Annotated in this window: 53 protein-coding genes and 1 pseudogene (1 of these 54 running past the window's edge); 30 read left to right on the top strand and 24 right to left on the bottom strand. The window is 34.4% G+C overall.

Annotated elements, in window-relative coordinates; all coding sequences use genetic code 11:
• A protein-coding gene (locus tag PSU83_RS11900; protein WP_300589693.1) for a hypothetical protein crosses the window boundary here: on the top strand, positions 1–216 show its final stretch. Its footprint begins 258 nt before the window's first position; only the last 216 of its 474 coding nucleotides appear in the window; its start codon lies off the left edge, out of view; the stop codon is at positions 214–216.
• A 375-nt stretch (positions 217–591) separates the two neighbouring features.
• Here the strand turns inward: PSU83_RS11900 and PSU83_RS11895 are convergent, their stop codons facing one another.
• A complete protein-coding gene (locus PSU83_RS11895; RefSeq protein WP_300589692.1) occupies positions 592–1029 on the bottom strand; it encodes a DUF6526 family protein in 438 nt (145 codons plus the stop codon).
• Between the two features lie 50 nt (positions 1030–1079).
• Positions 1080–1673, bottom strand: coding sequence for a heme-binding protein (locus tag PSU83_RS11890; RefSeq protein ID WP_300589691.1), 594 nt, complete (start codon positions 1671–1673; stop codon positions 1080–1082).
• 466 nt (positions 1674–2139) lie between these two features.
• On the opposite strand from PSU83_RS11890, the gene PSU83_RS11885 reads away from it, so the two are divergent.
• The 7 genes from PSU83_RS11885 (at position 2140) to PSU83_RS11855 (ending at position 7456) form a co-directional block, all read left to right on the top strand.
• A complete protein-coding gene (locus tag PSU83_RS11885; protein WP_300589690.1) occupies positions 2140–3195 on the top strand; it encodes a HAMP domain-containing sensor histidine kinase in 1056 nt (351 codons plus the stop codon).
• A 91-nt stretch (positions 3196–3286) separates the two neighbouring features.
• Entirely contained in the window at positions 3287–3829 is a 543-nt protein-coding gene (locus tag PSU83_RS11880; RefSeq protein ID WP_300589689.1) for a DUF1697 domain-containing protein, read from the top strand.
• A 118-nt stretch (positions 3830–3947) separates the two neighbouring features.
• On the top strand, positions 3948–4358 hold the full coding sequence (locus PSU83_RS11875) for an OsmC family protein (protein WP_300589688.1): 411 nt from the start codon (positions 3948–3950) through the stop codon (positions 4356–4358).
• Between the two features lie 130 nt (positions 4359–4488).
• Positions 4489–5196 carry a DUF1003 domain-containing protein gene (locus PSU83_RS11870; protein ID WP_300589687.1) on the top strand — a complete coding sequence of 236 codons (708 nt, stop codon included), beginning with the start codon at positions 4489–4491 and terminating at the stop codon, positions 5194–5196.
• Positions 5197–5394: 198 nt separating this feature from the next.
• The gene (gene rocD, locus PSU83_RS11865) at positions 5395–6675 is read left to right on the top strand and encodes an ornithine--oxo-acid transaminase (protein ID WP_300589686.1); all 1281 of its coding nucleotides are present in this window, start codon (positions 5395–5397) and stop codon (positions 6673–6675) included.
• Positions 6676–6735: 60 nt separating this feature from the next.
• A complete protein-coding gene (locus tag PSU83_RS11860; RefSeq protein ID WP_300589685.1) occupies positions 6736–6924 on the top strand; it encodes a hypothetical protein in 189 nt (62 codons plus the stop codon).
• Positions 6914–7456 (top strand): Smr/MutS family protein, encoded by a 543-nt coding sequence (locus PSU83_RS11855; protein ID WP_300589683.1) that lies wholly within the window; start codon positions 6914–6916, stop codon positions 7454–7456. Before PSU83_RS11860 ends, PSU83_RS11855 begins: the two co-directional genes overlap by 11 nt.
• A gap of 74 nt (positions 7457–7530) precedes the next feature.
• On the opposite strand, the gene PSU83_RS11850 is transcribed toward PSU83_RS11855, so the two are convergent.
• Positions 7531–8595, bottom strand: coding sequence for a DUF3810 domain-containing protein (locus PSU83_RS11850; RefSeq protein ID WP_300589682.1), 1065 nt, complete (start codon positions 8593–8595; stop codon positions 7531–7533).
• Positions 8596–8686: 91 nt separating this feature from the next.
• Here PSU83_RS11850 and PSU83_RS11845 point away from each other — a divergent pair, with 91 nt between their 5' ends.
• From PSU83_RS11845 to PSU83_RS11825, 5 genes are all read left to right on the top strand, one after another.
• Positions 8687–8914, top strand: coding sequence for a hypothetical protein (locus tag PSU83_RS11845; protein WP_300589680.1), 228 nt, complete (start codon positions 8687–8689; stop codon positions 8912–8914).
• On the top strand, positions 8911–9228 hold the full coding sequence (locus PSU83_RS11840; protein WP_300589679.1) for a type II toxin-antitoxin system PemK/MazF family toxin: 318 nt from the start codon (positions 8911–8913) through the stop codon (positions 9226–9228). Before PSU83_RS11845 ends, PSU83_RS11840 begins: the two co-directional genes overlap by 4 nt.
• 21 nt (positions 9229–9249) lie before the next feature.
• Positions 9250–10710 (top strand): aminoacyl-histidine dipeptidase, encoded by a 1461-nt coding sequence (locus PSU83_RS11835; RefSeq protein ID WP_300589678.1) that lies wholly within the window; start codon positions 9250–9252, stop codon positions 10708–10710.
• A gap of 137 nt (positions 10711–10847) precedes the next feature.
• Positions 10848–11888 carry a hypothetical protein gene (locus PSU83_RS11830; RefSeq protein ID WP_300589677.1) on the top strand — a complete coding sequence of 347 codons (1041 nt, stop codon included), beginning with the start codon at positions 10848–10850 and terminating at the stop codon, positions 11886–11888.
• On the top strand, positions 11848–14130 hold the full coding sequence (locus PSU83_RS11825) for a hypothetical protein (RefSeq protein ID WP_300589676.1): 2283 nt from the start codon (positions 11848–11850) through the stop codon (positions 14128–14130). The genes PSU83_RS11830 and PSU83_RS11825 overlap by 41 nt, the downstream gene beginning before the upstream one ends.
• 34 nt (positions 14131–14164) lie before the next feature.
• Here PSU83_RS11825 and PSU83_RS11820 read toward each other — a convergent pair whose 3' ends face one another.
• The 6 genes and pseudogenes from PSU83_RS11820 to PSU83_RS11795 form a co-directional block, all read right to left on the bottom strand.
• Positions 14165–14995, bottom strand: a complete 831-nt coding sequence (locus PSU83_RS11820) for an alpha/beta hydrolase (RefSeq protein WP_300589675.1) — start codon at positions 14993–14995, stop codon at positions 14165–14167.
• Between the two features lie 89 nt (positions 14996–15084).
• A complete protein-coding gene (locus PSU83_RS11815) occupies positions 15085–15630 on the bottom strand; it encodes a PepSY-associated TM helix domain-containing protein (RefSeq protein WP_300589674.1) in 546 nt (181 codons plus the stop codon).
• Between the two features lie 10 nt (positions 15631–15640).
• Positions 15641–17848 (bottom strand): TonB-dependent receptor, encoded by a 2208-nt coding sequence (locus PSU83_RS11810; protein WP_300589673.1) that lies wholly within the window; start codon positions 17846–17848, stop codon positions 15641–15643.
• A 172-nt stretch (positions 17849–18020) separates the two neighbouring features.
• Positions 18021–18506 carry a DUF6265 family protein gene (locus PSU83_RS11805; protein ID WP_300589672.1) on the bottom strand — a complete coding sequence of 162 codons (486 nt, stop codon included), beginning with the start codon at positions 18504–18506 and terminating at the stop codon, positions 18021–18023.
• Positions 18507–18540: 34 nt separating this feature from the next.
• Positions 18541–19148 (bottom strand): annotated as a pseudogene (locus tag PSU83_RS11800) (HPP family protein).
• Positions 19149–19151: 3 nt separating this feature from the next.
• The gene (locus tag PSU83_RS11795; RefSeq protein ID WP_300589671.1) at positions 19152–20432 is read right to left on the bottom strand and encodes a chloride channel protein; all 1281 of its coding nucleotides are present in this window, start codon (positions 20430–20432) and stop codon (positions 19152–19154) included.
• A gap of 149 nt (positions 20433–20581) precedes the next feature.
• Here PSU83_RS11795 and prfA point away from each other — a divergent pair, with 149 nt between their 5' ends.
• Positions 20582–21655, top strand: a complete 1074-nt coding sequence (gene prfA / locus PSU83_RS11790; RefSeq protein WP_300589670.1) for a peptide chain release factor 1 — start codon at positions 20582–20584, stop codon at positions 21653–21655.
• A gap of 86 nt (positions 21656–21741) precedes the next feature.
• Here the strand turns inward: prfA and PSU83_RS11785 are convergent, their stop codons facing one another.
• The 4 genes from PSU83_RS11785 to PSU83_RS11770 form a co-directional block, all read right to left on the bottom strand.
• Positions 21742–22302, bottom strand: a complete 561-nt coding sequence (locus PSU83_RS11785; protein ID WP_300589669.1) for a hypothetical protein — start codon at positions 22300–22302, stop codon at positions 21742–21744.
• 220 nt (positions 22303–22522) lie between these two features.
• On the bottom strand, positions 22523–24316 hold the full coding sequence (locus PSU83_RS11780; protein ID WP_300589668.1) for a CHASE3 domain-containing protein: 1794 nt from the start codon (positions 24314–24316) through the stop codon (positions 22523–22525).
• Positions 24317–24341: 25 nt separating this feature from the next.
• Positions 24342–24788: a response regulator gene (locus tag PSU83_RS11775; protein ID WP_300589667.1), complete on the bottom strand. Its 447-nt coding sequence runs from the start codon at positions 24786–24788 to the stop codon at positions 24342–24344.
• A 6-nt stretch (positions 24789–24794) separates the two neighbouring features.
• A complete protein-coding gene (locus PSU83_RS11770) occupies positions 24795–25352 on the bottom strand; it encodes an AraC family transcriptional regulator (RefSeq protein ID WP_300589666.1) in 558 nt (185 codons plus the stop codon).
• A gap of 273 nt (positions 25353–25625) precedes the next feature.
• Here PSU83_RS11770 and pyrF point away from each other — a divergent pair, with 273 nt between their 5' ends.
• The 3 genes from pyrF to PSU83_RS11755 are packed head-to-tail and all read left to right on the top strand — an operon-like array spanning position 25626 to position 28063.
• Complete coding sequence (gene pyrF / locus PSU83_RS11765) at positions 25626–26453, top strand: orotidine-5'-phosphate decarboxylase (protein ID WP_300589664.1); 828 nt, start codon at positions 25626–25628, stop codon at positions 26451–26453.
• Positions 26450–27247, top strand: a complete 798-nt coding sequence (locus PSU83_RS11760) for a helical backbone metal receptor (protein ID WP_300589663.1) — start codon at positions 26450–26452, stop codon at positions 27245–27247. The genes pyrF and PSU83_RS11760 overlap by 4 nt, the downstream gene beginning before the upstream one ends.
• Positions 27248–27280: 33 nt before the next feature.
• On the top strand, positions 27281–28063 hold the full coding sequence (locus tag PSU83_RS11755; RefSeq protein ID WP_300589662.1) for an alpha/beta hydrolase: 783 nt from the start codon (positions 27281–27283) through the stop codon (positions 28061–28063).
• Positions 28064–28224: 161 nt separating this feature from the next.
• Here the strand turns inward: PSU83_RS11755 and PSU83_RS11750 are convergent, their stop codons facing one another.
• Positions 28225–28944 (bottom strand): DUF4197 domain-containing protein, encoded by a 720-nt coding sequence (locus PSU83_RS11750; RefSeq protein ID WP_300589661.1) that lies wholly within the window; start codon positions 28942–28944, stop codon positions 28225–28227.
• 314 nt (positions 28945–29258) lie between these two features.
• Between PSU83_RS11750 and PSU83_RS11745 the strand changes: the two genes are divergently transcribed.
• Complete coding sequence (locus PSU83_RS11745; RefSeq protein ID WP_300589660.1) at positions 29259–32684, top strand: methylmalonyl-CoA mutase family protein; 3426 nt, start codon at positions 29259–29261, stop codon at positions 32682–32684.
• A 47-nt stretch (positions 32685–32731) separates the two neighbouring features.
• Here PSU83_RS11745 and PSU83_RS11740 read toward each other — a convergent pair whose 3' ends face one another.
• Together PSU83_RS11740 and PSU83_RS11735 are read right to left on the bottom strand one after the other, a co-directional pair.
• Positions 32732–34591 (bottom strand): mucoidy inhibitor MuiA family protein, encoded by a 1860-nt coding sequence (locus PSU83_RS11740; RefSeq protein ID WP_300589659.1) that lies wholly within the window; start codon positions 34589–34591, stop codon positions 32732–32734.
• Positions 34592–34673: 82 nt separating this feature from the next.
• On the bottom strand, positions 34674–34820 hold the full coding sequence (locus PSU83_RS11735; protein WP_300589658.1) for a hypothetical protein: 147 nt from the start codon (positions 34818–34820) through the stop codon (positions 34674–34676).
• 92 nt (positions 34821–34912) lie between these two features.
• Between PSU83_RS11735 and PSU83_RS11730 the strand changes: the two genes are divergently transcribed.
• On the top strand, positions 34913–35425 hold the full coding sequence (locus PSU83_RS11730; RefSeq protein WP_300589656.1) for a hypothetical protein: 513 nt from the start codon (positions 34913–34915) through the stop codon (positions 35423–35425).
• A 70-nt stretch (positions 35426–35495) separates the two neighbouring features.
• Here the strand turns inward: PSU83_RS11730 and PSU83_RS11725 are convergent, their stop codons facing one another.
• Both PSU83_RS11725 and PSU83_RS11720 read right to left on the bottom strand, forming a co-directional pair.
• Positions 35496–36758 carry a pyridoxal phosphate-dependent aminotransferase family protein gene (locus tag PSU83_RS11725; protein WP_300589655.1) on the bottom strand — a complete coding sequence of 421 codons (1263 nt, stop codon included), beginning with the start codon at positions 36756–36758 and terminating at the stop codon, positions 35496–35498.
• Positions 36759–37181: 423 nt separating this feature from the next.
• Positions 37182–39566: a hybrid sensor histidine kinase/response regulator gene (locus PSU83_RS11720; protein WP_300589653.1), complete on the bottom strand. Its 2385-nt coding sequence runs from the start codon at positions 39564–39566 to the stop codon at positions 37182–37184.
• A 143-nt stretch (positions 39567–39709) separates the two neighbouring features.
• On the opposite strand from PSU83_RS11720, the gene PSU83_RS11715 reads away from it, so the two are divergent.
• A complete protein-coding gene (locus PSU83_RS11715; protein WP_300589652.1) occupies positions 39710–40312 on the top strand; it encodes a non-canonical purine NTP diphosphatase in 603 nt (200 codons plus the stop codon).
• Here the strand turns inward: PSU83_RS11715 and PSU83_RS11710 are convergent.
• The gene (locus PSU83_RS11710; protein WP_300589821.1) at positions 40263–40874 is read right to left on the bottom strand and encodes a trimeric intracellular cation channel family protein; all 612 of its coding nucleotides are present in this window, start codon (positions 40872–40874) and stop codon (positions 40263–40265) included. The genes PSU83_RS11715 and PSU83_RS11710 overlap by 50 nt on opposite strands.
• Positions 40875–41051: 177 nt before the next feature.
• Between PSU83_RS11710 and PSU83_RS11705 the strand changes: the two genes are divergently transcribed.
• On the top strand, positions 41052–43028 hold the full coding sequence (locus PSU83_RS11705; RefSeq protein ID WP_300589651.1) for a DEAD/DEAH box helicase: 1977 nt from the start codon (positions 41052–41054) through the stop codon (positions 43026–43028).
• A 176-nt stretch (positions 43029–43204) separates the two neighbouring features.
• Positions 43205–43975: a carboxypeptidase-like regulatory domain-containing protein gene (locus PSU83_RS11700; protein WP_300589650.1), complete on the top strand. Its 771-nt coding sequence runs from the start codon at positions 43205–43207 to the stop codon at positions 43973–43975.
• 100 nt (positions 43976–44075) lie between these two features.
• Here PSU83_RS11700 and PSU83_RS11695 read toward each other — a convergent pair whose 3' ends face one another.
• Entirely contained in the window at positions 44076–44741 is a 666-nt protein-coding gene (locus PSU83_RS11695) for an RNA methyltransferase (RefSeq protein WP_300589649.1), read from the bottom strand.
• 722 nt (positions 44742–45463) lie between these two features.
• On the opposite strand from PSU83_RS11695, the gene PSU83_RS11690 reads away from it, so the two are divergent.
• A complete protein-coding gene (locus PSU83_RS11690) occupies positions 45464–46156 on the top strand; it encodes an NAD-dependent deacylase (protein WP_300589647.1) in 693 nt (230 codons plus the stop codon).
• A gap of 325 nt (positions 46157–46481) precedes the next feature.
• Positions 46482–47825 (top strand): adenylosuccinate lyase, encoded by a 1344-nt coding sequence (purB, locus tag PSU83_RS11685; protein ID WP_300589646.1) that lies wholly within the window; start codon positions 46482–46484, stop codon positions 47823–47825.
• Positions 47826–47934: 109 nt separating this feature from the next.
• Here the strand turns inward: purB and guaB are convergent, their stop codons facing one another.
• The 3 genes from guaB to PSU83_RS11670 all read right to left on the bottom strand — a co-directional run bounded on the left by guaB (position 47935) and on the right by PSU83_RS11670 (position 51399).
• A complete protein-coding gene (gene guaB / locus PSU83_RS11680; RefSeq protein WP_300589645.1) occupies positions 47935–49407 on the bottom strand; it encodes an IMP dehydrogenase in 1473 nt (490 codons plus the stop codon).
• Positions 49408–49484: 77 nt separating this feature from the next.
• Complete coding sequence (locus PSU83_RS11675) at positions 49485–50351, bottom strand: hydroxymethylglutaryl-CoA lyase (RefSeq protein ID WP_300589644.1); 867 nt, start codon at positions 50349–50351, stop codon at positions 49485–49487.
• Positions 50352–50379: 28 nt separating this feature from the next.
• Entirely contained in the window at positions 50380–51399 is a 1020-nt protein-coding gene (locus tag PSU83_RS11670; protein ID WP_300589643.1) for a quinone-dependent dihydroorotate dehydrogenase, read from the bottom strand.
• Between the two features lie 98 nt (positions 51400–51497).
• Here PSU83_RS11670 and nadC point away from each other — a divergent pair, with 98 nt between their 5' ends.
• Genes nadC through priA form a run of 4 tightly spaced genes read left to right on the top strand, consistent with a single transcriptional unit; the run spans position 51498 to position 56183 of the window.
• Positions 51498–52355 (top strand): carboxylating nicotinate-nucleotide diphosphorylase, encoded by an 858-nt coding sequence (nadC, locus tag PSU83_RS11665; protein WP_300589642.1) that lies wholly within the window; start codon positions 51498–51500, stop codon positions 52353–52355.
• A complete protein-coding gene (locus tag PSU83_RS11660) occupies positions 52356–53300 on the top strand; it encodes a YihY/virulence factor BrkB family protein (RefSeq protein ID WP_300589641.1) in 945 nt (314 codons plus the stop codon).
• The gene (locus PSU83_RS11655) at positions 53300–53722 is read left to right on the top strand and encodes a DUF2147 domain-containing protein (RefSeq protein WP_300589640.1); all 423 of its coding nucleotides are present in this window, start codon (positions 53300–53302) and stop codon (positions 53720–53722) included. The genes PSU83_RS11660 and PSU83_RS11655 overlap by 1 nt, the downstream gene beginning before the upstream one ends.
• A gap of 10 nt (positions 53723–53732) precedes the next feature.
• Positions 53733–56183 carry a primosomal protein N' gene (priA, locus tag PSU83_RS11650; RefSeq protein WP_300589639.1) on the top strand — a complete coding sequence of 817 codons (2451 nt, stop codon included), beginning with the start codon at positions 53733–53735 and terminating at the stop codon, positions 56181–56183.
• Between the two features lie 6 nt (positions 56184–56189).
• Here the strand turns inward: priA and PSU83_RS11645 are convergent, their stop codons facing one another.
• Positions 56190–56885, bottom strand: coding sequence for a LytTR family DNA-binding domain-containing protein (locus tag PSU83_RS11645; RefSeq protein ID WP_300589637.1), 696 nt, complete (start codon positions 56883–56885; stop codon positions 56190–56192).
• A gap of 188 nt (positions 56886–57073) precedes the next feature.
• Here PSU83_RS11645 and rpsF point away from each other — a divergent pair, with 188 nt between their 5' ends.
• Both rpsF and rpsR read left to right on the top strand, forming a co-directional pair.
• A complete protein-coding gene (gene rpsF, locus PSU83_RS11640) occupies positions 57074–57418 on the top strand; it encodes a 30S ribosomal protein S6 (protein ID WP_300589636.1) in 345 nt (114 codons plus the stop codon).
• Positions 57419–57420: 2 nt separating this feature from the next.
• On the top strand, positions 57421–57671 hold a 251-nt coding region (rpsR, locus tag PSU83_RS11635; RefSeq protein WP_300589634.1), incomplete at its 3' end, for a 30S ribosomal protein S18.

Genomic DNA, 57671 nt, shown 5'->3' with positions numbered 1-57671 from the left:
TTATTTGCCAGTTATACTTTTACTCAAGACGGAAATAAAGATAAAACATTTAAAAATCCGATGGCGTTTTTAAAGCGAGGGAACGAACTCATTTTAGGCAATGGTGAAATAGAAACCACAATGGGCGCTTCTTATTTTGTTAAAGGGAAACCTATTGATTTTGACCAAGTGAAGTATAAATTTACAGCGGTAGAATGCGTTGATGATAAGGAATAACACGTGAGACTTTGAAAAGCCGGAAGTACCGATCGACAAAGGTGTAAAGGCGTAAAGTTTTAAATAAAAAACGCCGTCACCCAGTTTTTAATAAGGAAGTATCGAAGTGCAACATCAAAATTTATAACCACCTAAAAACATAGTTTTTACTAAATAAAAAAGGTATTTCACTTTTTTGCGATAAAGGATAACTACGGGAAACCAGCAATTAGTCTAGGTTTTTCCTATTTTCTACGTGTTTTATCTTTTAAATAGCTATGCACACTTTCAAAGTTATTAAGAAATCCAATTAGGTGCATGTGTCATACTGAGAGCAGTCTAAGTGATCTTCATTATCTAACAAAATATACAATCAGAATCAACTTTTTTTAGCAATTACAATCGCATAGTATCCGGCTGCCAAAGGGTAATTCGTTTTTTAATGTCATCAGGTTTTAAATTATCTTTTAAAGCAAGAGCTAAGAGTTCTTTAAATTGAATGTCATCGGTAAAACGTAGTGCTGCAATTTGTCCAAAGGAAAGTTGAGGTTCTATCGTACTTGCACTTTTTCCATACAACTCAAAATAGCGTAATCTAAATTCTAGCCTAACGATTCGGTCTTGATTTCCTAATGCATAATGCTGTCTGACCATGATAGCAAAATAAAATATACAAAACGAAAGTAGCGCAAATAAAACCCATTCCAGTCTATTGTCCTCCTCTTTATAAGCATTCACTATTCCCCAAACCATCATAAAACCGAGCAGTGGTAAGAATATAAAGTGATGCGGCGTATAAAATTTAAGGTGATTTTTATAATTTTGTTTTTTCATTGTTGGTTTATTTTTGCGCAAGTACGCTCATTACTTTTTAAAGTTTGTCTTTATTTTTTATCCCACCTAACACTGACAATAATTTCATTTTTTCGTCCTACAATTTGGAACGGTGCATTGTACCCCAAATACCGATAGTTTCCGAAGTATTCAATGCCGTTAGCCTTCAACGAATTTTCGAGTTGAGCAGCATAAGATTTAATTTTATCGTCATTTGCAAATCCTCCAAACTGGATGGCAGCAACATAGTCTTCGGCTGTAGTTTTTATGTTGATAGACGAATCGTTTGGTTTTGGTAAGTTCTGACGGGTGTAGTTGGCAGGCATCACAAAACTCATCGAAGATTGGTCGGTGTTTATGTCCATATGAACAGGCGAGGTCATGGCAATATTCGCTTTAGACTTATTCTCTCCAAAAATAAAGGAAGCTAATTTTCTAAATCCAGATGAGGATAATTCTTTATATGATTTTGCATTCATGGTAACACTTGCCATAATAACAGGCGGATAAACGCGTATCTCAAATTCTTTTTCAATTTTGATAACACGGTACGTTTGTGTTTCAGTAGATGCCATTATTAAATAGAGTTGAGATGCAATGAGTAGAATTACTAAAATAGAGACTACAATTATACTTGTTTTCATATGGTATCTTTAATTAAAATCGCGCATCTAGATGCGTCACAATCTATTTTATCAAATATACTAAAAATTAGAATAGTTTATTTAGTGTAAAGTCGTTTTACTGTCATACTTTAAAATGGAGAATGCAAAATGTTGCTCTAATTTTTACTAGGCAATCAGTTATGATTTAGTAGTAATTTAATTGCATTAAGTATTAGAAGCATAAACGTTCTCACTAGCCCCGATGGGAGTGGCATCCTTTTTTTGTTTTGCACTTCGACTCTCGAAGTTTCGGGACAGCATGAGAAAACAAAAAAGATAGAACGGAAAGCGGGAGGATGGGTTTAAAGGAGCCGAAAGTTTGTGCTTCAAATTATTACTGTTCGTATAGAACCAAAAAAGGTTCATTTTCGTAGATGTTTTATCAATTCAATGGTTAGATTTGCAATCGTTGATAGAATTTTACCCCAAACAAAAAACGTCCTAAATGAAGCTTTACAGCAATTTATCTAAAATCAGTTTCCTCAAGAAGAGTTACACTAATAAGTTCTTTTTTGTAGCATTTTTAGGGATTCACATTCCGTTAATCGGATTGATTATTACACTTATTTTTAATAAGAATGCTTTTTCCACCCAAGCTATTTTACTTTTTACCTTAGGTTTTACACTGCTAGCAACCGCGGTAACGCTTTATGTGATTAAGAAGATCATAGTGCCAATAAACCTTGCATCATTATCGTTGGCTCAGTACCGAAAGTACAGAACGGTTCCCAATTTGCCACTGCGCTTTAAAGATGAAGCGGGAAAATTACTCTATAATGTACAGAAAACGATTAGTGATAATGAGACGTATTTGAATCAGAAACAAGATTTAGTATCTCTCTTGACTCACGATATTAAGAATTTTGTGTCACAGCCCAAAGGATTGGCACTGCTTTTACTGGATGAAAATGACATAACCGAAATTAGAGATATTGCTAAGCTTATTGTGGCTTCTTCGGACAACCAATTAGAGTTTTTAGAATCGTTTATTCATTTGTTACGAGAAGAAGAAGCTCTTTCTGCGGTAGAAGTAGAGTCGAATACGGTAAATTTTACCGAGATTATATTGGATATCGAAAGGCAGTTAGCAGTGAAACTTCAGGAGAAGAATATTATCCTTCAGAAAAATATAATCCAAACCAATGTAAAGCTCTTTGCAGACGAAGTATTGTTGTCGAGTGTGGTTTTTAATTTGCTGCACAACGCCGTTAAATTTTCGCAACCCAATAGTGCTATCTCTGTTGATGTTGGCCTTAATAAAGAGCATCTTGAAATAAAAATTCGGGATCAAGGGATAGGCTTTACCGATAAACAAAAAGGACAACTATTCTCAAAATTCTCTAAAATATCTCGTAAAGGAACTTCCCGTGAAGATTCAGTTGGCATTGGTTTATATCTTTGTTTACAGATTGTTACTAAATTCAGTGGCTATCTTTATGCCAATAGTGATGGTGCGAATAAAGGCGCTGTATTCACCGTTGGTTTTAGAATTGATAAATAGCAAATACCCATTAGATATCTTGTTTTGATAAAAAATTCATAGAGCTAAAACACTTTGAAATTTGTATATTTGAAACATACAAATTAAAAAAATGCACACTCACTTAGCCCTTCTGCGGGGAATTAATGTATCAGGACATAAAATGATAAACATGGTCGCTTTGAAAAAAGCACTAGAAAACTGTGGCTTTACCAATGTGATCACCTACATCCAATCGGGTAATGTTTTTATTGATACAGATGAGGAAAGTCCGAGTAAAGTGGGTTTTCTAATAAAACAAGAAATCTTCAAGGAATTTGGACACGATGTTCCCGTAATTGTTATTGGTAAAGAAGATTTGCAAGCGTGTTTGGACCGAAATGAATTCCTTAACGAAGAAGGAGTCGACTTGAAGAAATTGTATGTTTCTTTTATCTCGTCCATACTTCCCGACAATATGATCACACAACTCAATCTGAACTTTATCAAGCCCGATGAAATTCAATTGGACGGCAAACGAATATACCTAAAATACGACATTTCACCAGCCAAAACTAGATTGGACAACAAATGGATTGAAAAAAGTATGAATGTAGTTTCTACCACGCGCAACTGGAATACAGTGAACAAATTGTTAGAGATGTTTCCGGTTTAGAAACAATTATATCGTTAACTTTCGGATTATAATCTCGTAATAAATAGGAATAATTAAGTAACATCAACTTGTTACCTAAGACTTAAATTTACTGTAAATTTTTAAAAAATAAACACTCATGAAAAGAAATGCAACCGCAGTTTGGAAAGGCTCTATCAAAGAAGGTAAAGGAGCGATTACCACACAAAGTACTACCTTAAACAACACTCAGTATTCCTTTAGTTCCCGTTTTGAAAATGGCGTTGGCACCAATCCAGAAGAACTTATTGCCGCAGCGCACTCGGGTTGTTTTACCATGCAACTTTCTGCTTTTATTGGAGAAGCGGGTTTTGAAGCGGAGAACATTCAAACTAGGTGTGATGTAGATTTCCAGGACGGCGCCGTTGTTGGCTCTCATTTAACGGTAGAGGCGACTGTTCCGGGAATAACGAATGATACGTTTCAAGAATTGGTAACTAAAGCAGAGAAAAACTGTCCGATTTCAAAATTATTAAATACTAAAATTACGTCGACTGCCACTTTGTTATAAGTTGCTACTCAAGATAAAATCTCTAGCCTCATTTCTTTTAAAGTAATGAGGTTTTTTTGTGTTATAAAATGTAAATTAGCCACTCGTGATTGCATAGTCGAACCGTTCGAAGTAACTAAATAAGTTGTATATGAGTTCAAAAACTACTTTTAAAAGTACTATTTCAGGCATAGAAGCTCTTGAAAAAGATAAAGTTTCATGTACGAGTATCCGAATTCCAATTCTGAATTTGATAAAAGAAGATTATCCCGACTTGGATATGTCAAAAGAGATAACAGTAGCTGAACTAAATATCTACCGCGAAAAATATATTTCAAGGTTCTTAAAATCAGAAGTTGGTGAATTAAGTGATTTGCATAAAAATGTACTAAAATCCTTTAAAGAGGACAAATCACTAGTTCGAAAAGTTGAACACGAACATGATAACCGTACTTTTGGCCAGAGACTTGCTGATAACGTTGCTGCTTTTGGCGGTAGCTGGACCTTTATAACATGGTTTTTTGTAGTCATTATAGTTTGGATAGGAGCTAATGCTTTTCTGCTATTGAATAGAGGATTTGATCCATATCCATTTATATTACTCAATTTAATTCTATCATGTTTAGCATCATTACAGGCACCAATAATTATGATGAGCCAAAATCGTCAGGAAGAAAAAGATCGGCAACGCGCCAAAAAAGATTATATGATTAATCTAAAATCGGAATTAGAAATTAGAATGCTAGATGATAAATTAGACCATTTAATTATGCATCAGCAACAAGAACTAATCGAAATTCAAAAAGTCCAAATCGAAATGATGAACGATATTTTGAATAGAATTGAGAGTAAGAAATAAAGAAGAAAGAAGTTAATAGCAAGATGCAAGAAGATAGAAGCAGCAATGCTGCAAGAATTTGTAATTCGTAAATTTCAATTCGTAATTAATTCATACTTTTGCTTAGGATGATTTCTCTCCAATAAGAAGGAATTGCGATTTTACAAATAATCTGTAGTGATCTTTTAGTGTTTGCGATGGATTAAAAATTCAATAACAATGTCAGTTTTAGAAAAAATGAGTTCAGATGAAGTAATTGCTTTAGAAAACAAGTATGGTGCGCACAATTACCATCCATTACCTGTAGTATTAAATAGAGGAGAAGGCGTTTACGTTTGGGATGTTGATGGTAAGAAATACTACGATTTTCTTTCGGCATATTCAGCAGTAAATCAAGGACATTGTCATCCAAAGATTATTGGTGCCATGATGGACCAAGCGCAAACTTTGACACTTACTTCAAGAGCTTTTTACAATGATAAATTAGGGGTTTACGAAGAATACGTCACCAAGTATTTTGGTTTTGATAAAGTATTGCCAATGAATACTGGTGCCGAAGCTGTAGAGACCGCTTTAAAACTTTGCAGAAAATGGGCTTATGAGAAGAAAGGTATTCCTGAAAATGAAGCACAAATTATTGTGTGTGACGGAAATTTCCACGGAAGAACTACGACTATCATTTCGTTTTCCAATGATGAAAATGCACGAAGAAACTTTGGTCCTTACACCGCGGGATTTATTAAAATACCATACGATGATATTGACGCTTTAGAAAAAGTAATTACCTCCTCAAAAAATATTGCTGGATTCTTAGTAGAACCTATTCAAGGTGAAGCTGGCGTTTATGTTCCGGCGGAAGATTATCTGGCAAAAGCCAAAGCATTGTGCGAAGCAAATAATGTATTGTTTATTGCAGACGAAGTTCAAACCGGTATTGCAAGAACAGGCTCTTTATTGGCTGTTTGTGGTAATTGTAGTTGTGAAAATCAATGTGAGCAACAAGCCTCTTATGTTACTCCGGATATTTTAATTTTAGGAAAAGCCATTTCAGGTGGAGCCTATCCAGTTTCAGCAGTTTTAGCGAATGATACTATTATGAATGTTATTAAACCTGGACAACACGGTTCCACTTTTGGAGGAAATCCAGTTGCCGCTGCAGTAGCAATGGCTGCTTTGGATGTAGTGTCAGAGGAACATTTATCCCAAAATGCACGTCATTTGGGTAAAATCTTCAGAGCTGAATTGGCAAAATATATTGAAACTTCAAACATTGCGACTCTGGTTCGTGGAAAAGGATTGCTGAATGCCGTTGTAATTAATGATACAGAAGAAAGCGACACCGCGTGGAATATTTGTATGGCATTACGTGATAACGGATTACTGGCCAAACCAACACATGGAAATATTATACGTTTTGCGCCGCCGTTAGTAATGAATGAAGAACAATTATTAGATTGTGTTTCTATTATCATCGAGACGCTTAAACAATTTGAAAAGTAATTATATAGAAACCAGCTAATCCGGCTGGTTTTTCTATTCTTAAATTAGAAAACTGATACAATGAAAAAACTCTGGATTCCGTTTATGTTTATAGCGATACTTGTTGGACTGTTTGAGCAATCAAAAGACAAGCCCAACATTTATATTCTATGTGCAGCAGTAGCGGTATTCATGTTTGGTATGATGAATTTGAGTTCAAAAGTTCCGAGTAAAAATCAAGAGGAAAAAGAAAAAGAAGATGCTGAATAAAGGAGATAAAGTTTCGGTTTTGGATGATGCTATGGATGGTATAGTTGTTGAAGTTAAGGGTGCTGATGTTACTATCGAAACTTTAGATGGTTTTAATCTTACTTTTAAAAGTAATGAATTAATCAAAATAGAAAGTGGTAACGCTTTGAATTTTAGCTTTAATAAAAGCCAAGTCATCAGCGAAAAAGAAGTGGCTAAACCCAATTACATCAATAAAGAAAAGAAGAACAAAAAGGAAATTCCAGCACCTGAATTTGATTTACACATTGAAAAATTGGTCAAGAATCATAAGTCGCTGAGTAATTATGATATTTTAACTATTCAACTTGAAACCGCACAACGCCACATGGATTTTGCCGTTCGGAACCGAATCCCGAAGATTGTTTTTATACATGGAGTTGGAGAAGGTGTATTGAAATCGGATTTAGATTTTTTGCTTGGAAGATATGATAATGTAATTTTTCAAGAAGCTAATTATCAGAAGTATGGACAAGGCGCCACGGAGGTTTATTTTAAGCAGAATGTGAAGTGATAGGCAAAAGTAAAGAGGTAAGATTGAGATGATAGATAATAGACAAATAGATGATAGATATCAGATATAATCGTTTAACGAAGTTCTTTTTCTTTGTAATAATTAATTAGTAAATCGATAAATTTGCTGTAACTGTCTAAGCCATCTTGTTGTTGGTTTGCTTTCAGATATTGATCGTAAAATGCATGGAACCCTTTGTCGATAAACGTATCGTACTGTTTCCAAAACAACTCACTTTCTCTAAAATTTTTGATAATGCCTGGGTTTATTGTTGGTTTGTACGCTTTGAATTTTTCTTCATTTTTCATAGCCACATTTCCCAAACAATAGCGTAGCGCGCTGCTGTAAGCCGCATATTGAAAATACAAATCCTTATTTTTGATACACGCTAAAAATCCGATAAAATTACATTCGCTTTCACTGGCATAGCCGATTTGGTGTGCCATTTCGTGACAAATGACATTCGGAAAACCATACATCGGCAGCTTGTAATTGACCTGCGATTCATTGGTAAACGGATTTAGATAACCGCCAAAACCCATATAAGTCAGCGGTAAACTGAACAACGATTTCTTTCGACTTGGAATTTCATACCTGAAAAACGAATGCTCTTTGGCCAAATTATCATAGCCATTCTGTGTCATTTTGAAAATGCTATCCTGCGAGTAAGGATTGAGTACCTTTTGGTTTTTATTTTGGGTAATTGCAAATTGAACTTCATTCGTTTTGATAATCAGCTTTTCGGTGAACGCATATAAATCCGCATCAGTATATTCCCGTTGGATGGTCATCTTTTCAAAAAGTGGAATCCTGTAATAGTTTGTTGCCCAAAGCAAATGAAACAAAAAATAAAAAATGGAAAATCCGCTCAGTACATTCAATAGATTATCTTTCCATTTATTTCGCCATGTTTTTCGGGTTTTCCAGATGGAAATCAGTACGTAAATAATCAGAAGTGCATATAAAAAATCGCCAACAGAAAACGGAATACTACCCAATAGAAATCGCTCGGTTTTTGAGATGTAAACAAATACTCCATTACTGTAAAAACGCTCCACAGTTTCCGGAAAGAAAGCCAATGTTTTGATGAAAATGATTTGGATTACCAGAAAAAGGGGTAGTAGATGTTTGCGTTTCAAAGTGTATAATTTGGATATAAAAATAACATAAATTGAGAAGACCTATTTCCTTTTTTTTGTAAATTTGTGTTGAAATAATTAGAATCGCTTCATGTCTAGAGAAGAGCTGCTTAAAGTTACTATCGAAAATCTTAATCACCTTTCAGATAAAGATCTGGAAGAAGTGTCTGAATACGTCAGTAATTTAAGTGCAAAAATGGACGATAATATTTTAAATGAAGGAATAAAATGTATTGTTTCAAATTCCAAATCGTATGAATTTCTTCAAGATGACGAAGAACTATATAAGGTTAGCGATATTAAAGAAAAATATAAATGAAAAAAGGCGATTTAGTATTGCTATCTTTTCCATTTACAGATATGAAAGGCAAGAAAATAAGACCAGCAATGGTTTTAGTAGTTTCAGATTTTGATGTTATCGTTGCCTTTATTACCACACAATTTAAATGGCAAAATCAATTTGATATACCTCTTGAGCCTAGTAAAATAAATGGTTTGAAAAGAGTATCCTTACTTCGTTTATCCAAAATTACAACTATAGATAAAAATTTAGTTCTCGGTAAATTAGGAGAATTAGAACAAGATGATGTTTTTAGCATCAACAATAAACTTATTGAAATATTAAAATTATAACTTAGAAATACTACATAAATAATGAGCCAAGAAATTAGGAACCTTGAACCAAAAGTACTGTGGAATAAATTCGCTGATTTAAATGCAGTTCCACGTCCATCAAAGAAAGAAGAGCGTGTTATCGAATTCATGAAAAACTTCGGAAACAGCCTTGGATTGGAAACTTTTGAAGACGAAATCAGAAACGTAATCATCCGCAAGCCAGCAACTCTAGGAATGGAAAACCGCAAAACGGTGGTGCTGCAAGGGCATTTGGATATGGTGCACCAAAAAAATAACGACACTAATTTTGATTTCGATACCCAAGGAATTGATATGTATGTTGATGGCGATTGGGTTCGTGCCAAAGGAACTACCCTTGGAGCCGATAACGGATTGGGAGTTGCAGCAATCATGGCGATTCTAGAAAGTAAAGATATTCCACACCCTGCAATTGATGCTTTGTTTACAATAGATGAAGAAACTGGAATGACAGGCGCTTTGAACCTAAAAGGCGGTGTGTTGAAAGGAGAAATTCTTTTAAATTTAGATACAGAAGAAGACGATGAAATTGATATTGGTTGTGCTGGTGGAATTGATGTAACGGCAACAAGAAGCTACAATATGGAGGAAACTCCGGAAAATTCTGTTGGCTACACCATCACAGTTAAAGGCTTAAACGGCGGACATTCAGGAATGGATATTCATAAAGGTTTGGGTAATGCCAACAAAATTATGAATCGTTTATTGTTTGACGGATTTGAAAACTTCGGTGTACAGATTTCGGAAATTAGCGGTGGAAGTTTGCGCAATGCGATTCCACGGGAAAGCGTTGCTAAAGTTATTGTAGCGGGAATGTATGACGAAGCTTTTGTATTTGACATGCAGGAAATCATCAACGATATTAAAACCGAATTCAAAACAACAGAACCTAATCTTTCTGTAGAAATTATCAAAGGCGATTTACCTAAAGAAGTTATGGATTTGGGCGTTCAAGAAGGGTTGTTACGTGCCATTTACGCCGCTCACAATGGTGTTTACCGCATGAGTGCTGATATGGCTGACTTAGTTGAAACTTCTAATAATATCGCTCGAGTGATTGTTAAGGATGGTGCTATTTCGATTCAGAATTTAACGCGTTCTTCTGTTGAAACTTCTAAATTTGATTTAGCTAATGCCCTGCGCTCCGCTTATGAATTGTTTGGTTGTGAAGTTGAATTTGGCGGAAGTTATCCCGGTTGGACACCAAACGTAAATTCTGAAATATTAGACGTTTTAGTCAACATTTACGAAAAGCAAAATGGAGAAAAACCTAATGTTGTAGCCTGTCACGCTGGATTAGAATGTGGAATATTAGGAACCAATTATCCGGGAATGGATATGATTTCATTTGGACCAACCATCCACGGAGCGCATAGCCCAGACGAAAGAGCTTCTATAAAATCGTCTCAGAAATTTTGGAAATTTTATTTGGAAATATTGGCGAATATACCAGTGAAATAGTATTCAGTCGTTGTTTGCATAAAACAAAAAAATAGAAATAGAAACCGCTTATTACTAGGCGGTTTTTTTATTCTAATTATTGCTCAAAAAGATTTACTTTTAATACGGTTTTTACGTTATCTCTAAAATGTCAAAAAATGAAGAAAATTGTATTTCTTGGAATGGTTTCGTTGTGTCTTTTTTCGTGTACTGAAGCGAGTAAAGTGCAGAGTGTCGAACGTGCTTTTTACTATTGGAAAAGTTCAAGCAACATAAACTCCGAAATGGAAAGCAAGTTGATTGCCAATAAGATAAAAAAGATCTATGTCAAATTCTTTGAAATCGATTATTCTGAAGCGATGGGCAATTATCCTTTTGACAAATTGGACAGTTATAATGATATGTTGGACAGTCATCTAGGTATTTCGGTAATTCCGACGGTTTTTATCAAGAATGAAATTTTTAAATACAATACCGAAAAGGACTTGGATGTTTTGGCGGATAATATCGTCTTCTTGATAAACAAACGTTGCGACGAAAAGTTTAAAAAATCGACTGTTGCCAACGAAATTCAGATCGATTGTGATTGGACAAAATCGACGAAAGACAAATACTTTTATCTGCTAAAGAAAATCAAGGAACTTTCTAAAAAAGAAATCAGTTGCACTTTGCGATTGTATCCCTATAAATACAGTGAAATTATGGGCGTTCCTCCGGTTGACAGAGTAATGTTGATGTGTTATAATTTGGTTCGACCATTGACAAAAAGTGATAAAAATTCGATTTTAGATATTACCGAATTGAAATCGTATTTAGATCAAAAAAGAAGCTATCCCGTTCATATGGATGTCGCGTTACCGATTTTTAGTTGGTCACAATTGTATCAAAACAATCATTTTCAAAAGTTAATTGACATCAGTTCTGTTGATTTGAAAGAGTTTACTAAAGAAGTAAAACCGATGTGGTATGAAGTTACAAAAGACACTACTTTGAATTGGAACGACTATTACCGAGTTGCCGATCAAATAAAATGTGAGGAAGTTTCAGCAGCAACGCTTAACGAAGCAATCGCCGTGATTAAGAAAAATGTTGCGCTTGATGCCAACACTACCATTTCACTTTTTGATTTAGATGAATCCATTTTTAAGAAATACAGCAATGAAGAAATTACTGGTTTTTACGATACTTTTACTAAGTAGTAGTCCAATTTTAGCGTGTGGCTATTCGCCTTACGGTGAAGATGTCCGGTATTGTTTGTTCAATCCAAAGTACTTTAATTACAATCAGTATTACGGATTTTACTATAACAATTTTGCTTGGGGTTATGACAGTGCTAGTGATTCCTTTCAGGATAAAATAGCGCATGAATCCAATATTTTGGACTGGTATAATTTTACCGGTAAAAAAGTAGATATTGATCAGATTATTTATTTCAATAACGAATTAAAGCTGACGGATATTCACTCAGGTTCTGATAATGAGTTTTTAAAATTCCTTTACAAAAACAAAAAATCAAATGTTATAAAGTATCTTATTTATGCCAAAAAGTGCGAAGGTTTTAACATCAGCAACTATGGAAATTCTTGGGAACGTGCCGAGGAAGATCAGAAAGTTTCTGCTTTAAAATTCGAGAAAGAGTTAGTTGCAGCCTACACTAAAGAGAAGGATAAAAATCTAAAAAGGAAATATGCTTTTCAATGCATTCGTTTGTCGTTTTACAATGGAAACGAAGGCTTGATGCGTTCTGTTTTTGCCAATGAATTTTTGAATTCTACTAAAGATTATCTGTATTATTGGAGTTTGTATTTTCATTCGTTTACTACTGAACAAACGGGAAATTACAATGACATCGCTGATATTTTTGCCAATTCTCCTGAAAAAGCTTTTGCGAGTCAGTTCTATTTTTCAAGTAAATTCAATTTGGAGAAAGCATTAACATTCGCTAAAAATCCAACGCAAGTCGCCAATTTATATGCCTATGCTTCACCTCGAATTATTGCTAAAAACCTCGATAATTTAAAAGTAATTTATCAGAATAAACCAAAATTTAAAGCGCTTGATTTTCTGCTATTACGCGAAATTAATAAACTAGAGGATTGGATTTATACACCATTTTATACTAACTATTCGCCTTCAATTGAAGAAGGAAGTTATTACAGTGAAAGCACTGAAAGTAAGATAACTACGGAGACACTTCGTCAACGTTCAGCTACTGATCGTTTGTATGCTCAAGAAGTATTGGATTTTGTTTCGACTATTGATTTTAAAAAAGTGGATAATCCGGTTTTGTGGAAATCTTCAGAAATTCAATTGTTGTTTATGACGAATCAATACGAAGTGGCATTATCAAAAATTAGTGATTTCGAAAACAAGTACAAAAACGAAAAAGTGTTTGCTGAAATCCAAAAAATAAAAGCGCTTTGCTTGACGGCCAAGCAAGTATTTGGTAAAGCCATACTTACGGATGAAATCAAAGTAATTGTCGAAAAAAACAAATCAGATAGTAGATTTGTTTTTGCATTAGGGCGCGAATTGGAGTTCAGAGGAAATCTTCGCGATGGCATTGCGTTAATTTCATTAAACAGTACTTTTTACCACGAAATCAGTTCGAGTGCCAATGATGTAGAATGGCGCGGAAACCGACTCAATACGTCTTCTAATTTAGATGTTTTTTATAATTATTATGATTACTTAGATTTTGTGTATCCCGCTAGAGATTTACAAATAATTATAAATCAACTTAATGCTCTTTCGCCAAGTGAGAAAGATGATTTTATTTACAGTACGTTGATCAGAGATAAAAATTACCTAATTGATTTATTGGGCACAAAATACATCCGCGAGGAAAAACTCAATATGGCCTTGGTTACTTTTAAATCCTTACCCGAAACTTATTGGCAGCAGAATTATAACGCTTGGGAAAGAGGAAAATTTGATGAATACCATTCCTTTGATAAAAATCCGTTTTATGTTATTCCATACACCGATAATTTCATTAAGCCCAAAGAAACCTATTTTGTAAACAAATTGTCAATTACGGAGCATCTTGTAAAATATTTAAAATTGGCCAACGACGTAAATCGAACCGATCGCGATTATTATTATTTTATTGTTGCCAATTGTTATTTGAACATGACCGATATGGGAAATTCCTGGATGATGCGTCGTTTTAGCAGTTATTCTACTTACGATGATACATATGTGAACGAATCGTATATTGATAATTTGGAATACAGAACGCGATCTATTACAAAATTGTATTACCAAATGGCTTATAATACCTCAAAGTCAGATAAGTTCAAAGCTTTGAGTTTACGTATGGTTAATTTTACTCAAGAGTATACCAATACGCCCAATCAATTAAAGATTGAATATCCGCAATACAGCGAAGAACTATCGAGTTGCTTGGTTTTTGAAGATTTTTTTAATTCCAGAAAATAAACCAAAAGTCCCGATAATTCGGGGCTTTTTAATGCTATTTAGTTTCGTCGATGAATTTTTTGATTTCGTCGAAGCGATTATTCCACGGAAAAAAATACTGTATGACCATAGGAATGTGTTTTTTATTCAATACGATTGGTTTTACGTTAGGCTGAAATTCATGTAATTTATTGAGAAACCGTTCGTTTGAAACTTTTATGGATTCATAGGTTTTACTTCCAGTATAAATCATGAATTTGGGTGTGTTTTTATTCAAAAAATAAATTGGTGAAGCCTCTTTCCAATTTTCGGGCTTATCGGTCCAAGTCGTTAAATAATCAGCTGAACTCGTTGGCGGAAATTCTTCAAGATAATGGTTCATATCCAAACCCGCAGCATCATTGAGAATCACACCTTTAATAATGTTATTGTCTTTTAAGTATTTTGGATTAGTAGCTATTAAGGCAATTAAATGTCCGCCAGCGGAATGTCCCGTAAGGAAAATAGAATTTGGATCTCCGTTATAATTCGCAATGTTGTTTTTTGTCCATTCTACCGCTTTTGCAACTTCTTTTGCCATGTCGTCGTAATTCGCTTTCGGACTCAAAGTGTAACCCACTATTACAGTTGTAATGCCTTTTTTAGCAAAGTTTCTTCCAAAGAATCCGTACAGTTTTTTATCACCTGAATTCCAGTTTCCACCATGAACAAATAGTAAAACTGGATTATTGTTATACTTTTTATTTCGGGGTTTGAAAATATTGAGTGTTGGATTTTCTTTCTCGGAAGTATTTTCGATATAAGAAACATTTTTATATTTTTTGCTGGCACAATTCGTAAACGAAAAGAAAAGTAGGAGCAGACCCATAATTCTGAGATAATACATAGAATTTGTTTTAGACAGTCATTTACGTGTAAAAGCTTTAGAGAGATTTAATATAAAGAAAAAGCCTCGAAATTCGAAGCTTTTATTTTTTAAACGAATAATAAAATTAACAATGGAACTATAATTCCGGCCAGCGCCAGTTTCCAACCGCGTCGTTTGAAAGTCAATTTTCCGGCAGGAATCATTATTGATCCCGTAATGGCAATAACGATTAATGAAATTCCGAAAATATCACCATAATAAATCCACCAGTTAGAAGTAGTCTTGTGAAGTTTCATCATCTGGCTGATGATTGGCGTTTTTATGAAGGATACAATTTCACCTTTTCCCGTTTTTATATCAATTTCTACATCGTGCTTTTCGAATGAAATTTTCAAAAGATCATCCTTTATTTTATGACGTCTGATTTTATCATCAATCCCCAAAGTAACGCCTAATTCTTCGGCATATTTTTCGGTAATCAAACTTTCTTCCGGAAGGGAAACCTGAATGGCTTTGGTCTCGACCGTATATTTTTCTGGATGCCAACTTTCCCTATGGTTCATCATTATTCCTGAAAAGGCAAAAGAAATAATTAATCCGATGTAGAAATATCCTAAATCGCGGTGTAAGTTTCTGATGGTAGTTTGTTTCATTTTTGTTATTTTAAAATTTATAAGATACGGTGCTTGACAACATTCTTGGCGCTATTGGTGTCACCGTATTGTCATCGTAAACATAATAACTTACTATGTTTGCTAAGTTGGATAATTTTGTTCTAATAGAAAAGTTTTTTATGGAATAGCCAATAGATGCATCGAATTGTAAAAATCCGTCAACAGGTATTGGTTTTCTAGCTAATTCTGCTGGAGTTGAAGCATTGTTTGGTCTGATTCTTCCACCTAAACGTTCTCCAATATAAGTTGATTGCAAACCTACTTCTAATCCTTTTAATTCTGAATCTTTAAAGGTGTAAAATGCACTAGCGTTGGCCGTATGTTTTGGCGAAAATCTCAGTTTGGTTCCCACATCATAAATATTACTTTTGGTATATTTTGTTTCATTAAAACTGTATCCTGCAATCAATCGTAATTCTTTAAAATTACCTGTAATATCAAGTTCAATACCTTTACTTTGATATGCTCCGGCTAATTCCTTGATGTTTGTATTCGTATTACCGTCTGAAAAATCGGTTTGGGCTAAATTACCATAATCGATTAAATACGTAGTAAGATTAGCAACAATATTGCCTTTGAAAAATTCATTTTTGATTCCGATTTCGTACTGATTAATTGTCGAATTTGGTAATGCATTCAAATTTTTATCTGTTCCAGTATTTAATACAAATGAATCAGCATAACTGGCAAATATAGAGTTGGTTTTTGTGGGTTGAAACACGACACCTAATTTAGAAGAAATTATATTATCACTACTACTGCTTTCAATGGTAGTATCAGTAGAATACGTTAGTGTGTTAGTTGTATTTTCTAAATAACTGTAGCGTAAACCAGCTAATACTTTCAATTTTGTGGTCACATCAATCAAATCTTGGAAGTAAATTCCAGCTCTTTTAATATTAGCTAACGCATTAGTATTTTTATCTAGGATTGGAACAGTTGTATTGGCATAAATACTATTTTTTTCTAATATAACTGACGGATTAAAGATGTTTATTTTGTCATAAAATGTAATGTTTTTATAAGCCAAAGTGGTGGTATTACTTTGATCAGCATCCGCTCCTACTAATACCGAATGTTTAATTTTTCCTGTAGTAAAAGTTCCGTTGATATCTACTTCTGCCAAACTGTAGTCTTGCTCGCTCTCCGTTTTTTGAACGCCTCTTGTCCAATCGCCATTCGCTTGAACTAAATTGGTTGCATTTGGACGTAAGTTGGACAACAAATTTGTGTTATATCCTTGATAAGAAAAGATGCCTTTAAGTTGCCAGTTTTTATTCAACTCGTGATTGATAGTGGATGTAAAACCAACTTGTTCCGACTTAAATCTTGCCCAATCAAAACCCAAAAAGGAATTTCTTGGTAATTCAATTACTTTATAATCTATAGTTGTTAAACCAAAGTCGGGCGTTCTATTGTCTTTGGTATAATCAGCTTCAACAATAACATTAGTTTTTTCAGAAATATCGATTAAAAAAGAAGGATTAAAGTAGATTCGGTCTGAGGTAACATTATCTCTAAAGCTGTTGCCTTGCTCATAACTCGATATAAAACGATAAGCTATAGTATTGCTGTTATTTACACTTCCGTAAACATCTACAGTGGGTTTAAAGAAATTATATTCGTTTAATCTTAAACTCAATTCTCCACCTGAATCAAATCGAGGTTTTTTGGTTATTAGATTCAAAATTCCACCGGGTGATACGTTTCCATATAATAGGGCAGAACTGCCTTTTAAAATTTCGATACTTTCTAGTGAACTCGTTTCTGGAATTAGTGAACCATTAAAACGTATTCCGTTTTTAAAAGTATTTCCGCCACTAAAGGTAAATCCACGTGAACCTAGCTCTTCTTGATTATTTCCTGAAGCGTTACTGGCGCCTGAAACATAAACACCGTTAGCATTTTTTAAAGCATCAGAAAGTCTCAATATTTGCTGCTGTTTGATCGTTTCTTTTCCAATTACCATTGAGGATTGCGGCAGATCAAGTGGCTTAATGTTGGCTTTCCCGCTTTTCACGATCGTTTTTTGTTGTTGGGCCAAGATGACCACTTCTTTCAGTGCTTCGCCTTTTTTCTTTTTTACAGTATCATTGAAAACATTTAATTCTTCGTGTTCCTTTGCATAACTTTCTTGAGCAAAGCTTGCCGTATTTAAACTTAATAACACAACTGGTAGTAAAATATATTTGTACATTTTTATTTAGATTAATTAAAAATAGAGTGCAAATATAAATACGAGAACTGAATAATAAAAGTTTATTTAGACTTAATATAAATAATATTTTTAACAAATTGATTTACTACTATTTATAACTAAAAAAACCTCGTATTGTTCGAGGTTATATAGAAAATTAGATAGTAAAAGCTTATTTTTTTGTCAACGAATAGTTTTCTTGGCTTAGTTTTCCTTGTTGAATTCCAGATATAGACGTCATTAGAGTAGTAGCATTACTTTTTTTGTAACTAATTTTTTGAGGATAATCGTGTGTTGGATTTTCAAAAGTAAAATTATCTTCTGCATCCGATGACATTGTAAAAGTTACAGGTTCATCGTTGTTTTGTCCATTAACTGTTGGAATGTATAAAAGTTTATCTTTTCTCTGAGACAAAACAATAGTTTCAGAATGAATGGTATCTTCTTCTTCTTTTACGAAAAAACTCTTTCCTGAATAAGTGCTGTCGTTTTCTTTTTTCCAGATTTCAGTTATAATTCCATTTGGAAGTTTTTGTTCCCATTCTCCGACAAGCCATTCCATTTTTTGCAATTTGTTAAATTTGTTTCCTGATTTGTTTTGGCAAGAAAGTAAAAAAATAGAAGCTGTCGACAATAAAATGATTATTTTGGATTTCATAAATTTGGATTAGAATAAGGTAAAAATACTAAACTTATTCATGATTTTTATATTTTGGAAAAAAAGGAATTTTTTTTCGAATACGAGAAAACTTTTTATAAGTTGGATATTGTCTATCTGAAGTACTATTATTGAAAAATAAAGCCACCAAAAGTAATATTAAAGTTCCAACTAAAACAGGTGAAATTACATACCAGTAGCCAATATTTTTTAATTCAGATGAACCAGTAACTGCAATCAGAGCTGTTGCTCCGCCCGGCGGATGAAGGGTTTTAGTTATCTGCATTAAAACTATAGATAACGAAACTGCCAGTGGAGCCGCTAACCATAAAACATCGGGGACGACTTTTTGAATAGTTACACCAATTACTGCCGACACAAAATGTCCGCCAATTAGGTTACGAGGTTGAGCAAGTGGACTTTGGATTAAACCGTATATCAAAACACTTGAAGCTCCAAAAGATCCAATAAGATAGATTACATCTGAATGGGGTAGTGTTTTGGATTGTAGGTACGCTATACGCCAATACCAATAAATGAACCAATAAAAGACCAAAAATGTTCTTTAAAATTGACTAATGTTTCCTTATACAGTATGTATCTCGTTCTACGATATCCTCTTTTTATCTTATGTATCGGCATAAACTATGACTTTAAAATCACTGGTGTATAAGTGTAAACTGTATATGGAAATAGAAGTTTAGAAGTATACTTGGCAATCAGACAAACCATTAAAATAGGAAAAAATAGGGTGTAATCGTTTATTATCCCACAAACTAGAAACAGAGCGGTATATGGGGCATGAAGGCTAGCGCTTAAAACGGCAGCCATACCAATTACCATAAAATTAACTGGAATAACATTAGTTCCAAAATACGTATTTAAAATAGCAGCCAACACCAAACCTAAAAAAGCACCAATAAATAGGCTAGGAGCAAAAACGCCACCATCGCCACCAGAAGCCAATGTTGCCGAAGTCACAATAGGTTTTAAAAGTACTAAAGCCAAAAATGTTACAATAACACCTAGCGTTGCAATTGGTTTAGCCTCAGAAAATATGTCTTTCATAGCATGATACCCATCACCATACAATTGTGGAAAGAAAAATAAAGCCAAGCTTAAAATCAAGGCTCCAATAATGATTCGGTAGTACGGATTATCTATTTTTCCAAATTGAGATTTAAAGAACAAGACCATTTTGGTTAGAAAAACCGAATTGATTCCGGCTAATATCCCAAGTAAAATAAAGTAAGGAATAGCATAATAATGCCAAGTAGTAATTGAGATAGAAAATAAGGGTGTTTCATTGATTATAAACAGTAAAGCTGAAGCTATAGTCAAAGCAATACTATTGGTCAAAAAGAAAATCTTATTGGTTTTTTTTGCAATAACTTCTATTGAAAATAAAATTCCGGCGATTGGGCTACTGAATAAAATAGTTATTCCAGCTGTAATCCCGGCACATAGTAATGCTGTTTTGTAGTTTCTGAAACGATTTTCTTTTCGATGGGCTGTGGCACCAATAGCAGCTGTTGCAACTACTGTTGAAACTTCAATTCCAGTTGAACCTCCAAATGCAACTGTAAACAATCCGTTGATAAAATGTGATGGAATTTTATATAATGGTAAGCTTTTATTTTTGTTCTTAGTCGCATCGAAAATTTCCTTAATACCTTTATTTTCTTTCTTCTTGAACAAATACTCTCGCAAAAAATGAATAATGAGCAATCCGATTAATGGAAAAATAAATATATAAAAGGGCTGATACTGAGTTTTTAAAAAGAAAATATTTTCTAGATATTCTGTAGTATGTTTTAGTGAAAGCGCTAAAAAAGATGATAAAATAGCGATTAGCATTGACGCAATGAGTAATTTCCGAAGTAGAATGTAACGGAATTTTTTTCTGATTTTAGTAATTGACATCATTTTAGAAAATGTATTTCTACAAAATTACTGAACGATTACGCAAAATTAGATTTTTTTACTCTTAAATCTATCACAAAAAACGAAAGGTTAAAAAGACCAAAAAGTGATGACTTTTTACTATTTTTGCACTCGAAAATAAAGATAGTACTATGTTAGAAAGATTGCAATATGTAAAACAACGTTTTGATGAAATTTCGGATTTGATAATTCAACCCGATATTATCTCTGATCAAAAACGTTATGTACAGTTAAATCAAGAATACAAAGGATTAAAAAACTTGATGGAAAAGCGCGAAGAGCTTATCAACATCACAGGAAATATTGCGGAAGCTAATGAAATTTTAGCAGATGGTTCTGACGCAGAAATGGTTGAAATGGCTAAAATGCAAATGGATGAAGCTAAAAATCGTTTACCTGAATTGGAAGAAGAGATCAAGTTTTTACTGATTCCTAAAGACGCTGAGGATGCGAAAAACGTAATGGTTGAAATCCGTGCCGGAACTGGTGGGGACGAAGCTTCGATTTTTGCTGGAGATTTATACAGAATGTACACTAAATATTGTGAAGCTCGCGGTTGGAGAACTTCAACTGTTGATATGAACGAAGGAACTTCTGGAGGATTTAAAGAGGTGATTTTTGAAGTTACAGGTGAAGATGTTTACGGAACATTGAAATTTGAAGCGGGAGTACATCGTGTACAACGTGTTCCACAAACGGAAACTCAAGGACGTGTTCACACTTCTGCAGCAACAGTTATGGTTTTGCCAGAAGCGGAAGAATTTGATGTACAAATTGATATGAATGATGTTCGTGTTGATTTCTTCTGTTCGTCTGGACCGGGTGGACAATCAGTAAATACTACAAAATCAGCGGTGCGATTGACACATATTCCTTCAGGTTTGGTGGCTCAATGTCAAGACCAAAAATCGCAGCACAAGAATAAAGATAAAGCACTTGATGTATTGCGTTCTCGTTTGTACGAACAAGAATTAGCTAAAAAACAAGCGGAAGACGCCACAAAACGCACGTCACAAGTAAGTTCTGGCGACCGATCTGCAAAAATCCGTACCTACAATTATGCGCAAGGTCGGGTAACAGATCACCGAATAGGATTAGATGTTTTTGATATGGATGGGGTGATGAACGGGAAAATCCAAAAATTTGTTGATGAACTTCAATTAGTTAACAATATGGAGAAACTTAAAGAAAGTGAAGTTTTCTAAGAATAAAAACTTGTAAAAATAAAAAAGGGCTAACAATTATTGTTAGCCCTTTTCTTTTGCTTATTTGGTTTTAAATTTGAACTTAATTAAATTTTAAATCCATAAGCAAGTCTCAAAGCAATCATTCCCAAACCTTTTCCTGTTGTTCCATCATTGTTCAATTTTGGAAAATTTGTGTAATGTTCGTATCTTAAACTAGCATCAAAATATTTGTTAGCATATCCTATTCCAGGACTTAGTAGAAGTGAACTGTCATTATAACCATTAGTTACTGCGAATGCACCACCAACTTCTCCAATTAAATAAAGTTGATCTTTTAAAACGAAGGCTTTAAATCCAGCTTTTACAGGAATATACCCTAAGTCATTATCATCACCATTGATGAAAAAGTTATTGAAACCTGTTGTCAATGTAAGTGAATATCTTGTAGATAAATCATATTGTAATCGAACATCACCACCAACATTAAATTCATAAGGCTCTGCATTCAAGGGCACACCGCCACTTAGTCCGAATCCAAGGCGAAATCCTTGATCGTAATTTTTTGTATCCGTTATTGTTGTGTCCTGAGCTGACATGGTAGTTGAACCTAATAGACATAGGGCAACTAGGGCTAATTTTGCTGAATTTCTTAAAATTGTTTTCATGGTATTTAATTTTAGTTTACTATTATGCGTCTCATTTAGAAACGCTTTTCCTTTTTTTTAACAGTGCAAAGTTGCATCGAATGGTAAATGCTTTTGTTATAGCTTTTTTCCGAAATGTTATAGTATTTCCATTCGGGAAGTACTGTGTTTATTTGTATAAATAAAAAATCCTATAGTAACTATAGGATTAAAATATTAGAATTCAATATATTAAATCAAATTAACTATTTTCCTCAGGCAGGTAAACTGTAAACGTTGAACCCGCATTTGGTTTTGATTCAGCGAAAATAAATCCTTTATGGTTTTCTACAATTTTCTTGCAAATAGCCAATCCAATTCCAGTTCCAGCATATTCATTCTTATTGTGAAGACGGTTGAAAAGCACAAAAATCTTTTCGGCATATTCTTGTTCAAATCCGATTCCGTTATCTTTAAACGTGATTTTATAAAACTTCTCTTTTGTGCTTTTAGGAATTTGCTCTTCCTCGGCCGCGATTATTTTTCTGCATTTAATTTTAATTCTCGGCGCAACATCCTCCTTGCAATATTTTAATGAATTTCCCATAAGATTGGCAAATAGTTGCTGAATTTGGAAAGGAATTGCCTTAATTTTGGGTAATTTTTCATTTTGAATAAGAGCTTTCTTTTCATCAATTGTTTGTTGCAAATCACTTTTGGCATATTCTAGTAACTCGTTTAAATCAATTTCTTCAAATATTTTCTCCGTTTTGGTCGTTCTTGAATATTGCAGTAAATCATCAATTAGAATTCGCATGCGCTCAACAGAATTGTTAATTCTTCCCATAAATTCTTTCCCATTATCAGAAAGATTGTCATATTCTTTATCTGATAATCGTGAAACGAAGGTTTGAATTTTTCGCAAAGGTTCCTGTAAATCATGGCTTGCCACATAATTGAAAGCCAAGAGTTCTTTATTGCTAGCTTCTAGCTCCAAGTTTTGTTGTTCCAATGATAATGATACAAGAACTTCATCCGTCACATCGCTGGTGGTTCCAATTAAAATTTCGTCGCCTGATTTATTGGTTACAATTCTACCAGTTGTTCTAAAATATCTTAGTTTCTTATCTTTGCGGATTGCTCTATAGGTGAATGGGGCTAAATAGCCATCAACAACCATTTGTTCATTTGCATTTCTGAAAGCCGATATATCGTCGGGATGAATATGTTTCATGAAATTTTCCTGACTTGCAAAAAAGGAATGAGGTTGAAACCCAAGTAATCGATAACTATTATCTGAAGAAGTATATTCTTTGGTATCGACGTTTATTTGCCAACTACCAAAATTACCTATGATTTCTGCAAGATTATTTGATTCGTTCATTACAGACAAACTATTATTTGAAATTTTTAGTTTGTCTAAATCCTTATTAATTCTCATATAGGAAATAGAGATTAATAAGAGTGTGATTAGAAGCGTTATGTAAACAAAAACAGGAGTGACCTCCATAGTATCAAAATAATCGATTTCTCTGTTTTTTAATAATTTTTTCTCAAACAGAATCATTTCATTTATCTGAGTTCTGATGCTATCCATAGCTGCTTTTCCAATAATCAGTTTCTCTTGTAGCACTTGATCTGATATTGGTTTTGAATACGCCATTTGTAAGGTTGCTGAAAGATAATTTTGCCTTTTACTGATATAAAATTCAAGCTTTCTAAGATTCTTTTCTTGAGCGGGATTGTTTTTTGTATAGCTTTTAACTAAAGCAAACGAACGATGAATTTTTTCTTTGGAATCTTCATATGGTTTTAAAAAAGCATAGTCTTTAGTGATTAAGAATCCGCGTTGCCCTGTCTCAGAATCTATTAAATAAGAAAACAGACGTTCTAATTCCAAATTGACATCGTAAGAATGGTTGACCGATTTAGAAGAATCATTAAGTATACTAATATGTTTATAAGTAACTGCTGAAATAAAAAAAATAGCAAAAATAGACACCACAAAAATAATTTTGAGAAAGATGGTAGATTTATAAATTCTCTTAATTTCCATGATTGCAATAACTTATAAATAAAATTTATAATCTCAATAAAAAGTTATCTCTATTTAAGCCGGATGTGTGATACTGCCAATTTAGTGTTACCACGTCTGATAATACTTTTTTCAAAGTTGTAAAATCACTTGGTTTTTTAATATAGATGTTGGCACCTTGCACAAACGTCTCTTCAATATGTTCTTCAGATGAAGAGGTAGAGAAAATTGCAATTGCGATATCATCGAAACGGGGGTCTTTTTTTATTTCATACAAACATTCAATTCCATTTTTCTTAGGCATGTTTAAATCAAGAAACAAGACGTTAGGTAAAATAGAATCAGGTGTATTAAGGTAGTCCATCAATTCTACGCCGTCGTTAAACGTATTTACCTTAGTCTTTATTCTTAGTTCACCAAAGGCGTCTCTGAAGAGCATTCTGTCGTCTTCGTCATCATCAGCCAAAATAATATGTATATAATCTCTATCCACTATCTGTTATTTTTTGTTAGCAATTTCTCGTCTTTTTGAAATTATTCTTTGAAATGCAGAAGGTGTAATTCCCGTTGCATTTTTAAATTGAGTACTTAAATGAGCGACACTTGAGTAATTGAGCTGAAAAGCAATTTCGGTCAAGCTCAAATCAGTGCTGACCATTAACTGTTTTGCATATTCAATTTTTTGCATTATGATGTAATTTTCAATTGAGGTATACGTTACATCCGAAAATAAATTAGAAAGGTAACCATAACTATGACTCAATTTCTCAGCAAGATAAACAGAACTTTTTACAGTCACTAAGTCTGAATTGTGAATCATCTCAGTAATAACGTCCTTTATTTTTTGAACCAATACTGTTTTCTGGTTCTCAATTATATCGATACTATAGTGTTTGAGGTCTTCAGTGAGTGCCGCCAAAACTTCGTTATCTATTTTTTCTAAGATATCGATTTCTCCAAAGCCTAACACTCGATATTTTATAGAATGCTTGATGAGGGTTTCCTCTAAAACTCTTCGACAAACTGCGTTGAAATCAAATTTAACAAATATTTTCATATTGATATGATTAGAGTTATTTTTGTAAATGTAACGAAATATTCCTATCAAAAAAGCTGTATTTTGAATACAGCTTTTTTTTCTAACCCCAACTTTTTACAATTGGACCAACAATAAATGTAGGTCTTTATCATTAGTTCTACAAAGGTATTTCGTCAGTGTTTGGATAGGGTTACATAATTTTCGAGTAATGTTATAAAACTTTCACTTTTCAATTCCAATGTGTAACTTTGTACCATAACTACTTTCCGGCAGACAGGCAACTAAACAAATATGACTACACAAGAAATCGTTCAGCAAATACAAAATAAAAAATCCTTTCTCTGTATTGGTCTTGATGTGGATTTAAGTAAAATTCCTCAACATTTACTAGAGCTTGAAGATCCATTATTCGAATTCAATAAAGCCATCATTGATGCAACACACGATTTGTGTGTTTCTTATAAACCCAATACAGCTTTTTACGAAGCCTACGGAATCAAAGGTTGGCTGGCACTACAAAAAACGATTACTTATCTGAACGAAAGACATCCCGATATTTTTACTATTGCCGATGCCAAACGGGGCGATATTGGAAATACATCAACAATGTATGCGAAAGCTTTTTTTGAAGATTTGAATTTTGACAGCGTAACCGTTGCACCTTATATGGGAAAAGATTCGGTTGAACCTTTTCTAGCTTTTGAAAACAAGCACGCCATTTTACTCGCACTTACATCGAATGAAGGAGCGTTTGATTTTCAGACAAAAGATTTAGGGGGAAAAGAATTGTACAAAACGGTTATCGAAACCTCGCAAACTTGGAAAAATCCCGAAAGATTAATGTATGTAGTTGGCGCTACTAAAGCGGAATATTTTTCAGAAATCCGTAAAATAATTCCAGAAAGCTTTCTTTTAGTACCTGGTGTTGGAACTCAAGGTGGAAGTTTGAAAGAAGTTTGTAAATACGGCATGAATGAAAATATTGGACTTCTAATAAACTCCTCTCGTGGAATTATTTATGCTTCCAACGGAAACGATTTTGCTCAAAAAGCAAGGGAAGAAGCCTTAAAAATGCAACAAGAAATGGAAGTCATCTTGCGAAATAAGTATGCATCTTGAAAATAGTCACAGATCAATTAGGCAATCAACATAGTTTTGAAATTACTCCAAATCGCATAATTTCATTGGTTCCCTCTCAAACGGAATTGTTAGTTGACTTAGGTTTGGAGGAGAGTATACTTGGGATAACCAAATTCTGTGTGCATCCATATCATCTAAAATCGACTAAGAAGATTATCGGAGGCACTAAAAAAGTGAATTTCGAGAAAATCCGGTTATTGCAACCCGACATTATCATTGCAAACAAAGAAGAAAATACTAAAGAAATGGTCGAAGAATTATCTAAAATTTGTCCAGTTTGGGTTACCGATATTATAACTTTGGAGGATAATCTAAAAATGATTGAAGACTTTGGAAATTTATTCAATAAAAGAATTGAAGCTCAAAAATGGACCGATAAAATTAATTTTGCACATCAAGATTTTCTAAATTTTATTAAAAATAAAGCAGTAAAATCGGTGGCTTATTTTATTTGGGCAAATCCCTATATGGTTGCTGGAAACAATACCTTCATTAATGAAATGCTTAAGCTGAATAATTTTCAAAACATATATGAAAATAGGGAAGAGCGTTATCCGGAAATAATAATTCAGAAAATGCGTATTCAAGGCGATCCGGATTTGGTTTTACTATCTTCTGAACCCTTTCCGTTTGCGGATGAACATGCATTTGAATTGGGAAGATATACACATCATGCCGTAACAGTTTTTGTTGATGGTGAGATGTTTTCTTGGTACGGAAGTCGGGTTGCAAAAGCATTTGATTATTTCAAAAGAATGCATCAAAAAATTTGATTTTAAAATAATACATTTGCACAAAATATAAAAGTGATAAATTATACCATTTACGAAAATAAAAACAGCAGCCAATGGGTAACTTTTGTCCATGGTGCTGGCGGAAGTTCGTCAATTTGGTTTAAACAAATTCGGGATTTTAAAAGTCACTTTAATGTTTTATTACTTGATTTACGAGGTCATGGAGAATCAAAAACTACTTTAAAAACAGCTTTCAAACAGAAATATACCTTTTCGTCTTTGGCTAATGATATCCTTGAAGTCCTAAATCATTTAAAAATTGAAAAATCCCATTTTATTGGAATTTCTCTTGGTACAATTCTAATTCGTCAATTAGCAGAATTGCATCCTACGCGAGTGCAAAGTATGATACTCGGTGGAGCAATTTTAAAAATGAATTTTCGCTCGCAAGTATTAATGCGACTAGGAAATATGTTTAAATATGTGTTGCCTTACTTGGTTTTGTATCAATTTTTCGCCTTTGTGATCATGCCTAAGAAGAGTCATAAACAATCTCGACTACTATTTATTAATGAAGCCAAAAAACTGTATCAGAAAGAGTTTATTAAGTGGTTCAAACTTACGGCAGAAATTAATCCAGTTTTGAAGTGGTTTAGACAAATGGAATTAAATATTCCTACTTTATATGTTATGGGAGACGAAGATTATATGTTTTTACCTTCTGTACGACAGGTCGTTGAAAATCATTATAAATCTTCAAAATTGTTTGTGATAGAAAAATGTGGTCATGTTGTAAATGTGGAGCAATCAGCCATTTTTAACAAAAATGTAATTTCCTTTCTCAAAACTATTTGACAAAAAAAACCGATGCTCAATAAAGAACATCGGATTTTTTAACTAACCTAAACCAATATAATAAAAAACCAAATTTATTACACTACAAATATACAGTGTCTTTTTAAGCTCAAGTGTTAAGCAAATGTTATTCTTATGTTATTGATTTCTAAAAATTTATATTATTTTTTGTCCTGCATGGCAAATACTTGTTGCAACAAAGAAGATGTTCTCGAATTTAAGTTAGTTCTAATGTTTTTTTCTTCAACAGCAATCATTTTGTAAACTCCTTCTAAAGCTTTATTGGTAGTATAATCCGTTAAATCTGGATTAACTTTTGTTACGAAAGGAATCTTGTTATATTTAGCAATGATGTTTGTCCAAACTTTATCAGCACCGACTTTAGCAAATGAATTCTTAATTACCGGGTTGAATTTAGCATACAATGCAGTTGTAGTTGTACTTTGCAAATAGGTAGTAGCGGCACTTTGGTTTCCCATTAAAATATTTTTGGCATCGGCAAAACTCATGTTTTTTACGGCATCAACAAAAATAGGAGTCGATTCTTTTACAGCATCTTCAGCAGCGCGATTCAACATTTTTATTCCGTCATCTGCCAAGGAACTCAATCCAATTTTTCGCAATGCTTTATCTACTTTTTGTAATTCTTCGGGCATTAAAATCTTAACCGCTTCATTTTTGTAAAAACCATCAAGCGCAGTCAATTTTGTTACTTGTTTAGAAATTCCATTATTCAGAGCTTCTTTTAATCCAGCTCCAATATCAACACCACCAACTGAACCTACTTGTGGAAATTGATTGGCAACTTGTTGTAATTCGGCACAACTCATAAAAACAAAGGAGAACATAAAAGCGGAAGAGAATAATACTAACTTTTTCATAGGAAATTTTTTTTTCAAGGTCTTGCAAAAATAAAGCCAAAAAATTAATGGTAGACTATAATTAGAACTTTATTATGATAAACCTTTAGCTTTTTTTAGCTTTTAAATTTATAGTTCAATCTTTACCAATACATTACAAAATTGTAAATTTGACAACAAATGAACGTGTGTAACTTTGAAGATATAATTTCAAATCATTTCGCAATTTCAAGACTTACTTTTATAAAAACTTATTTTTATGTTTTACCTTATTTAATAGGCAATTTTTTGAAAAATCCCTAAATTGCGTGCTCAAATCAGACATTTAATTAGCAATGATTCAAGAACAACCTTATATCCCAAAAAACAAAGTTAGAATTGTAACTGCAGCTTCACTTTTTGACGGCCACGATGCTGCAATTAATATCATGCGAAGAATTATTCAATCTACTGGCGTGGAAGTAATTCACTTAGGTCACGACAGAAGCGTTGAAGAAGTGGTAAACACTGCCATTCAGGAAGATGCTAATGCGATCGCACTGACTTCTTATCAAGGCGGGCATAATGAATACTTTAAATATATGTATGATTTGCTAAAGGAAAAAGGAGCAGGTCATATTAAGATTTTTGGCGGCGGTGGCGGTGTTATTTTGCCAAGTGAAATAGCAGATTTACAAGAGTACGGAATCACTCGGATTTATGCTCCAGATGATGGCCGCGCAATGGGATTGCAAGGAATGATTAATGATTTAGTTAAGCAATCTGATTATCCTATTGGTGACAAATTAAATGGTGAATTAAAACACATCGAAGATAAAAACCCAACTGCAATTGCACGTTTAATTTCTGCTGCTGAGAATTTCCCAGAAATCGCCAAACCAGTTTTTGACAAAATTCATACACTCAATGAAACTTCTAAAATTCCAGTTTTAGGAATTACGGGAACCGGTGGTGCTGGAAAATCATCTTTAGTTGATGAATTGGTTAGAAGATTTCTAATCGATTTTCCCGAGAAAACTATCGGATTAATTTCAGTCGATCCATCCAAACGTAAAACGGGCGGCGCTTTATTGGGAGATAGAATTCGTATGAATGCTATAAATAATCCTAGAGTTTACATGCGTTCGTTGGCTACACGTCAATCCAATTTAGCATTATCAAAATATGTTGCCGAAGCGATTCAAGTTTTAAAAGCAGCAAAGTATGATATTATAATTCTGGAAACTTCTGGAATTGGGCAGTCGGATACGGAAATTATGGATCATTCTGATGTTTCATTGTATGTGATGACGCCTGAATTTGGAGCCGCCACACAATTAGAAAAAATCGACATGCTTGATTTTGCTGATTTGGTAGCCATAAATAAATTCGATAAACGTGGTGCGCTTGATGCAATCCGCGATGTGAAAAAACAATACCAACGCAATCATAATTTATGGGATGCTAATCCGGATGACATGCCAGTTATCGGTACAATAGCTTCTCAATTCAATGATCCGGGAATGAATTCTCTTTACAAAAGAGTAATGGATAAGATTGTGGAAAAAACAGGTGCCGATCTAAAATCGACTTTCGAAATCACTCGCGAAATGAGTGAGAAGATTTTCGTTATTCCGCCACATAGAACACGCTATCTATCTGAAATTGCAGAGAACAATCGCAAATATGATGCTACGGTTTTAACTCAAGTTGAAGTAGCTCAGAAATTATACGGTATTTATAAAACAATAGATTCAGTTAACAAAAAATCACCAAAATTTGATAAAGCTGGAATCGATGTTAACTCATTGAATTTTAATACTGATAATAAAGATTTCCTGAACTTATTGATTAAGGAATTTGATCGCGTAAAAATGAATCTTGATCCCTTCAATTGGGAAGTAATTATTACTTGGAATGACAAGGTTACCCAATATAAAAATCCAGTTTATAGCTTTAAAGTACGTGATAAGGAAATCAAGATACAAACCCATACGGAAAGCTTGTCACATTCCCAAATTCCTAAAATTGCCTTGCCAAAGTATCAGGCTTGGGGTGATATTTTACGTTGGAATTTACAAGAAAATGTTCCAGGAGAATTTCCGTTTGCTTCGGGATTATATCCGTTTAAACGTGAAGGTGAAGATCCATCGAGAATGTTTGCAGGTGAAGGTGGACCAGAGAGAACGAATAAGCGTTTCCATTACGTCAGTGCTGGATTGCCAGCCAAACGATTGTCAACCGCATTTGATAGCGTAACTTTATATGGAAATAATCCCGATTTGCGTCCGGATATTTATGGAAAAATTGGTAATGCTGGCGTTTCTATTTGTTGTTTGGATGATGCTAAGAAATTATATTCAGGTTTCGATTTAAGTCATCCATTAACTTCGGTTTCAATGACAATTAATGGTCCGGCGCCAATGCTGCTTGGATTCTTTATGAATGCTGCTATCGACCAAAACTGTGAAAAATACATTGTTGAAAACAATCTTCAAGTACAAATTGAAGAACGAATCAACGAAATCTACAAAGAAAAAGGATTATCACGACCAAAATACAGCGGCGAATTACCTGCTGGAAATGATGGTTTAGGGTTAATGCTTCTGGGAGTAACTGGTGATCAGGTTTTACCAAATGATGTTTACCAAGAAATTAAAGTAAAAACGTTAACGCAAGTACGTGGTACAGTTCAAGCTGATATTTTGAAAGAAGATCAGGCACAGAATACTTGTATATTCTCTACCGAATTTGCCTTGAGATTAATGGGCGACGTTCAGGAATATTTTATACAAAAGAACATCCGTAACTTTTATTCGGTTTCTATTTCTGGGTATCATATCGCTGAAGCAGGAGCAAATCCAATTACTCAATTGGCGTTTACGTTGTCTAATGGTTTCACTTACGTGGAATATTACTTAAGTCGCGGAATGGATATTAATGATTTTGGACCCAACTTATCGTTCTTTTTCTCAAACGGAGTCGATGCAGAATATGCTGTAATCGGGCGGGTTGCTCGAAAAATCTGGGCAAAAGCCATGAAAAACAAATACGGAGCTAACGAAAGAGCACAAATGTTGAAATACCATATTCAAACTTCTGGTCGTTCTTTACACGCTCAGGAAATTGATTTTAATGATATTCGCACGACTTTACAAGCTTTATATGCAATTTACGACAATTGTAATTCGTTGCATACCAATGCGTATGATGAAGCGATTACGACTCCAACCGAAGAATCAGTTCGTCGTGCTATGGCAATCCAGTTGATTATTAATAAAGAGTTAGGTTTAGCCAAAAATGAAAACCCGATACAAGGTTCATTCATTATTGAAGAATTAACGGACTTGGTTGAAGATGCTGTTTTGCTTGAATTTGACAGAATTACCGAACGTGGCGGAGTGCTTGGTGCAATGGAAACAATGTATCAACGAAGTAAAATTCAGGAAGAAAGTTTGTATTACGAAACGTTGAAACATACAGGAGAATTTCCAATAATCGGAGTGAATACTTTTTTAAGTTCTAAAGGTTCACCAACAGTTCTTCCTGCAGAAGTTATTCGAGCAACCGAAGAAGAAAAACAAGAGCAAATCAAAACACTTGAAAATTTGCATATAAGCTATCACGATAAAGAAGACGAACAAATTGAGGCTTTACAAAATGCAGCAATTACTAATGAAAATATCTTTGACGTATTAATGGAAGCTACAAAATATTGTTCATTGGGTCAAATAACTGCTGGATTATTTGAAGTTGGCGGGCAGTATAGAAGGAATATGTAATTAAAATTTACAGATAAAAAAGCCTCTCATCATGAGAGGCTTTATTATTATAAGTTTACCTTTCTTGTTTTTGGATATTTGACTTCATACCCCAATTGTTTTTTTACAGCTTGTTTTGAGCTAATTGGAACATTCCAAAAGAGAATACCTGTTTTTTCATCGTATTCCGCATTGTCAACATTTTGTGTCTCAACTTTTATCTCTTTGTTTTGCGATACCGGAATTCTATCATATACTTTAACAGTTACATCAATTGGTTTATTGTTGCGTAAAGTGATTTCATAATTACGCGTAACAATACGTGATGTCCCAAATAAAGATTTGTCTTTAAGGTTATTAAGTTGTTTTCTTTCTACGATAAGATTACTGTCAACTCCCATTGAAATAACTAATTCTTCATCTGTTTGGTATGGATTTATGAAAGTTGTTCCTGCATAAGATCCTTCAGAATAAATGCTTGCATCACCAGGAAGTAAATCATATTTATTCCAATCTTTTACTTTGGCAGTTAGGAAAACATTCTCATTTAGTAACGGTGCTGCAAAATATTCAAACTCAGCCGGAATAGTGAAATTGTCAATCTCAATCATAGATGGAGTATCTAAAGATGGAATGCTGTAATTTTTCTTGATTTTGAAAACTACGGTATTTAGCACTACTTCTTTTTCATCACCGGAACCTGTCGTAATGATTTCTTCAGCTTCTACCTGATAGCTATTGTCGTCTACAGTTTTGTTTTTTTTGCTATAACCCATAACAACAACTTCTTGAAGCTGCATACTACTAGCTTTCATATTTACATTCATAGTATTACTGTAAATAGAAAGTACAGTATCTTCCATGCCTATAAATGAGTAATAAAGCTCTTTTCCATTTTCTACCTTGATTGTATATCTTCCATCGAAATCGGTTTGTGTAGAAATGTTGGTTCCTTTTACAACAATATTGGCTCCTGGTAATGGCAATCCATTTTCTGTGACCACACCCAAAACTACTTTTACCATTGGGTTGTAAGGATAATTTTTAGTGGTTTCTTTATTAGTTGCGTATGAAGGATTTATAAAGTTAAGATAATGGCTTTCTACTTTAGGTTTGTCATTATTTACGCTCGGATTTCCAGTAGATAAAGTCAACCTGATATTATCCCAATTTTCTCCGGTGTTTTGAAATACCTGAGCTTTGTAAACAAATTGCAATGCGTCTTTCGAGTTTTTGGCTTTAATTTCATAAGACGGAACCCAACCCGCTCCAGAAACATTGTATTTCAGAATTAAGTTTAATGTAACAGCTTCATTGCTATTATCAACCTTAACAATTATTTCTCCTTTTTGCTCTTCGGAGTTGCCTTTTATTTTTTGGAGTTCCTGCTGCATTGCTTGTAAGTCGAAATTAATAACGGAAATTTTTTTATTAATATCATAGATTTCTGTTTTGATAACAGGAACTCTTTCTCGATAATGTTTAGAGTGTAGTAGTATTTTTTCTAATGTAACGGCTTGTTGACTACTGCTCAAATTTTTATTACTTGAAAGAATTGATTCTTCTTCTTCAAGACCTTTTATCTGACTTTGCAAAATTGCCATTTCTCTTTGCTGGGTACTTATTTCATTTTGCAAAATCATTATTTTATCCGAAACGGCTTTTTTAGGATAAGCAATAACTTCAAAGCCAATAGAAAGTATTGAAACATCTTTCAGTCCGCTGAGTTGTATTGTGTTTTGATTTATAAACTGAGATACTTCAGTAATTCTTACAATACTTGTACCTTTTGGCACCGTTACATATACATCTGAAGTTATTTGCGCTCCATTGGTATAAACAGTTACTTCTTTTGGAGTTGCTTTAGTTTTAATATCAGTCGCAAAAACACTAAATGAACAAAGAAATAATAAGATTGTTTTTTTCATAAATGAACTCGTTGAAATTATAAAGAACAAACCAAAGATATAAATTTAGGTTTGTGAATAGCTGTCAAGCAAAAATTAAATACTATTTATCCAATTTGTCGTCATTAAATTTTTTTACGATGGCTTTTAGCTGTTCCGCACGCGCCACTTTCTTAGCTTTTTCCTTATCTTGCGACTTGTGAAGCTTGTCATTATGTGTCTTGATATTTTTAGCATTATTTCTTCCCATAGGTCAAAAGTACAATTTTTTGTTAAACCATAGGTTTTGGCATAGTTAATGAGTGTAGCTTTGTAGTATAAACAAAAAAAAAAAATTTAGCGATGAAAAAAATAATTTTACTTTTAGCTTTCTCAACGATATTAACATTGGGAAGCTGCAGCAACAATGACGATGTGGATACAGACACGATTAGTGAAGTATTTGAATTAAGAAATATAAATTTTGGATTTGATCCTAACAATGGCTATACTATTTACCAAACTTTCAATCCCCAGATTTTTGCTTCAGATGTCATATTAATTTACAGATTGTCAGGAACTATAGACTCTAGTACTCCAATTTGGCAGCAAATTCCAAGAACTTTGTTTTTGCCACAAGGAGAATTGGATTATGATTTTGATTTTAGTAAAGAAGATTTTACTATTTATGCTGGTGGAAACTATGACTTAACATTAACACCAAGTTATTTAACAAACCAAACCTTCAGAATTGTAATTGTACCAGCGTACTTCTCAAATAAAGCAGCAGCAAAAAAACTAGATTACTCTGATTATAATGATGTAATCAAAGTATTAAATATTGATGATTCTAAAGTTACTGTTTTGAATAAATAAGATTATGTTGTAAATAAAAAAGCCATTCTAAAAATAGAATGGCTTTTTTTATTGCTATAACTAAAATCTGTTATGCGTCTAAATCTACTTTAGTGGCGTCAGCTATCTTTTTGTACGTTCCGTTTACTAATTTCTCACGGATAATCTCGAAGGCAGTTAATGTTTCATCAATATCAGACAAAGTGTGTGAAGATGTTGGAATCATACGCAATAAGATAATTCCTCTTGGAATAACGGGATAAATCACTATCGACAAGAAAATACCATAATTTTCACGTAAATCGTTTACCATTACCATGGCTTCTGGTACACTTCCTTCAAGATACACTGGCGTTACGCAGGTATTCGTATCTCCAATATTGAAACCTCTAGTTCGTAAACCACTTTGAAGAGCATTTACGTTTTCCCAAAGTTTGTCTTTTAAACTTGGATTGTCTCTCAACAATTGCAGTCTTTTTAAAGCGCCAACCGTTTGAATCATTGGTAACGCTTTGGCAAACATTTGCGAACGTAAATTATATTTTAAATAATCAATAATATCTTTATCAGCGGCTAAGAATGCTCCGATGCTCGCCATAGATTTGGCAAACGTAGAAAAGTAAACATCAATTCCGTCTTGACAACCTTGCTCTTCACCAGCTCCGGCACCTGTTTTTCCTAAGGTTCCAAAACCGTGCGCATCGTCAACCAATAAACGGAAATTGTATTTTTCTTTGAACGCAACAATTTCTTTTAGTTTTCCTTGTTGACCACGCATTCCGAAAACACCTTCGGTAATGAATAAAATTCCACCACCAGTTTCAGTAGCCATTTTAGTGGCACGTTGAAGGTTTTTCTCCATGCTTTCTAAATCATTGTGCTTGTAGGTAAAACGTTTTCCCATGTGAAGACGCACGCCATCAATGATACACGCGTGCGCATCGACATCGTAAACAATGATATCATTTTTACTAACCAATGCATCAATGCACGACATTATTCCTTGGTAACCAAAGTTTAATAAGTAAGCTGATTCTTTGTTTACAAAAGCGGCTAATTCATTCTCTAATTGTTCGTGAGCATCCGTGTGACCAGACATCATTCGGGCACCCATTGGATAGGCTGCACCATATTTAATAGCCGCATCGGTATCTGCTTGACGTACTTCTGGATGATTGGCAAGACCTAAATAGTCATTCAAACTCCAGTTTAAAATATCTTTTCCTTTAAATTGCATTCTTGGACCTAATTCGCCTTCTAGTTTTGGGAAAACAAAATATCCTTCAGCCTGAGAAGCCCATTTTCCTAATGGACCTTTATTGTTTTGTATTCTTTCGAATAAATCTTTTACCATAATCACGTTGTATTTAACGGTGCAAAAGTAATTATAAATTTAGTTTACTCCTAATCATTACAAATAGAAAATTCTAAATCCTAAATAATTGCTTTTAACCGTGCTTAACCACGTTAGGAAGTGGGTAAACGGGGTCGCATAACGTGGTAATGGTGGTTCCGGACGTGGTCAGTCTGTTTAACAACGAGGTAATTGGCGATGCATACGTGGTAAATGGTGTTCGGAACGTGGTAAGCATCTTTTTATAGTTGTATAAGATAAGAAAATGGTCTAGATAGCCCCGATAGCAGCGGCATCCTTTTTTGTTTTGTACTTCGACATGCTCAGTATGACAAAACAAAAAAGATAGAGCGGATAGCGGGAGCATAGGTGCTTAGAAAGGGAGAATTTCTGCTCCTTCAAAAAATATCTATTTGCTAAATATTAAGCATTTATCAACGACTTGATGTATTCAAAAAGCACTTCTTTGTCTACGGGTTTGGAGAGGTATTTGTTCATTCCGATTTCTGTCACACGCACTTTGGTAGTTTCCATAACATCGGCTGTGACGGCTATGATTGGGATGTTTCTGTAGTGTTCGCCAGCTTCCCCGTTACGGATGGCAATGGTGGCTTCGTACCCGTCCATAATAGGCATTTGTAAATCCATTAAAATGATATCGTACTGCTTTTCGGCAAGTTTTTCTAGACCTTCTTGACCGTTATTAGCGAAGTCAACGGTAGTGTTTTGCCATTTTTTGGTAATCATTTTAATGACCATTTGGTTCATAGCATTGTCTTCTACCACTAAAATGGTTTTGCCGTTTAGGTTGTAATCGTTGGGTAAAACGTGGGCTTCAATTTGTGGTTTGACTTGTATATTTTCGTATACTAAATTTATAGTGCAAACCGTGCCTAAACCTGGAGTGCTACCAACTTTAATGGTTCCGTTTTGAAGGTTTATTAAATGCTTTACAATGTAAAGTCCGAGTCCCAGTCCGCCAAATTTACGCTTGTTGTTGATTCCTTCTTGTGAAAACGAATCGAAAATACTGCTGATTTTTTCTTTAGAAATCCCGACACCCGTATCGCTGACCATAAATGTGATGTTGATTTTACCGTCTTTTTCTTTTTTACCATCAATTCTGAATTTTACGAAGCCTTCGTTGGTAAATTTGAGTGCGTTGCTTAAAATATTGTGTAGAATTTGGCTTAGTCTTACGACATCGCCTTTGACCATTTGTGGCAAATCGTTTCCTTTGATAAAGCTGAATTCAAGGTTTTTATCGGTGGCTTCGCGCATAAAGTTGTTGGCGATATGTTCTACTGTTTTTACGAGGTCAAATTCGGTATTTTCGAGTTTGATTTCATCGCGTTCAATTTTGGAGAAATCCAGAATGTCATTAACCGAACTCAATAAACTATAGGTGGAATGTTTAATAATTCGGCTGCCGTTTTGCACTTCAACATCATCAGATTCAGAAGCGATGGAATTGGCTGTATTGAGGATTGCGTTCAAAGGCGTGCGTAACTCGTGACTTATATTGGATAAAAAGTACGATTTCAATTCGTTCATTTCTTCCGATTTTTGCAGGGCGATGGTTTGCAATTCTTCTCGTTCGTCTTTTAAATTCTTAATCAAGTTCGCCATTGAAAGCGAAAGGAAAATGACTTCCATTCCGGTTCCCAGTTTAGAGGCATTTTCGGTCCAGAAGGTAAGTGGTAAAACACTAAAATTCTTCAGAATAAAAATCACAAAACCTGAAATCAGAAAGAGAATACCTGTAGCAAAGAAGCGATCTATCTTTTTTGTTTTTAGGAAGATGATGAATTGGGAAGAAATGATTAACAATAGGAGAATTAAGCCCAAGGCATTCGCTGCTGGATATGCAAAATAATGATTTTCTATAACAAATAGCGATGCAAATAGGAGGAAGTCAAGCGCGTACAACACATAAAATGCTTTGTTTAAAATGGAGTTGTGCTGCTTTATTTTCAAAAAGACTTGAGCATAACGACCTAAGAAAAAATTGGCCAAACACGCAAATACTAATACCGAATGTAACGAAAGCCAACCTGATTGTGGCGTGAAAAACTGATAAAAATACCCATCAATTGAAAATTGTAATAAACCGATAAAAATGACATACATACTGTAGTAAAAAAAGGTTTTGTCCCGCATCGCAAAGAAAAAGAACAAATACAGAATAGCGGCAATAATAAGTATTCCATAAAAGAAACCGAAAATAAATTGCTCGAATGAGGTTATTTCTAACAAATTTTGCAAACTGTGCAAGGCCATTGGCATAGAAAGTTGTTCGCCATCGCTTTTTATGTGTAAATAGTATTGTTGTTGTTCGCCAGGCAAGAGCGAAATTTTGAAAATGGTTTTCCGGTGATCAAAGCTGCGTTGTGAATACGGAATTGCATCGCCACTGACGTATTTTATAACTTTGCCATTCGATTTTATGATATAAAATTCCGCCAAATCGGTAATCGGTCGAGCCGTTTCAAAAAAATAAATGATCTCTTCATTAGAAATATTCTTCAGTTCAAATCGCATCCAATAATTATGAGTAGTAAACCCAAAATCCCTATTTTCACTTTTCATTGGTACAAAATGAAAGGCTTTGATGTTTCTGATTTGTTCAAAACTCACATCAATTTTTCCAACATCAACAAATTCAGCTTTGCTATGTATGGAAATATTTTCGGATTGTTTTTCTTGTTTTAAAAGAAATTGTGCAGAAGCTGTAGTAGATAGCAAAAGAAACAGTGCGCCAAGGCATAAGTATCTATTACTTAATTTAAGAAGGGTAGTTTTAGGCATGTTTAATCAGTTTGGGACTTAATTACATTCTTCACTTACGAAAAACAATTCTCTTTGGTTTTCGATTAACAATGATACAAAAAAGACAAAGACTCTAATTAATAAGAATTATAAAATAACTTTGTAGTCTAAAATCTGATACAATGCAACTCGTCTTCGCTTCCAACAATAAAAATAAGATCAAAGAAATTCAACTTTTACTTCCAGAAACCATACAATTATTAAGTTTGGAAGATATTAATTGTTTTGAGGATATTCCCGAAACTGCTAATACTATTGAAGGTAATGCTATTCTAAAAGCCAATTATGTTACTGAAAAATTTGGTTATAATTGTTTTGCCGATGATACGGGTTTGGAAGTAACTGCATTAAATGGTGAACCCGGAGTATATTCGGCGCGCTATGCTGGAGAACAAAAAGATGCCAATGATAATATGAATAAGGTATTGGTAAATTTAAAGGATAAAACCAATCGTTCTGCTCAATTCAAAACCGTAATAGTTTTAAATCTTAACGGAAAACAAACTTTATTTACCGGAATTATAAAAGGTAAAATTATCGAAGAAAAAATAGGAACCAATGGTTTTGGATACGATCCGATATTCGTAGCTGACGGTTATATTAAAACCTTTGCGGAGCTAACGATAGAGGAGAAGTCTACCATCAGTCATCGTGGATTGGCGGTAGCGCAATTAATTACTTTTTTACAAAAATGGTTCCAACAGGCAATCCCCAATTATATTTAAAGGCAATCAATCTAAAGCTTATAATAAATAATGCGACGGTTAGAGAAATAAACTCTTGTTGCAATTGAAGTTCTTTTAAACCAAAAAATAAAATTCCACCAGCAATACAAAGCGTAGCATAAATTTCTTTTCGAAATAAAACTGGAATTTCATTACACAATATATCTCGAATTACGCCACCAAATGTTGCCGTTATTGTGCCTAATATAATGCATATTAAAGGGTTCAATCCGTATTGAATTCCTTTTTCTAATCCAATTAAAGTAAAAACACCTAAACCTATACTATCAAACAAAAACATAGAAATTCGCAAACGGTCTAAATACCTATTAAAAACAATAGAAAGTACAAATCCAAAAGTAATAATGTAAATATAATTCATGTCTTGCATCCAACCAACTGGCGTTCTACCAATCATTACATCGCGCACTGTTCCACCGCCTAAAGCAGTTACAAATGCAATGCAATACACGCCAAATAAGTCTAATTTTTTATAAATAGCAGTTAAGGCTCCCGAAATCGCAAACACCAATGTTCCACTACTATCTAAAAATTCAAGCATCATTTTTTTTTGCAAAAGTAACACGGATTTTTATTTTTCACATCACATATCACTTAGTAGAATTACTTTTTGAAAATAGATAAAAATAATAAAATATAACAAACTGAAAATCAATACCTAACAAATTTGGTTGTAAAGCATTTAAAAACTACCTTTGCACCCAATTTAAAATACAATATGAATAAATTTGAACAATTAGGTCTGAATGAATCGTTACTACTGGCGATCAAAGATCTAGGATTTGAGAATCCGTCAGAAGTGCAAGAAAAAGCGATTCCAGTACTATTGGAACAAAACACAGACTTAGTCGCATTAGCACAAACAGGAACAGGGAAAACGGCAGCATTTGGTTTTCCGCTAATTCAAAAAATTGATGCTGAAGACAAAAGTACTCAAGCGTTAATTTTATCACCAACGCGTGAGCTTTGCTTACAAATCACCAACGAGATTAAACAATACTCAAAATATGTAAAAGGTTTACATACAGTGGCAGTTTATGGTGGTGCAAGCATTACAGACCAAGCCAGAGAAATTAAACGTGGAGCGCAAGTAATTGTAGCTACACCGGGTAGAATGCAAGACATGATTAATCGTGGTTTGGTAAACATTAAAAACATCAATTACTGTATCCTTGATGAGGCAGATGAGATGTTAAACATGGGATTTTATGAAGATATCGTTTCGATTCTTTCTGATACTCCTGATGAGAAAAAAACATGGTTATTCTCAGCAACAATGCCTGCGGAAGTAGCGCGTATTGCTAAAAAATTCATGTCAGAACCAGTTGAAATTACTGTTGGACATAAAAATTCAGGTTCGGCTACTGTATCACACGAATTTTACTGTGTAAATGCTAGAGACCGTTACGAAGCTTTGAAAAGATTGGCTGATGCTAATCCAGATATTTTCTCAGTAGTTTTTTGTAGAACAAAACGTGATACTCAAGCGGTTGCTGAAAAATTAATCGAAGATGGTTACAGTGCTGCGGCATTGCACGGCGATTTGTCTCAAGCGCAACGTGATGGTGTTATGAAATCGTTCCGTGGTCATCAAATTCAAATGCTTGTTGCGACTGACGTTGCGGCTCGTGGAATTGACGTTGATAATATTACTCACGTAGTAAACTATCAATTGCCAGATGAAATTGAAACATACAACCACCGTTCAGGAAGAACGGGAAGAGCTGGAAAATTAGGAACTTCTATCGTAATTATCACAAAAAGTGAATTGCGTAAAATTTCTTCAATCGAAAGAATCATCCAACAAAAATTTCAAGAAAAAACGATTCCATCTGGAATTGAAATCTGTGAAATCCAATTGTTGCACTTAGCAAACAAAATTAAGGATACTGAAGTAGACCACGAAATAGATACTTATTTACCGGCTATCAACGAAGTACTTGATGGTTTGTCTAAAGAAGAATTAATTAAGAAAATGGTTTCTGTTGAATTCAATAGATTTATCAATTACTACAAAAAGAAACGCGATTTATCTGGTGAAAATGGTGGCGATAGAAGCGAAAGAAGTTCAGAGCCAAGAGAAATCAGAGCTGGAGATCCAGTTCGTTATTTCGTAAACATTGGTTCTCGTGATGATTTCGATTGGATGCAATTGAAAGATTTCTTGAAAGATACACTTGATTTAGGTCGTGATGACGTATTCAAAGTAGATGTGAAAGAAGGTTTCTCTTTCTTTAATACTGACGGCGAACACACGGATAAAGTAATGTCTATCCTTAACGGATTTGATATGAACGGAAGACGCATCAACGTAGAGATCTCTAAAAACGATGGCGGAAGCCGAGAACGACGTGACCACAACGGAAGAAGCGGTGGCGGATTTGGTGGCGGAAGAAGCTCAGGCGGAGACCGAAGAGGTTCTGGTGGCGGAGGAAGTTTCGGACCGAGAAAAGAAGGTGGATTTAAAAGTGAAAGAAGCGCCGCTCCAAAAGAAGGTGGTTTCAGAAGCGACAGAAGTTCAAGTTCAGAAAGACCTAGAAGAGAAGGTGGTTTCAATCGCGATACTGCTCCGAAAAGAGAACCAGGTTCTTTTCAAAGAGAAGAAAGAGCTCCAAGACGTTCTGAAGGTTCAAGTGAAAGTCCAGCAGGTCGTTCCTTCGAAGCTGCAAAAAGCAGAAGACCAAGAAAGAGCTAAAGCTTAATTCTATATCCTACAAAGGAAAAATAACTACTCCGTTTTTACTCATTTTTTGAGGTCAAAGCGGAGTTTTTTTATGGGTTTATTTGATTTTGTTAATTTTGTTCTAATTCTCAATGCAAACGTAAAATATCTTAAAAGAGTTTCATACTTTTAAACCATCAATAACAACCATGAGATATTTACTACTTCCCTTTTTATTTCTGTTTTGCTTTACAGCTTTCGCGCAAGAAAATCCTTTAACGCAAAAAGTTACTGGAACTATTGTTAACGACAATACGTTATTTCCAATTCCAAATGTTAATGTAATCAATATTAATAAAGTAAAAGGCGTCGTAACAGATTCTAAAGGATATTTTGAACTCGAAGTAAGCGTTAGTGACACATTGCATATTTCCTCGCTTGGCTATCAATCTTTGCGTGTTAGAGTTACCAATGACTGGTTGAAAAATGGAACAGCTAAATTGCTGTTGACGGAAAAGGCAATTGCTTTGGAAGAAGTAATTGTAAAAAAATACAGTTTAACAGGTTACCTTGAAATTGATTCCAAACTCATTCCCGAAAAAGACAACAATTACCGCTACAGTATTTCTGGCTTATCACAAGGATATGAGACAGGTAGCTCATCTTCGGGTGCATTTTCAAGAGTTTTAGGTTCTATATTCAACCCTGCAGATATGCTCTATAATTTTTTTGGTAACAAATCCAATGAACTGAAGAAACTCAAACAGATGAAAAAAGATGATACAGTAAGACATCTTTTAGAATCTAAATTTGACAGAGAAACATTGGGTGTATTACTTGGCGTAGACAAAAAAGAAATCGCCGAAATCCTTACGCGTTGTAGCTATTCGGAAGAATTTATCAGAACCGCTAACGACTTACAAATTATGGATGCCATTAGTGAATGCTATGAGCAGTATAAGGTATTGAAGAAGAGATAAGAAAATACAACGCTGCGCTGCAAGAAGAAAGAAGTAAGACTTCGAGTTTCTTTAACAAGCTATCATTCTTTTTTCTTTCAGTGAAGCGGTCTTGTATCTTTCATCGCAGTGGTCTCTCTTCATAGTATCTTGCTTCAATCCGCTTAATATCCTTAATGGTATTCTTTGCCCAATGTAAGCGCTTTACCAAAATTTCTTCCTCAGATAGTTGCCATTTGACCGCAGATTGGCGTAGGCGAGTCGTAATGTCCTGAATTATAATTGCTGCCGACACGGAAATGTTCAAACTCTCCGTAAAACCAACCATGGGGATTTTGATATAACCATCTGCTTGAGCGATTACTTCTTCTGATAATCCTTCTTTTTCTGTTCCAAAATAAATAGCACTTGGTTTAGAAATATCGAAATCACTTAACATGCAGGAATCGTTATGTGGAGTTGTAGCTATGATTTGGTAGCCTTTGGCGCGCATTGCTTCAATAGATGAATTCACCGTTTCAAAAGTATTGATATCAACCCATTTTTGAGCACCCATCGCAATTTCTTTATCAATGCTTTTTCCGAAGCGTTGCTCGATGATATTCAACTGCTGAATTCCAAAAACCTCACAGCTGCGCATCACTGCACTTGTATTGTGCATCTGAAATACATCTTCAACAACAATTGTAAAATGATTTGTTCTGTTAGACAAAACGTTAGCAAAACGTTCCTTGCGGTTGTCAGTTAAAAATCCTTCAAGATATTTTAGGTAATCTAAATCAGTCATTTCAAATACTTTTTGGCAAAAATAGTATTTTTACAGTACAGTAGTAGTACTACTGCTGATTTACACAGAATTGGAAAAGAATTTTATTTTTTTTCTAATTTCTTTATTGCCCGTTGCTCAAAAACAATTTTATAAATATCGTAAGCTAAGAAGCTACTGATTAGCAAAGAACCAAGGACGAAAAAGGTAAATCCTATATTTGCTGGCAGTAAATCTAAACCGATGCAAACTCCCCAAATTAATGCCATGTACAAATTAAAAATAACAGAAAAGATGAAGAAAAAACTACTTAAAATGTGTTTGGATTTCTTTATAAAGTAAAAAAACAAATGCAGTAAAAAGAGTATCGACCCTAAAATAATGGATGCAACAACGGAATAAAAATAATAAACCAAAGAATATTCAAATGACTTGGTAAGAAAAAAATCAAAGAAACCATACATAGTCCATAACGTGGTGAGTAAAAAGGAAATGGCACAATATTTATAAAAATGTTTTCTCATGTTGTATTTTGTTTCAAAGGGTAGTGGCTTTTTCAGCTTCTTGTCGTATATCAAAACTACCATTTAAACCTCGTTTTTTATTGTGACTGCTGATAAAGTTATAAACAAATCAGACGACTTTTTGATGATAACACAACAAATTACAAAAGAACTCTAGCATTTACAAACAGGCTGCAGAAAGAATTTGGAGACAGCAAAAAGTTTACTACATTAGCGAATATGAAAAAGAAATTAGTCGTTCTAACTGGTGCGGGAATATCGGCTGAAAGCGGAATCAAAACGTTTCGAGATGCAGATGGACTTTGGGAAGGTCACGATGTTATGGAAGTTGCCTCGTATGAGGGTTGGCTCCGCAATAAAGAATTGGTATTGGATTTCTATAATCAGCGGCGCCGTCAACTTATCGAGGTGAAACCAAATAAAGGACATGTCATTTTAGCGGAACTTGAAAGAGAATTCGACGTTCATATTATAACCCAAAATGTAGATAATCTGCATGAACAAGCCGGAAGTACCAAAGTGTTGCATTTGCATGGCGAACTCTTGAAAGTCTGTAGTGATTCTATTTCAGATATGGAAATCCTGGATTGGCATGACGATTTGGTGCTTGGTGATACCGATACATATGGAAAGCAATTGCGTCCTAATATTGTTTGGTTTGGCGAAGCAGTTCCGGCTTTAGATGAGGCAGTAACTATTACAGGAAAAGCAGATTATGTAGCGGTTATTGGAACTTCACTTCAAGTTTATCCTGCTGCTGGTTTGATGCATTATGCGCGTCAAAATGTTCCTGTATTCTATATTGATCCGCGACCTGCAACGATTTACGATTTAAAAAATCCATTGGAAGTTATTTCAATGAATGCTACTGAAGGCGTCCCGTTTCTAAGAGAAAAATTACTAAAATTGTAATGCTGATTTAAAAATAAAACGTTGTCTTTAGCCCCGATGGGAGTGGCATCCTTTTTTGTTTTGTACTTCGACTCCCGAAGTTTCGGAACAGCGTGACAAAACAAAAAAGATAGAATGGACAGCGGGAGTAACGGTCCTTAAAAATACAAGTGTTGTGCTTCTAAAAAAACTTAAGATTGCTTCACCAGTTCACAAAATAAAAATATTTTATTCGGGTCATAACCTAAAGATTACAACTAATACTTATTTTTGCACCACAAAAGATTCTGAAACGAGCGTTAGCGAACTGACGCAGTAAATTAATTTAGAATAAACAACACAACACATGTCATTAACAACGCTAAACGCCGTTTCTCCAATTGATGGAAGATACCGAAGTAAAACCAAATCGCTTTCCAATTATTTTTCTGAAGAAGCTTTAATTAAATACCGAGTTTTGGTTGAAGTAGAGTACTTCATCGCTTTGTGTGAAGCCAATTTGCCTCAATTAAAAGGTATAAATTCCACAGCATTTGAAGGGCTACGAAATTTGTACAAAAATTTTTCAACTGAAGATGCACTTTGGATAAAAGAGACTGAGAAAACTACGAATCACGACGTAAAAGCGGTGGAATATTTCATTAAGGAGAAGTTTGAAGGATTGGGATTGTCGAAATACAAAGAGTTTATCCACTTTGGTTTGACTTCTCAGGACATCAATAATACTGCGATTCCGTTATCTACCAAAGAGGCTTTTCAGCAAGTATATTTGAAGTCATTGATTGGTCTGGTCGCTAAATTAAAAGAATTAGCAATGGAATGGAAGGATATTCCAATGTTGGCACGAACTCACGGACAGCCAGCATCCCCAACACGTTTAGGAAAAGAAATCATGGTATTTGTAGAACGTTTGGAAGAGCAAATGCGTTTGTTGTTTAATGTTCCGTTTGCGGCTAAATTTGGTGGCGCGACTGGTAATTATAATGCACATCATGTGGCGTATCCGAACGTGGATTGGAAACAATTTGGAACTGTTTTCGTAGAAGAGACGCTTGGTTTACAACATTCATTTCCAACAACACAAATTGAACATTACGATCATTTTGCTGCTTTTTTTGATGCATTAAAAAGGATAAATAATATTATCATCGATTTGGATAGAGATATTTGGACGTATGTTTCAATGGAGTATTTCAAACAAAAAATCAAAGAAGGTGAAATTGGATCTTCTGCGATGCCACACAAAGTGAATCCGATTGATTTTGAGAATTCGGAAGGAAATTTGGGTATGGCCAATGCAATATTTGAACATCTTTCAGCTAAGTTGCCCATTTCAAGATTGCAGCGCGATTTAACGGATAGTACGGTTTTGAGAAATATTGGTGTTCCGATTGGACACACTATAATTGCTTTTGATGCCACCTTAAAAGGGTTGAACAAATTGTTGTTGAATGAACCAAAATTTGCTGAAGATTTAGAGCGAAATTGGGCCGTTGTTGCCGAAGCAATTCAGACTATCTTGAGAAGAGAAGCCTATCCAAATCCGTATGAAGCTTTGAAAGGATTGACCAGAACAAATTCGGTTATTGATAAAAAGGCGATTCATGATTTTATAGGAACATTGGAAGTTTCCGATGCGATAAAAGAAGAATTATTGAAAATTACTCCAAGTAATTTTACCGGGATATAAATTGGTCTTCGACAGGCTCAGACTGACAATCGATTATTTAATGGTCATTGTTTAATAATTAAAAAAGGCATAAGTAATTACCTTATGCCTTTTTATTTTTGCTTAAATTTTATCTCGAATAATTTGGAGATTCCTTAGTAATCGTGACATTATGTGGATGGCTTTCGCCGATTCCGCTTGTTGTAATTCGAACAAAACGTCCGGTATCTTGAAGCGTTGGAATGTCTTTAGAACCACAATAACCCATTCCGGCACGAAGTCCGCCAACAAACTGTTGCATGCTTTCGTTTAATTCTCCTTTGTAGGGCACACGGCCCACAATTCCTTCTGGGACTAATTTTTTAATATCATCTTCAACGTCTTGGAAATAGCGGTCTTTAGAACCGTCTTCCATAGCTTCAATGGAACCCATTCCACGATACGATTTGAATTTTCTTCCTTCAAAAATGATCGTTTCTCCTGGAGATTCTTTCGTACCTGCTAGTAATGAACCTAACATGACGCAATCTGCTCCCGCCGCAATCGCTTTCGGAATATCACCAGTATACCGAATTCCACCATCGGCAATTACGGGAACACCAGATCCTTTTATCGCTGCTGCGACTTCTAAAACGGCAGAAAATTGAGGGAAACCAACTCCAGCTACTACTCGGGTTGTACAAATTGAACCTGGACCAATTCCGACTTTCACGCCATCAGCACCATTTTCTACTAAATATAAAGCGGCTTCAGCAGTTGCAATATTTCCAACAATAACATCCAGATTCGGAAATTTGGCTTTTACTAATTTCAAAACATCAACAACTCCTTTCGTATGACCATGTGCCGTATCAATAATTACAGCATCCACTCCAGCATTTACCAAAGCAGTAGCTCTTTCTACAGCATCCGCAGTAACGCCTAATGCTGCTGCAACTCGTAAACGACCATATTTATCTTTATTAGCTATTGGTTTTTGAGTAAGCTTTGTTATATCTCTGAAAGTTATTAATCCGATAAGTTTGAAATTATCATCCACTACGGGAAGTTTTTCGATTTTGTTTTTTTGTAGAATTCCTTCTGCTTCTTGTAATGTTGTTCCTTTTGGAGCGGTAACTAAATTTTCTGAAGTCATTACTTCTACAATAGAACGAGAATTTATTTTTTCAAAACGTAAATCTCGGTTTGTCGCAATTCCTTTTAAGATTCCGTTTTCATCCACGATTGGAATTCCACCAATTCCATGTTCTTTCATCAGCATTTTAGCATCTCCAACGGTTGCTTTTAAAGGAAGCGTTACGGGGTCGATAATCATTCCGGCTTCCGCACGTTTTACTTTTCTGACTTTCGCAGCTTGTTGTTCGATAGTCATGTTTTTGTGTAAAACACCAATTCCGCCTTCTTGTGCCATAGCAATTGCCATTGAACTTTCGGTAACGGTATCCATTGCAGCGGAAACGATAGGAACGTTTAGAGTTATATTTCTCGAAAATTTCGATTGAATGCTAACTTCGCGCGGTAAAACTTCGGAATAATTTGGGATGAGCAGTACATCGTCGTAAGTAAGTCCTTCTCCAACGATTTTAGTAGTGTGTGCTTTCATGCAATTTGTAGTTGTAGTTAAATTGCGTGCAAATATACTATAAATTGTGTTCAGTTTGCAGTAGCAGTCGGCAGTTTTTAATGATAAACTGTAAAAATTTTTGTTGCTTCGTTGTAAGCACTTTCAAAACTCATCGGACTTGTATTGGTATCGGCTCTTTGAGTTGTGAAATAGGATAGGAGTTTCTCGGTTGGCATATTACCCGTTAAATCGTCTTTTGCCATTGGGCAACCGCCAAATCCCTGAATCGCACCATCAAAACGTACACAGCCCGCTTTGTAGGCAGCATCTACTTTTTCATGCCATTTGTCCGGTGTAGTGTGTAAGTGCGCTCCAAATTCTATATGCGGGTATTTTGAAATCAAATTTGAAAACAAGTAAGTGATTACATCGGGGGTAGAGCTTCCAACGGTATCCGAAAGCGAGAGAATTTTGACGCCCATATTTGCCAATTTTTCGGTCCACTCACCAACAATTTCAACATTCCAAGGATCACCGTACGGATTTCCAAAGCCCATAGAAATATAGGTCACAACCTCTTTATTGGAAGCAGCTGCAATGTCTAAAATTTCTTGAAGTGTTACTAAGCTTTCGGCAATGGTTTTGTGTGTGTTACGCATCTGAAAGTTTTCGGAAATCGAAAAGGGAAAACCTAAATACTGAATTTCTTTGTGACTAGAAGCACTAACCGCACCTTGCGTATTGGCGATAATCGCTAACAACTTACTTTGTGTCTGTGATAAATCCAATCGTGCTAAAACCTCGGCCGTATCCTGCATTTGCGGAATTGCTTTAGGCGAAACAAAGCTTCCAAAATCAATCGAATCAAATCCAACACGAAGTAAAGCCTGAATGTATTCTACCTTTTTCTCGGTAGGAATAAAGGCTTTTATCCCTTGCATGGCATCACGTGGACATTCTATTATTTTGATTTTTGGTTTCAATTTCTTGTTTTGTAAAGGGGCTAAGTTACTAAGATTTTTTTAGTATTGCTTTATTGATATCGGAAACCAATTTCGGCCCTTCATAAATAAATCCAGTGTATAATTGTAGCAGACTAGCTCCAGCTTCTAATTTTTCCAAAGCATCTTTGGCTGAATGGATTCCACCCACACCAATAATAGGGAACGCTTTATTGCTTTTTTCAGAAAGAAATCGAATCACTTCAGTGGAACGTTTCGCCAAAGGTTTTCCAGATAATCCGCCTATTTCTGCTTTGTTTTCCGATTGTAAACCTTCTCTTGAAATCGTTGTATTTGTTGCAATTACGCCCGCGATTTTAGTTTCATTTACGATATCGATAATGTCCAATAATTGTTCGTCAGTCAAATCGGGAGCAATTTTCAAGAGAATTGGTTTTGCTTTTGGCTTTATATTATTTTCATTTTGCAAGGTTTGTAAAAGCTTTGTCAACGGTTTTTTTTCCTGAAGCTCGCGCAGATTCGGAGTATTTGGAGAACTGACATTTACCACAAAATAATCAACGTATTCGAATAACGTTTCAAAGCAAATCAGATAATCCGAAGTAGCATCTTCATTTGGCGTAAGTTTATTTTTTCCAATATTTCCACCAATAAGAACGCCCTTGTTTTTCTTTAATCTTTCAACCGCTGCAGCAACGCCGCCGTTATTAAAACCCATTCGGTTGATAATTGCATTATCCCGTTTTAAACGGAATAACCGCTTTTTTGGATTCCCGTCTTGTGGTTTTGGCGTTAAGGTTCCAATCTCAATAAATCCGAAACCAAAGTTGGAAAGTTCTTGGTAGCATTTGGCATCTTTATCAAATCCGGCCGCCAATCCCACTGGATTTTTAAATTTTAATCCAAAAACTTCGATTTCCAAACCAGTATCTTTTACCTCATAAATAGACGTTAAAATAGCAGGAACAAAGGGAATTTTAGAAATTAATTTTATAAAACTGAAGGAGAAATAATGAACTTTTTCTGGATCAAACCAAAATAATATGGGGCGAATGAGTAGTTTGTACATGTGTTGCGTAATTATGCTGCAAAAATAGAAATTCAAAATCAATTTTCTTTTTTAAATGAATAAATTAAATGTTATTTTAGCCAATCAATAGTTTTAAAATGATTTCAGAAGAACAGTTTCAGAAAGAACTCGAATTAATTATTCAAAACGGAATTCGTGAGGATATTGGTCCGGGCGATTACAGTTCATTGGCTTGTATTCCGAGTAATGCTATAGGAAAAGTAAGACTTTTGGTAAAAGATAACGGAATAATTGCGGGCGTTCAATTTGCCAAAATGATTTTCCATAACGTAGATCCAACGTTGCAAGTGGAAACTTTTATTAATGATGGTGCAGCAGTGAAGTATGGTGATGTTGTTTTTCACGTTTCGGGAAGTTCCCAATCAATTTTAAAAGCGGAGCGATTGGTATTGAATTCAATGCAACGCATGTCGGCCATTGGTACAAAGACTAACAATTATGTCAAGTTATTGGAAGGCACCAAAACTAAAATTCTAGATACACGTAAAACAACTCCGGGATTCCGAGCTTGCGAAAAATGGGCTGTAAAAATTGGTGGTGGAGAAAATCATCGTTTTGCATTGTATGATATGATAATGCTGAAAGACAATCACAATGATTTTGCGGGCGGAATAACCAATGCCATTGCCAAAACAAAGGATTTTTTGAAATTTAATAATCTGGATTTAAAGATTATTGTAGAGGCCAGAAATTTGGATGAAATAAAAGAAATCTTGAAAAGCGAAGGTGTTTTCAGAATACTGATTGATAATTTCAATTTTGAAGATACAAAAACAGCTGTCAAATTGATTGGTGATAAATGTCTAACAGAATCTTCTGGAAATATTAATGAGAAAACGATTAGAGAATATGCTGAATGCGGTGTCAATTACATTTCGTCGGGAGCATTAACACACTCTATCTACAATATGGATTTAAGTTTAAAAGCCATCTAGATGTCAACAGCAGCCAAAGAAAATAAATTTATTAAATTACCAATTATTAAGCAAATTGTTTTTTTTACAAAGAAAATAAAATTGCCTTGGCTTCACGGATTATCTTTATTCGATTTATTAGATTTATATTTCGTCGGAATCGTAGAAGGTGCCATTTCTTACCGTGCTTCGGCTATTGCTTGGAGTTTCTTTATGGCGTTGTTTCCGTTTATGCTATTCATTCTGAATCTTATTCCGTATATTCCAATCGAAGGCTTTCAGCAAGATTTTTTGGGTTTTGTTCAGCAAAGTGTACCACCAACAACCTACGAGGCTATTTATAAAATAATCAACGACATTTTACACAACAGTCATAGCGGATTACTTTCAACAGGGTTTTTAATGGCAATTTTACTGATGACTAACGGTGTAAGTGCTATTCTGGGGGGATTTGAAAACGGACATCATGTACATGTAAGTCATAAACGAAAATTTCACACTCAGTATTTTGTTGCATTGGCTTTGTCCATTGTTTTGTCGTTGTTTTTATTAATAACAGTTGTAGTAATTTTAATATTTGAAATTTTTATTCAAACTACAAAAATTCAGGATATACTAGCAGACAGTATTCCATTAATAGAAATGGGTAGGTATATCTTCGTTATTTTAATGATATTGATGTCTACCTCTTTGTTGTTTAAATTTGGAATTATAAATGATAAAAAAAGGCCGTTTATATCAATAGGCTCCGTCTTTACTACGGTTTTAATTATTATTTTGTCGTATTTCTTTGGAATCTGGGTTATTAAATTTTCAAAATACAATGAACTTTATGGATCAATTGGGACATTGCTGGTTGTAATGTTTTATATTTGGATAAATTGTATGATTTTGCTTTTAGGTTTTGATCTGAATAGTTCGATTAATCATATAAAACGTGAAAAGCAACAAGAATTAGAATCCTAATGAAAATAAAAATTTTACTTTTTTTACTATTGTTTTTCCAAACTAGTTTTGGCCAGACCGTCTTTGGAAAATGGAAAACTATTGATGACGAAACGGGAGAAGCAAAGGGAATTGTTGAGATTTTTGAGCATAAAGGAAAAGTTTTCGGCAAAATAATTGAAATATTTGAACACAATAAAAAGCATCTTAAATGCGAAAAGTGTCAAGATGACGATCGAAATAAACCAATTTTGGGATTAATAATCATTAAAGGATTGGTCAAAAGCGCTAACGGTTATGATTCTGGTAAAATTACAGATCCCAAAAACGGAAAAAGTTACCACTGCAAAATGACCTTAGATGGAAAAGATAAACTCATCGTTCGTGGTTATATTGGAATTTCACTTTTTGGAAGATCTCAAACGTGGATTAGACTAAAATAGTATTCTAAAAATGAATTTTTTTATTGAAGTCATTATTCCGCTTTCACTTCCTAAAACCTTTACTTATAAGGTTTCAGAACTAGAATTCAATTTTATTAAAAAGGGAATGCGTATTGCTGTCCCATTTGGCAGAAGTAAAATTTATACCGCGCTTGCAGTTGATTTACATCAGATTGCTCCGGCACTTTACGAGGCAAAAGAAATCCATCAAATACTAGACGAACAACCCATTGTAAACGAATTCCAAATTAATCATTGGTTTTGGATTGCTTCGTATTATATGTGTAACATTGGCGATGTTTATCGAGGTGCTTTGCCATCAGCGTTGCTGCTAGAAAGCGAGACTATCATTTCTCAAAACAAAGAAACTTTTATCGACAAAACCGAACTTACTGATGACGAATTTTTGATTTTTGAGGCGCTGCAGCAGCAGTCCTCACTGAAGGTTCAAGATATTATCAATATTCTTAATAAGAAAACAATCCTTCCAGTAATTCAAAAATTAATTAATAGAGATATTATTTCGCTCCAGGAAGAAATTAAGGAAGAATACAAGCCGAAACTCATTCGGTACATTCGTTTGCAAGAAAAATATTTGGCAGAAGAAAAACTTATTGGATTGCTTGACGGTTTAAAGTCTGAAAAACGAAAGAATTTAGTGCTTCAGTATTTTCAGTTACAGGCGCAGGAAAAAAAGCCAATATCGGTAAAGCAACTTACCGAGGCTGCTCAAAGTTCAACAGCGATTGTGAAAGCTTTGGTAGAGAAAGAAATCTTTGAAGAATATTTTATTCAGGAAGACCGAGTAAATTTCGAGAAAAATAAAGTTGATAACGAACTCAAATTGAGTGAAGCCCAGCAAATAGCTTTTGATGAAATTGAAAAATCTTTTATAGAAAAAGAAGTTTTGCTTTTGCACGGAGTAACATCAAGTGGAAAGACAGAAATCTATACCAAACTCATTGAGAATTATATTGATAAAGGCAAACAAGTCTTGTATTTGTTGCCTGAAATTGCATTGACAACACAATTAGTTTCAAGGTTAACAGCTCATTTTGGAAATAAAGTGGCTGTTTTTCATTCGAAATATTCCAATAATGAAAGAGTAGAAGTCTGGAATAATGTAATCGAAAATTCAGATGCTGCACAAATTGTTATTGGAGCGAGGTCGGCCATGTTTTTACCATTCAACAATTTAGGTTTAATCATTGTTGACGAAGAGCATGAAACAACCTTCAAGCAACAAGATCCGGCACCAAGGTATCACGCTCGTGATGCGGCTATTGTTTTAGCGAATTCGCATAAGGCAAAGGTACTATTAGGGTCGGCTACACCAAGTATTGAAACTTATTACAACGCTATTTCAGGGAAATTTGGTTTGGTAACTTTAACAGAACGCTTTGGAAAAGTTCAAATGCCCGAAATAGAATTGGTTGACTTGAAAGACAGCTATTTCAGGAAGAAGATGAAAGGACATTTCAGCACAACTTTAATTGATGAAATTTCAGAAGCTTTTGCTAATGGTGAACAAGTAATTCTATTTCAAAATCGTCGGGGTTTTTCTCCTGTATTAGAATGTATAACCTGTGGAAATGTGCCGCAATGTCCGCAATGCGATGTTAGCTTAACCTATCATAAGTACAAGAATCAGCTTCGGTGTCATTATTGTGGTTATTCGATGGCAAAGCCCACTAATTGTCATGTTTGCTCGAGTGTTGATTTAGAAACCAAAGGTTTTGGAACGGAACAAATAGAGTTGGAATTGGCCGAATTATTTCCGCAAAGAAATATCAAACGCATGGATCAAGACACCACGCGGGGAAAATACAGTTTTGAGAAAATTATAGATGGATTTAAAAATCGTGAAATTGATGTTTTGGTTGGAACCCAAATGCTTGCTAAAGGTTTGGATTTTGATAATGTTTCGTTGGTCGGAATAATGAATGCCGATACTATGTTGTATCATCCCGATTTTAGGGCGTTTGAAAGAAGTTTTCAAATGATGACGCAGGTTGCCGGACGATCGGGCAGGGCGGAGAAACGTGGAAAAGTAATTATCCAGACTTATAATCCGTTGCATAATGTAATCCAGCAAGTGACCCATAATGATTATGAAGGGATGTATAAAGAGCAGCTTTATGAAAGAAAAATATATTTCTATCCGCCATTTTATCGGTTGATCCGACTGACATTAAAGCATCGTGATTTTGAAAAGCTAAAAGAAGGTTCGATGTGGCTGTATCAGGTTTTGCAACAAAACTTGACAATTCCTGTTCTTGGACCGGAAGAGCCTGCCATTAGTAGAATTAGGAATGAATATATTCGGACGATATTGATTAAGATGCCAGGAGATACTTCCATTCAAGGCACAAAAAAAACTATCCAGAAAATCCTGAATAGTTTTGATTTGGTTTCACAGTACAGATCAATTAAGGTTATTGTAAATGTTGATTTCTACTGAGTAAATTTATGCAATAGATAAAGCTTTTATTAAATCTTCTTTTTTATTCCTGCTTAACGGAATTTTAGTAACCCCAATTTCAGCGAACTTACTATTGAAACGTTCCACTTTGTCTATATTAATAATGTATGACTTGTGTACGCGGATAAACTTTTCTTTCGATAAATCATTTTCAAAAGATTTCATAGTAGAAAGTACAAGATTACTATCATCTTCGGTAACTACTTTTACATAATCTCCGTAAGCTTCAATCCACTTAATTTTATTGGTATAAATTTTAAGTTTCTTAAGATTACTTTTAATGAAGATGTGTTCTCCTTCTTCTTCTTGATTTTCTTTCTTTAGCATATGGAAATCCATTGCTCTTCTAACTGAAGCATTAAAACGATCAAGCGCTATCGGTTTCTGTAGGTAGTCCGTGGCGTCATAATCGAATGCTTTCATAGCATACTCAGCTTTCGATGTGATAAAAATAATCTGAGGTTTCACTTTAAGTCCGTCCAGAAAATCGAATCCACTTATAACGGGCATCTCAATATCCAGGAAGATTAAGTCGACTGTATGCACCGACATGCAATTTTTTGCTTCGATTGCATTAGAAAAATCACCCACTAAGTGTAGGTTTGGATGATTATTTACTAACTTTGCAATGATCATCCGCTGAATGGAACTATCATCAACAACAACACAATTTAGTTTCATATTTATTTGTATAAAAGATTTGGTTTGGTAAAAATAGATGCTTTTTTTTAATCTACCTAACATTTCATCGATTATTTTTACCTTTAAACGATATTATTTACTTTTAGACGATTTAATGCGAGATGAGATTGTAAATTGAAATATTAATTATACCTTCGCGCCAAATTAAAAAATTTAAACATTTTATTATGAATCATTACGAAACTGTTTTCATCTTAAATCCCGTTTTATCTGAAGTTCAGGTAAAGGAAACAGTAAGCAAATTTGAAGATTTTCTTACTACTAGAGGAGCAAAGATGGTATCTAAAGAGGATTGGGGCTTGAAAAAATTAGCTTACGAAATCCAAAACAAAAAAAGTGGTTTTTACCATTTATTTGAATTCCAAGTGTCAGGAGAAGTTCTTATTGCCTTCGAAACTGAATTTAGACGTGACGAGAGAGTTATGCGTTTCCTAACAGTAAGTTTGGACAAACACGCAATTTCTTGGGCTGAAAGAAGAAGAACTAAATTAAAAGAAGCAAAAGCAAACTAATCATGGCAAATTTACAACAATCCGCTTCAGGAAAAAAAGACGGAGATATCAGATATCTTACTCCTTTAAACATTGAAACTAACAAAACTAAAAAGTATTGTCGTTTCAAAAAATCTGGAATCAAATATATTGATTTTAAAGATGCAGACTTTTTATTGAAATTCGTTAACGAGCAAGGTAAAATTTTACCGCGTCGTTTAACTGGAACTTCATTGAAATACCAAAGAAAAGTGTCAGTAGCTGTAAAAAGAGC

Origin of the sequence: Flavobacterium sp. (assembly GCF_029945805.1) — a bacterium.
GTDB lineage: Bacteria > Bacteroidota > Bacteroidia > Flavobacteriales > Flavobacteriaceae > Flavobacterium.
This window is presented reverse-complemented; position numbering and strand designations above follow the sequence as displayed.

Coding starts and splice junctions, on each gene's coding strand:
- rpsF (WP_300589636.1), top strand. CDS start 57,074: ATGAATCATTACGAAACTGTTTTCATCTTAAATCCCGTTTTATCTGAA.
- PSU83_RS11830 (WP_300589677.1), top strand. CDS start 10,848: ATGAAGAAAATTGTATTTCTTGGAATGGTTTCGTTGTGTCTTTTTTCG.
- prfA (WP_300589670.1), top strand. CDS start 20,582: ATGTTAGAAAGATTGCAATATGTAAAACAACGTTTTGATGAAATTTCG.
- pyrF (WP_300589664.1), top strand. CDS start 25,626: ATGACTACACAAGAAATCGTTCAGCAAATACAAAATAAAAAATCCTTT.
- PSU83_RS11670 (WP_300589643.1), bottom strand. CDS start 51,399: ATGTACAAACTACTCATTCGCCCCATATTATTTTGGTTTGATCCAGAA.
- PSU83_RS11815 (WP_300589674.1), bottom strand. CDS start 15,630: ATGAAACAAACTACCATCAGAAACTTACACCGCGATTTAGGATATTTC.
- PSU83_RS11655 (WP_300589640.1), top strand. CDS start 53,300: ATGAAAATAAAAATTTTACTTTTTTTACTATTGTTTTTCCAAACTAGT.
- PSU83_RS11795 (WP_300589671.1), bottom strand. CDS start 20,432: ATGATGTCAATTACTAAAATCAGAAAAAAATTCCGTTACATTCTACTT.
- PSU83_RS11695 (WP_300589649.1), bottom strand. CDS start 44,741: ATGACTGATTTAGATTACCTAAAATATCTTGAAGGATTTTTAACTGAC.
- PSU83_RS11740 (WP_300589659.1), bottom strand. CDS start 34,591: ATGAAAAAAACAATCTTATTATTTCTTTGTTCATTTAGTGTTTTTGCG.
- PSU83_RS11890 (WP_300589691.1), bottom strand. CDS start 1,673: ATGAAAACAAGTATAATTGTAGTCTCTATTTTAGTAATTCTACTCATT.
- purB (WP_300589646.1), top strand. CDS start 46,482: ATGTCATTAACAACGCTAAACGCCGTTTCTCCAATTGATGGAAGATAC.
- PSU83_RS11705 (WP_300589651.1), top strand. CDS start 41,052: ATGAATAAATTTGAACAATTAGGTCTGAATGAATCGTTACTACTGGCG.
- PSU83_RS11700 (WP_300589650.1), top strand. CDS start 43,205: ATGAGATATTTACTACTTCCCTTTTTATTTCTGTTTTGCTTTACAGCT.
- PSU83_RS11710 (WP_300589821.1), bottom strand. CDS start 40,874: ATGCTTGAATTTTTAGATAGTAGTGGAACATTGGTGTTTGCGATTTCG.
- PSU83_RS11870 (WP_300589687.1), top strand. CDS start 4,489: ATGAGTTCAAAAACTACTTTTAAAAGTACTATTTCAGGCATAGAAGCT.
- PSU83_RS11875 (WP_300589688.1), top strand. CDS start 3,948: ATGAAAAGAAATGCAACCGCAGTTTGGAAAGGCTCTATCAAAGAAGGT.
- PSU83_RS11860 (WP_300589685.1), top strand. CDS start 6,736: ATGAAAAAACTCTGGATTCCGTTTATGTTTATAGCGATACTTGTTGGA.
- PSU83_RS11660 (WP_300589641.1), top strand. CDS start 52,356: ATGTCAACAGCAGCCAAAGAAAATAAATTTATTAAATTACCAATTATT.
- rocD (WP_300589686.1), top strand. CDS start 5,395: ATGTCAGTTTTAGAAAAAATGAGTTCAGATGAAGTAATTGCTTTAGAA.
- PSU83_RS11720 (WP_300589653.1), bottom strand. CDS start 39,566: ATGCCTAAAACTACCCTTCTTAAATTAAGTAATAGATACTTATGCCTT.
- PSU83_RS11770 (WP_300589666.1), bottom strand. CDS start 25,352: ATGAAAATATTTGTTAAATTTGATTTCAACGCAGTTTGTCGAAGAGTT.
- PSU83_RS11835 (WP_300589678.1), top strand. CDS start 9,250: ATGAGCCAAGAAATTAGGAACCTTGAACCAAAAGTACTGTGGAATAAA.
- PSU83_RS11820 (WP_300589675.1), bottom strand. CDS start 14,995: ATGTATTATCTCAGAATTATGGGTCTGCTCCTACTTTTCTTTTCGTTT.
- PSU83_RS11810 (WP_300589673.1), bottom strand. CDS start 17,848: ATGTACAAATATATTTTACTACCAGTTGTGTTATTAAGTTTAAATACG.
- priA (WP_300589639.1), top strand. CDS start 53,733: ATGAATTTTTTTATTGAAGTCATTATTCCGCTTTCACTTCCTAAAACC.
- PSU83_RS11725 (WP_300589655.1), bottom strand. CDS start 36,758: ATGGTAAAAGATTTATTCGAAAGAATACAAAACAATAAAGGTCCATTA.
- PSU83_RS11845 (WP_300589680.1), top strand. CDS start 8,687: ATGTCTAGAGAAGAGCTGCTTAAAGTTACTATCGAAAATCTTAATCAC.
- PSU83_RS11735 (WP_300589658.1), bottom strand. CDS start 34,820: ATGGGAAGAAATAATGCTAAAAATATCAAGACACATAATGACAAGCTT.
- nadC (WP_300589642.1), top strand. CDS start 51,498: ATGATTTCAGAAGAACAGTTTCAGAAAGAACTCGAATTAATTATTCAA.
- PSU83_RS11715 (WP_300589652.1), top strand. CDS start 39,710: ATGCAACTCGTCTTCGCTTCCAACAATAAAAATAAGATCAAAGAAATT.
- PSU83_RS11840 (WP_300589679.1), top strand. CDS start 8,911: ATGAAAAAAGGCGATTTAGTATTGCTATCTTTTCCATTTACAGATATG.
- PSU83_RS11690 (WP_300589647.1), top strand. CDS start 45,464: ATGAAAAAGAAATTAGTCGTTCTAACTGGTGCGGGAATATCGGCTGAA.
- PSU83_RS11805 (WP_300589672.1), bottom strand. CDS start 18,506: ATGAAATCCAAAATAATCATTTTATTGTCGACAGCTTCTATTTTTTTA.
- PSU83_RS11645 (WP_300589637.1), bottom strand. CDS start 56,885: ATGAAACTAAATTGTGTTGTTGTTGATGATAGTTCCATTCAGCGGATG.
- PSU83_RS11825 (WP_300589676.1), top strand. CDS start 11,848: ATGAAGAAATTACTGGTTTTTACGATACTTTTACTAAGTAGTAGTCCA.
- PSU83_RS11730 (WP_300589656.1), top strand. CDS start 34,913: ATGAAAAAAATAATTTTACTTTTAGCTTTCTCAACGATATTAACATTG.
- PSU83_RS11780 (WP_300589668.1), bottom strand. CDS start 24,316: ATGGAAATTAAGAGAATTTATAAATCTACCATCTTTCTCAAAATTATT.
- PSU83_RS11880 (WP_300589689.1), top strand. CDS start 3,287: ATGCACACTCACTTAGCCCTTCTGCGGGGAATTAATGTATCAGGACAT.
- guaB (WP_300589645.1), bottom strand. CDS start 49,407: ATGAAAGCACACACTACTAAAATCGTTGGAGAAGGACTTACTTACGAC.
- PSU83_RS11895 (WP_300589692.1), bottom strand. CDS start 1,029: ATGAAAAAACAAAATTATAAAAATCACCTTAAATTTTATACGCCGCAT.
- PSU83_RS11785 (WP_300589669.1), bottom strand. CDS start 22,302: ATGAAAACAATTTTAAGAAATTCAGCAAAATTAGCCCTAGTTGCCCTA.
- PSU83_RS11885 (WP_300589690.1), top strand. CDS start 2,140: ATGAAGCTTTACAGCAATTTATCTAAAATCAGTTTCCTCAAGAAGAGT.
- PSU83_RS11745 (WP_300589660.1), top strand. CDS start 29,259: ATGATTCAAGAACAACCTTATATCCCAAAAAACAAAGTTAGAATTGTA.
- PSU83_RS11855 (WP_300589683.1), top strand. CDS start 6,914: ATGCTGAATAAAGGAGATAAAGTTTCGGTTTTGGATGATGCTATGGAT.
- PSU83_RS11750 (WP_300589661.1), bottom strand. CDS start 28,944: ATGAAAAAGTTAGTATTATTCTCTTCCGCTTTTATGTTCTCCTTTGTT.